We start from the raw sequence: 57,671 nt of genomic DNA on the forward strand, positions 1-57,671 counted from the left end.
ACGAACCCGGGCTGGCGCTGACGGCGTGGCAGGAGGTCTGACCGACCCGCCAGGCCCGCGCGACCCGACGTGGGGGGGGGCCCCCCCCCCCCGCGGGGGGGCCCCCCCCCCCGGGGGCCCCCGGCGCCCCCGGGGGGGCGCCCCCCCCCCCCCCCCCCCCCCCCCCCCCCCCCCGCCCCGCCGCGGGGGGGGGGGGGGGGGGGGGGGGGGGGGCGGCCCCCCCCCCCCCCCCCGCCCCGCCCGCGATCAGCACAGCAACTCGACCTCCGTGACGACCGCCGGACCGTCGAAGGCCAGCCGGTAGTGCCGGTACGAGGCCGGGCGGGGGATCGAGAACGCCCGGGTCTGCCGGTCCCAGCGGAACGACTCGCCGGTGCGCCGGTCCAGGTCCGTCCAGGTCACGCCGTCGGACGAGCCCTGGAGCGTCCAGGCCGTCGGTGCGTCGGACTGTTTCGAGGACGTGAGCGTGTACTGGACGGCCTTCTCGGCGGCGCCGACCGGCAGGTCGACCGCGCCCGAGACCCCGGCCCCCGTCGCCGACGTGTTGTCGGACAGGGCGCCCTCGCCCGTGAGCACGTCCGTGCGCGGAGTGGGCACCTCGTCGTCCTCGGTGATCGACACGGGTGCCGCGCCCTTTCCGCCGCCCCACGCCGAGGGCCGCGGGCCCATGTCGAAGTCGAGGACCGCGCCCTTCGCCAGCAGCGAATGGGGGAGCGAGGTCGACTTCCACGGGCGGCCGTCGACCCGGAGGCCCTGTACGTAGACGTTCCGGGCGCTGTTGCGCGGCGCCCGGATCACCAGGTCCTCGCCGTTCTCCAGGTGCACGGTGGCCTTCTTGAACAGCGGGGAGCCGACCGCGTACTCGCCGCTGCCCATCACCAGCGGGTAGAAGCCGAGCGCGGAGAAGAGGTACCAGGCCGACTGCTCGCCGTTGTCCTCGTCGCCGTGGTAGCCCTGTCCGATCGTGCTGCCGGTGTACAGGCGCCCCAGCGCCTCGCGGACCCGGGCCTGCGCCTTCCAGGGCTGCCCGGCCGCGTCGTACATGTAGATCGCGTGGTGGGCCACCTGGTTGGAGTGCCCGTACATGCCCATCCGCACGTCCCGCGCCTCCGTCATCTCGTGGATGACGCCGCCGTAGGAGCCCGTGAACTCGGGGGAGGCGGTCTCCGGGGTCGCGAAGTAGGTGTCGAGCTTGTGCGCCAGGCCGTCGCGGCCGCCGTAGAGGTTGGCCAGGCCCCGGCTGTCCTGCGGGGCGGTGAAGGCGTAACCCCAGCCGTTGGTCTCGGTGTAGTCGTAGCCCCACACGCGGGGGTCGTAGGCCGACGACTTCACCCGCCAGTCGCCCTCCGCGTCCCGGCCCTGGAAGAAGCCGGCTTCCGCGTCGAACAGGTGCACATAGCCCTGCGCGCGGTTGAGGAAGTACTCCGACTCCTCCTGGTAGCGCCGCTCGCCCGTCCTCCTGAACAGTTCCTGTCCCATCCGGGCGATCCCGAAGTCGTTGAGGTAGCCCTCCAGGGCCCAGGACAGTCCCTCATGGGTGTCGGTGGCGGTGTAGCCGAGGAACGGCGAGGTCGCCATGCCCTTGCGGCCCACGCCGGACGACGGCGGCACGACGGTCGCGTTCTTCACGGCCGCGTCGTACGCCGACCTGGCGTCCAGGCCGACACCCTTGACGTACGCGTCCGCGAAGGCGACGTCCGACGAGGTGCCGGTCATCAGATCGGCGTACCCCGGGGAGGACCAGCGCGAGGTCCAGCCGCCGTCCCTGTACTGCTGCACGAACCCGTCCGCCAGCTCGCCCGCCCTGGCCGGCGTCAGGAGCGAGTACGCCGGCCAGGTCGTCCGATAGGTGTCCCAGAAACCGTTGTTGACGTACACCTTGCCGTCCACGATCTTCGCGCCGGTGCGCGTCGGGGTGTCCGGGCCGGGCATCGGGGAGAAGGGCGAGGCGTACTTGTACGTCGAACCCACCTTCTCGAAGCCGGAGTTGGGATACAGGTACAGCCGGTACAGACTGGAGTACAGCGTCGTCAGCTGGTCCGGGGTGGCACCCTCGACCTCCACCGTGCCCAGCAGCCCGTCCCACTGCCGCTGGGCCCGCCGCTCGACCGTCTCGAAGGCGGTCCCCTCCGGGATCTCGAGGCGCAGGTTGTCGCGGGCCTGGTCGACGCCGATCAGTGAGGTCGCCAGGCGCAGGGTGACCGTGCGGTCGGCGCCCGCGTCGAACCGCAGGTACCCCTTCACCCCGTTCGACGCCCCGGCCGTCACCGGCGCGTCGAACTCGCCGTACACGAACAGCCTGGTCGCGCCCGTGGACAGCCCCGACTTCACGTCCGACCAGCCGGTGACGACGCCCTTCTCGGTGTCGAGCGTGAGGCCCGCCCGGTCGGTGACGTTGTCGAAGACGACGCTCGCGTCGTCGCCCGGGTAGGTGAAGCGCAAGGCCGCCGCGTGGTCGGTCGGCGCCATCTCCGCCTTCAGCCCGTTCTCGAACCGCACGCCGTAGGAGTACGGCCGGGCCGTCTCGTTCGCGTGCCGGAACGGCAGCGCCCGCGCCGTCCGCCCGGTGTCCGGGACGCCGGCCGCCGCGGACGGCATCACCTGGAACGTCTGCCGGTCACCCATCCACGGACTGGGCTCGTGACTCGCGCTGAACGCCTGGATCGTGGGCAGGTTGTCGGCGTTGTTCGCGCGGGAGTAGTCGTAGAGCCAGCCCAGGGTGGACGCGTTGGTCACCGGGGTCCAGAAGTTGAAGCCGTGCGGCACGGCGGTCGCGGGGAAGGTGTTGCCCCGCGAGAAGCTCCCGCTGGAGTTGGTGCCGCGCGTGGTCACCGCGTAGTCCGACAGGTGCGCCTTGGGGGCCTCGGGCGGGGCCGTGCGCAGCGCGATGTCGTCCACCCAGCCCCGGAACCGTGCCGGCCCGCCGGGGGAGTCGTAGGCGAGGAGGATCCGGTCGACGGTCTTCCCGGCCGCCACCGAACCGATGCCCGCGACGACGTCGTTCCACTGGTTGACGTACAGCGACTTGGCCGCGCCCTGCCCGCGGGGCGACAGCGCGAAGCCGTACTGGTCGCTCGCCCCGAGCCCGCTCAGATACGTCCCGTCGGTGAACGCCAGGTCCACCGACACGTTCGTCGCCGCGTAGTCCAGGTCCCCCTCGGCCATGGCCGGGAAGATCCGGTACGCCAGGCGGGTGCGCGCCAAGACCCGCACGTTCACGTCGAAGACCTTGTTGTACGAGTAGCCGCGCCCCTCGGCGGTCTGCCGCCCGGCGTAGCGCAGGGCCCGCAGCCCCGTGAAGCCGGCCCGCGCCCTGGCGGTGGGGGAACCGCTCGGCCCGCGGTCGACGACGGTCTGCATGTCCGGCGGCACGGGGTCGCCGTCGCCGCCCGTCCCGAACCGCACGTCGGCGAGCTGGAGGATCCCGGCGCCGTGGTTCTTCGTCACCTCCAGCCGGAAGTGCCGGTAGGAGGCCGGTGCGCCGAGCGCGTACGTCCTCGTCTGCAACCGTCTGTCGAAGGACTCCCCGGAGCGGGTGTCGACGGCCGTCCAGTCGCTGCCGTCCGCCGAGCCCTTCAGGGTCCAGTCCGCCGGGTCGCGCCCGGCGGCGTCGTTGGCGGACGTCAGCGCGTACGCGGTGACCGCCGCGGGTTCGGGCAGGTCGAACTCCACCCAGCCGGTGGCCTCGAAGGCCAGCCACTTGGTGCCGGCCTCGCCGTCGACGAGGTTCTCCTTCACCTCGCCGCCGGCCGTGTTCTCGGCGCTCGCCCGGACGTCCGTGACCCGGTCGGTCACATCGCCGGGGAGCCCGCCGCCGTAGCCGCCGTCGACCCCCGACGCCCGTTTCCCGCCGCCCGGCACGGACTCGACGGTGCTCCGCCAGTCGGGAGCCCGCTCACCGTTCTCGAAGGAGGTGGCGAACTCCCGGTCGGGCACCGGCACCCGGTCGGGCAGGGCGACCGCCGCCCCCGGTGCGCCCGCCGCCATGACCAGGGCGGCCGTGCCCACGACCGCCCGTCTCCACCGGATCCACCTGGACCGAGCTCCGAAGCGCTGCATCCGTGAGCACCCTCCCTGCGCCGGACAACGTTGTCTTCCTTGATGCGCAGGAATCAGTAGGTGGCCAAGTGGCAAGTGATGTCAAGGACGTTGACCGCGCCATCCGGGTCCTTCGCAGTGACCCGGGCGGGCCCTGCGGGGCGTCGCGCCCAGGGTCCGCCGCTGGTTCCGGGAGGTGTCGTGCCAGGGTCCGCCGCTGGCTCCGCGAGGTGTCGTGCGAGCGTTGCCCCGTCGGCCCCGCGAGGCATTCCGCCAGGCTCCGCCGTGGATCGCCCGAACCGTTCTGAGCGGGTTCGCCGCAACTCCTCCACGGGCTCGCGTCCGGCGGTTTTCCGGCCGGACGGTCGCGGTGGGCTCATATTTCCGCCAGGTCTCAACTCGGAAAAGACCCATGGCCAACCTTGCATTCGATCTTGTCCGGCGGCGGGAAGTGGACTATACCTGTCGGCGATTCACCCGATCCGCACGACCCTGCTTCACCTGACCGCGGTGCCGGGAAGGATCCGGTTCACCGCCTGAGTCCTGGAGAAGGCGAGGACTTGAGCATGGGATCCACTTCTGTGTCCGATTCGGCTGATTCAACTGCTTCGACTGATTCAACTGGTTCGGCTGGTTCGGCCGGCTCCGTCGAGAATCGCGGTGCGAAAGGCGTCGGCCGCCGCGATCTGATCAGGAGATCGGCCGCCCTCGGACTGATCTCCGTCCCCACGGTGGGTTTCCTCTCCGCCTGCGCCAGCAGCGGGGGCGGCGGTGGCGAGGACAAGGCCGAGGCCGGAAAGAAGACCGACAAGAACCCGCTCGGCGTGAATGGCACCACCCGGATGGAATTCGTCCTGTTCGACGGCGGTTTCGGCAAGGAGTACGCCGAGGACGCCGTGAAGGTCTACGAACAGCGATTCCCGAAGGCCGAGGTGAAGTTCTCGGCCACCCAGAAGATCCAGTCCACCCTCCAGCCCCGTTTCAACCAGGGCACCCCGCCGGACCTCATCGACAACTCCGGCGCCGAGCAGATGGACATGGGCGTCCTGGTCGGCAAGAACCAGCTGGCCGACCTCACCGCGCTGCTGGACGCGCCGTCCTACGACGACCCGTCGAAGAAGGTCCGCGACACCCTGCGCCCCGGCATCGTGGAGATGGGCCAGTTCGACGGCGACCCGGTCTGGATCATGTACTACGCGTACACCGTGTACGGCGTCTGGTACTCGCAGAAGGCCCTGGACTCGCTGGACGCCACCTACCCCGAGACCTGGGACGAGATGCTCGCGGTCTGCGAGAAGGCCAAGAAGAAGGGCATGGCGGGCTGGACGTACGCGGGCAAGTACCCGTACTACCTCCCCTTCTCGCTGTACCCGATGATCGGCAAGGTCGGCGGCCGCGAAGTCCTCGACGCCATCGACAACCTGGAGCCGAACGCCTGGAGACACCCGGCGGTCAAGGCCTGCTTCGACGCCTACTACGAGCTGTACAAGAAGGGCTACGTCCTCCAGGGCACCCCCGGCCTGGACCACATCCAGTCGCAGACCGCGTGGGCCAAGGGCAAGGCCCTGTTCCTGCCCAACGGCTCCTGGGTGGAGAACGAGTCGGCCAACGTCATCCCCGCCGGCTTCGACCTCGCCGTCTCCGCGCCGACCGGACTCGACAGCTCCGACAAGCTGCCGTTCGGCACCATCTGGGCCTCCGGCGGCGAGCCGTTCGTCGTCCCGGCCAAGGCGAAGAACCCGGCCGGCGGGATGGAGCAGCTGCGCATCATGCTGAGCGAGGCGTCCTCGAAGAACTTCACCTCCAAGGTCAAGTCGCTGACCGCGTACAACGGCGGCACCGACGGCATCACCCTCACCCCCGGCCTCGAGTCGGGTGTCGCCGCGCTGGACAAGGCCGGTCAGAACGTGGTGAACCCGCGGCTCCAGGACTGGTACGTGCAATTGCAGAAGGAGAAGATCGGGGTCTCCGGACTCGGCGAGATGATGGCCGGCCGGCTCACTCCGGCGGAGGCGGTCAAGAAGATCCAGGGTTACGCCGACGAGGCGGCCAAGGATTCCTCGATCAAGCACTACAAGCACCAGTGACCGGCATTATCACGACACCGGAGTGGCGATGCAGCACGGCAAGTACCGGTTCGTCGCGGGGTTCCTGGCGCTGCCCCTGGGACTGTACGCGCTCTTCGTGGTGTGGCCGTTCGTCCAGTCCATCTACTACTCGTTCACGGACTGGACCGGTCTGAGCCCCGAGTTCGAGATGGTCGGCCTGGACAATTACCGGAGGATGCTGGACGACGACATCTTCTGGAAGTCCCTGCAGCACAGCTTGCTGTTCGCGGTCGTGCTGCCGCTGGTGACGATCGGCCTGGCGCTGTTCTTCGCCTTCATGATCAATGTCGGCGGACGGAGGAGAAGGGGCGGCCCGGTCGTCTCCGGTGTGCGCGGCTCTTCCTTCTACAAGATCGTCTATTTCTTCCCGCAGGTACTGTCGATCGCCATCGTGGCGTTGTTGTTCGCCTTCGCCTACAACCCCGACAGCGGCGCCGTCAACTCGTTGCTGCGCGGGATCGGTCTGGACGGCGTGCAGCCGCTGTGGCTGGGCGATCCGGGGCTCGCGCTGTGGTGCGTGATGGCGGTGCTCGTCTGGTCGACGGTCGGTTTCTTCGTGGTGCTGTTCTCCGCGGGCATGGCGTCGATCCCGGCGGACCTGTACGAGGCCGCCCTGCTCGACGGCGCCGGCCGCGCCACCACGTTCTTCCGCATCACCCTGCCGCTGCTGTGGGACACCGTGCAGTCCGGCTGGGTCTACATGGGCATCCTCGCGCTCGGCGCGGAGTCCTTCGCGGTCGTCCAGATCATGACGACCGGGCCGGGCGGGCCCGACTACTCGACCACCGTCATGGTCCTCTACGTGTACCAGAAGGCGTTCCGCGACGGTCAGGCCGCCTACGCCACCACCATCGGAGTCGCCCTGCTCGTCGTGACGCTGGCCTTCGCCGCGCTGGTGATGCGGCTGGGCCGGCGCGAGCGGCTGGAGTACTGATCATGAGCATCGAGAAGACCGCAGAGCCCCCGGCGCCCGTCCCCGTCACGAAGGCGGACCTTCCGCCGGCCGGGGCACCGCCCCGGACGCGGAAGGAGGGGCAGGTCCTCAACGCCTTCTCGCACGGCATCCTCGTCGTGTGGGCGGTGATGGTCGTGCTGCCGCTGCTGTGGGCGGTGATGACCTCCTTCAAGGACGACGGCTCCATCTTCGGCTCGCCCTGGTCGCTGCCCGACACACTGCACTTCGACAACTGGTCGCGGGCCTGGACCGAGGCCGACATGGGCGACTACTTCCTCAACACCGTGCTGGTGGTGGGAGGGTCGCTCGTCGGCACCCTGGTGCTCGGCTCGATGGCGGCGTACGTCCTGGCCCGGTTCGACTTCCCCGGCAACCGGTTCGTCTACTACCTGTTCGTCGGCGGCATGAGTTTCCCGATCATGCTCGCGCTGGTCCCGCTGTTCTACGTGGTGAACAACATGGGCCTGCTGAACACGGTCCACGGCCTGATCCTGGTCTACATCGCCTACTCGCTGCCGTTCACGGTGTTCTTCCTGACGGCGTTCTTCCGCACGCTGCCCTCGTCGGTGGCGGAGGCGGCGTTCGTCGACGGCGCCTCGCACAGCCGTACGTTCTTCCAGATCATGCTGCCGATGGCCAGGCCCGGCCTGATCAGCGTGGGGATCTTCAACTTCCTGGGCCAGTGGAACCAGTACATGCTCCCCACGGTCCTCAACACCGATCCGGACAAGCGCGTCCTCACCCAGGGACTGGTCCAGCTGGCCGTCAGCCAGGGCTACAAGGGCGACTGGTCGGGTCTTTTCGCGGGCCTGGTGATGGCGATGCTGCCGGTGCTCGCCGCGTACGTCGTCTTCCAGCGGCAGGTGGTGCAGGGACTGACCGCGGGGGCGCTGAAGTAGTCCCTCCCCTTGATCACTTGGACGCCGCGGTAGCACTGCGCAGCCACCCGTACGCGTGCCGTTCCCGAGTCGGGGAACGGCACCGTTCAGTGTGTGCACGAACGCGATTAGTGTTCAACCTCTTGACGGGAGGCAACCCGAACAGCTCAGCTTAGAGTTCACTAGTTGGACATGGACGGGGCCTCATCGAAGCGGTCCCGCGCGCAGGAGGTCGTCGTGGAGACTCCGGGGTCGCAGTCGTCGCTGCACCGAGCCAACCTGGAGCGGGTGGTGCGCGCCGTGCGCCTGGCCGGGTCCCTCACGCAGGCGGAGATCGCCCGGACGACGGGCCTGTCCGCGGCGACCGTGTCCAACATCGTGCGCGAGCTGAAGGACCGCGGGACCGTCGAGGTCACGCCCACCTCGGCGGGTGGCCGCAGGGCCCGCAGCGTCAGTCTGAGCGGGGACGCCGGCATCGTCATCGGGGTGGATTTCGGCCACACCCACCTGCGGGTCGCCGTGGGCAATCTGGCCCATCAGGTGCTGGCCGAGGAGTCCGAACCGCTGGATGTGGACGCCTCCTCGACGCAGGGCTTCGACCGGGCGGAACAGCTGGTCAACCGCCTGATCGAGGCCACCGGGGTGGACCGCTCGAAGATCGCCGGAGTGGGCCTCGGGGTCCCCGGTCCGATCGACGTGGAGTCCGGCTCGCTCGGCTCTTCCGCGATCCTGCCCGGCTGGATCGGCACCAAGCCCGCCGAGGAGCTGCGGGGGCGGCTCGGCGTGGCCGTGCACGTGGACAACGACGCCAACCTCGGCGCCCTCGGCGAGCTGGTCTGGGGCAGCGGCAGAGGCGTTCGTGATCTTGCTTACATCAAGGTCGCCAGCGGTGTCGGCGCCGGTCTGGTGATCGACGGGAAGATCTACCGGGGTCCTGGCGGCACCGCGGGCGAAATAGGACATATTACACTCGACGAATCGGGCCCCGTCTGCCGCTGCGGAAACCGGGGCTGCCTGGAGACCTTCACGGCCGCCCGCTACGTGCTGCCGCTCCTCCAGTCCAGCCACGGCACGGACCTGACCATGGAGGGAGTCGTGCGGCTGGCCAGGGAGGGAGACCCGGGCTGCCGTCGGGTGATCGCCGACGTCGGCCGGCACATCGGCAGTGGAGTCGCCAACCTCTGCAACCTGCTGAACCCGAGCCGGGTGGTCCTGGGCGGTGATCTCGCCGAGGCCGGTGAGCTGGTGCTCGGACCCATCAGGGAGTCCGTGGGCCGCTACGCGATCCCCAGCGCGGCACGGCAACTCACCGTTCTCCCGGGGGCACTCGGAGGCCGTGCGGAGGTGCTCGGGGCGCTCGCTCTCGCGCTCAGCGAGATGGGTGATTCGACCCTTTTGGACGGCACGCTGACGGCCAACACACCTGCCTTCACTTAGAGAACGAATGACGCCGTTGCCATCTCGTTAAGTATTTACTTCTTGACGTCGCACGTGTGGCCGAGTTGACTTCCAGCCACCTCGGCCGCAGCGTTGCGGCCCTGTCAGGGAGGCACACCCCAATGAACGCAACGATGCGTAGAGTCGTGATCGGCGCCACCGCCGTCTCCATGGCCCTGTCGATTGCCGCGTGCGGCAAGGCGGGCGACGACGACTCCGGCAGCAGCAGCAAGTCCGACAGCAAGTCCATCGGCCTGCTGCTCCCCGACAGCGTCACGGCGCGCTACGAGAAGTTCGACAAGCCGCTCTTCGAGGCCAAGGTCAAGGAGCTCTGCTCCGACTGCGACGTGCAGTACGCGAACGCCGCCGCCGACCCGGCCAAGCAGGCCCAGCAGATGAGCAGCATGGTCACCAAGGGCGTCAAGGTGATCGTCGTCTCCGCGCAGGACTCGGCCGCCATCAAGTCCTCCATCAAGTCCGCGGTGGACAAGGGCGTCAAGGTCGTCGCCTACGACCGCCTCGCGCAGGGTCCGGTCTCGGCCTACGTCTCCTTCGACAACGTCAAGGTCGGCGAGCTCCAGGGCCAGGCCCTCCTCGACGCACTCGGCCCGAAGGCCACCCCCACGGCGAACGTCGTCATGATCAACGGTGACGACGCCGACCCGAACGCCGGCCAGTTCAAGGAAGGCGCCCACAAAGCCCTCGACGGCAAGGTCAAGATCGCCTACGAGCAGTCCGGCCTGTGGAAGGACACCGTCGCCGCGCAGAAGATGTCGGCCGCGATCACGCAGCTCGGCGCGAAGAAGATCGCGGGCGTCTACGCCGCCAACGACGGCATGGCCGGTGGCATCGCCAACACCCTCAAGGGCGCGAAGATCAGCGGCATCCCGCTGACCGGCCAGGACGCGGAGCTCGCGGGCATCCAGCGCATCGTCGCCGGCACCCAGTCCTCCACCGTCTACAAGGCCTTCAAGCCCGAGGCCGACGCCGCCGCCCAGCTCGCGGTCAACCTGCTCGAGGGCAAGGACGTCAAGTCCCTCGCCACCACCGAGCTGACCAGCGGCTCCGGCGACAAGGTCCCCTCCCAGCTGCTGACCCCGGTGTCGGTCACCAAGGCCAACATCAAGGACACGGTCATCGCGGACAAGCTGTACACGGTCGAGGAGATCTGCACCGCCGAGTTCGCCGCCGCCTGCAAGGCCGCCGGCCTCCAGTAGCGGTCCCGCGCCCCGCGCGCATCCGGCTCGGGTCCCCCGCGGGGCCCGGGCCACCGGCCGCACAGCGGCCCCGTGAGACCCCGCCGACGCCTGCCCCACCTTCACACCCCGCTGCCGGGGCGGGCGTCGGACGGAACCGTTGCCAAGTGCGGCGGACTCGCGCATGTTCATCTTGTAAACCTCGTGCGTCAGCGCCCCGTACCCGTCGGCGTTGCGCACACCCTTCCGCGCCTGTCCCACAGCGCGGCATCCCCGCCGGTCAGGCGGCGAAGGAGATGGTTCACGTGTCCGCTACGCCCGTGCTGGCGTTGCGCGGAGTCTCCAAGCGATTCGGTGCGGTGCAGGCACTCACCGACGTCGAGCTGGAGGTCCACGCCGGAGAAGTGGTCGCCCTGGTGGGCGACAACGGCGCAGGAAAGTCCACCCTGGTCAAGACGATCGCGGGTGTCCACCCCATCGATGAGGGCGTCATCGAATGGGAGGGCAAGCCGGTCAGCATCAACAAGCCGCACGACGCTCAGGGCCTCGGCGTCGCGACGGTCTACCAGGACCTCGCGCTCTGCGACAACCTCGACGTGGTCGGCAACCTCTACCTCGGCCGCGAGCTGCTGCGCCGCGGTGTCATCGACGAGGTGTCGATGGAGAAGAACGCCCGCGAGCTGCTGTCCACGCTCTCCATCCGCATCCCGAGCGTGCGCATCCCGATCGCGAGCCTCTCCGGCGGTCAGCGCCAGGTCGTCGCCATCGCCCGCGCGCTGATCGGCGACCCCAAGGTCGTCATCCTCGACGAGCCCACCGCCGCCCTCGGTGTCGAGCAGACCGCGCAGGTCCTCGACCTGGTCGAGCGGCTGCGCGAGCGCAACCTCGGTGTCATCCTCATCAGCCACAACATGGCCGACGTCAAGGCGGTCGCCGACACCGTCGCCGTCCTGCGCCTGGGCAAGAACAACGGCTCCTTCCCCGTGAAGGACACCAGCCACGAAGAGATCATCGCCGCGATCACGGGTGCCACGGACAACGCCGTGACCCGTCGTGCGGGGCGTCGCACCGCGGAGGCGGCAAAGTGAGCGACACGTCCAAGACCGTGAAGAGCGACAGCGCCAAGGTCGAGAAGACCGAAGGCGTGGTGGAGGATCAGACCACCGTCGCCCCCGCCGACGACCCCACGGCCGCCCCGGTCACCGTCGTCGACCCGCGCCTGCTGGTCCGCGAGGAGGGCCTCAAGGGCTACATCACCGAGTTCAAGCGCAAGGTCAAGGGCGGCGAGCTGGGCTCGCTGCCGGTGGTCATCGGCCTGATCGTCATCTGGACGATCTTCCAGCTGCAGAACGACCGCTTCCTGAGCGCCGACAACCTCTCGAACATCAGCTACTACCTGTCGGCCACCGGCATGCTGGCCATCGGCCTGGTGTTCGTCCTGCTGCTCGGCGAGATCGACCTGTCCGTCGGCTCCGTCAGCGGCCTGGCGTCCACCCTGTTCGCCGTGTTCGTGGTGAACAACGGCATGAACCCGTGGCTGTCGCTCGTCCTGACGGTCCTCACGGGCATCGCCATCGGCGCCCTGCACGGCTGGTTCTTCGCCAGGATCGGCGTACCCGCCTTCGTGGTGACCCTGGCCGGCTTCCTCGGCTGGAACGGTCTGATGCTGTGGCTGCTGGGTGACAGCGGCACCATCAACATCCCGTCCGACTCCGGTCCGGTCCACCTGCTCGGGCAGAGCTCCTTCTTCATGGACCAGGCCATCATCGGTGCCTACCTCCTGGCCGGCCTCGGTGTGGCGTCCATGCTGTTCGGCTCCTTCGGCGAGCAGCGCCGCCGCAAGGCTGCGGGCGTGCCGTTCCGGCCCACCAGCGAGATCCTGCTGCGCGTCGGCGCGCTGGCCGTCGCGTCCTTCGCGGCCGCGGCCGTGCTGAACAACGCCGCCGGCGTCTCCAACGCGCTCGTCATCTTCCTGGCCGCGCTGGTCATCGTCGACTTCATCCTCCGCCGTACGACCTTCGGCCGTCAGGTCTTCGCGGTCGGCGGCGGTATCGAGGCGGCCCGCCGCGCCGGTATCAACGTGCCGATGATCCGCATCACCGTGTTCGCCATCGCCGGTGGGTTCGCCTCGGTCGGCGGTATGTTCTTCGCCGGCCAGACCGCCAGCGCCACGCTCAGCGCCGGTGGCGGCAACACCCTGATGCTGGCGATCGCCGCGGCGGTCATCGGCGGTACCAGCCTCTTCGGCGGCCGCGGCACCGTCTGGTCCGCCCTCCTGGGCATGCTGGTCATCCAGTCCATCCAGACCGGTCTCGACCTGCTGAACATGAACACCTCGATCCAGTACATGATCACCGGTGGTGTCCTGCTCGGCGCGGTCGTCATCGACTCGGTCTCCCGCAAGAGCCAGAAGGCCGCCGGTCGAGGCTGACCTCGGCGGCGCCCCACCCCGTGCCCGGTACCCGCGTGGGTGCCGGGCACAGGCATGCCGGGCCCGTCCGGGGGGACCCGCATCCAGGGGACGGCCGAACCGTGAATCCCCGAGGACCCCTGAATCAAGGGGCGGGCGCCGTCCGCCGGGCCGGAAGATTAGACTCGCAGAGCCCGGCAACAGCTCGATCAGCTCTACTGCAAGGAGGCACGGGTGCCGCTGCTGACCCGCATCAGGGGACCGCGCGATCTGGACCGGCTCAGCCTGGAGGAGCTGGACCAGCTGGCAGGGGAGATCCGGACCTTCCTCGTCGACGCCGTGTCCAAGACCGGCGGCCACCTCGGCCCCAACCTCGGTGTGGTCGAGCTCACCATCGCACTGCACCGGGTCTTCGAGTCCCCGAAGGACAAGGTGCTCTGGGACACCGGCCACCAGTCCTACGTGCACAAACTGCTCACCGGCCGGCAGGACTTCTCCCGGCTGAAGATGAAGGACGGCCTGTCCGGCTACCCCTCGCAGGCCGAGTCCGAGCACGACGTCATCGAGAACAGCCACGCCTCCACGGTGCTCGGCTGGGCCGACGGCATCGCCAAGGCCAACGAGATCCTGAAACGGGACAGCCACGTCGTGGCGGTCATCGGTGACGGCGCCCTGACCGGCGGCATGGCCTGGGAGGCGCTGAACAACATCGCCGAGGCCAAGGACCGTCCGCTCGTCATCGTCGTCAACGACAACGAGCGTTCCTACGCCCCCACCATCGGCGGCCTCGCCAACCACCTGGCGACCCTGCGCACGACCGACGGCTACGAGCGTTTCCTCGCCCGCACCAAGGACATCCTCGACCGCACCCCGGTCGTCGGGAAGCCCCTCTTCGACACCCTGCACGGCGCCAAGAAGGGCCTGAAGGACTTCATCGCGCCGCAGGGCATGTTCGAGGACCTCGGCCTGAAGTACGTCGGCCCGATCGACGGCCACGACATCGAGGCCCTGGAGTCGGCGCTGGCCCGTGCCAAGCGCTTCGGCGGCCCCGTCATCGTGCACTGCCTCACCGAGAAGGGCCGCGGCTACCAGCCCGCCCTCCAGGACGAGGCCGACCGCTTCCACGCCGTCGGCAAGATCCACCCCGACACGGGTCTGCCGATCGCCAGCAGCGGCGCCGACTGGACCTCCGTCTTCGGCGAGGAGATGGTGAAGCTCGGCACCGAGCGCGAGGACATCGTCGCCATCACCGCGGCCATGCTCCAGCCCGTCGGCCTGGACAAGTTCGCCAAGGCCTTCCCCGACCGCGTCTACGACGTCGGCATCGCCGAGCAGCACGGCGCCGTCTCCGCGGCGGGCCTCGCCCACGCGGGCGTGCACCCCGTCTTCGCGGTCTACGCCACCTTCCTCAACCGCGCCTTCGACCAGGTCCTCATGGACGTCGCCCTGCACAGGTGCGGGGTCACCTTCGTGCTCGACCGGGCCGGCGTGACCGGCACCGACGGCGCCTCCCACAACGGCATGTGGGACATGTCGATCCTCCAGGTCGTACCGGGCCTCAGGCTGGCCGCGCCGCGCGACGCCGACCAGGTGCGCGCCCAGCTGCGGGAGGCCGTCCAGGTCGACGACGCGCCCACCGTGGTGCGCTTCTCCAAGGGCGCCGTCGGACCCGCCGTACCGGCCGTGGGACGCGTCGGCGGCATGGACGTACTGCGCGAGCCGGGCACGGACCGGCCCGACGTGCTGCTCGTCTCCGTGGGCGCCCTCGCCCCGATGTGCCTGGAGATCGCCGGCCTGCTCGACCGGCAGGGCATCTCCACCACCGTCGTCGACCCGCGCTGGGTCAAGCCCGTCGACGAGGCCATGGCCCCGCTCGCCGAGCGCCACCGCGTCGTCGTCACCGTCGAGGACAACTCGCGCGTCGGCGGTGTGGGCTCCACGATCGCCCAGGCCCTGCGCGACGCCGGGGTGGACGTGCCCCTGCGCGACTTCGGCATCCCGCCCCGCTTCCTCGACCACGCCTCCCGCGCCGAGGTCATGGCCGAGATCGGGCTGACCGCCCCCGACATCGCCCGCCAGGTCACCGGCCTGGTCTCCCGGCTCGACGGGCGGTACGACAGGACGGCCGCCGAGGTCGAGCCCGCGCGCGACTGACGGCGACGCACACGACCGACGGCGACGCACGCGACGACGGGAATCGCGCGCGATGCGCGCCGACACGCCGTGCCGGGCCGGTTTCACCGCTGAGAGGGTGGTGAAACCGGCCCATTTGCGTGATTGAGCCCGCGCCGGGGCATACGGACTACGCCCCCTCTCGATCATGTCGGGGACGACACAGCGTGGGAGGTAGACCCGTGAGCAGCACCCTCTTCCGGACGAAGAAGGTCGAGCAGTCCATCCTCGACACCGAGGAGCCCGAGCACGCGCTCAAGAAATCCCTGTCCGCGCTCGATCTGACCGTCTTCGGCGTCGGCGTCATCATCGGTACCGGCATCTTCGTCCTGACCGGCACGGTCGCCAAGAACAACGCCGGCCCCGCCGTCGCCCTGGCCTTCGTGGCGGCCGGCGTCGTCTGCGCACTCGCCGCGCTCTGCTACGCCGAGTTCGCCTCCACCGTCCCGGTGGCCGGCTCCGCCTATACCTTCTCCTACGCCTCCCTCGGAGAACTGCCCGCCTGGATCATCGGCTGGGACCTGGTCCTGGAGTTCGCGCTGGGCACGGCGGTGGTCGCGGTCGGCTGGTCCGGCTACATCGCCTCGCTGCTGGACAACGCGGGCTGGCACCTGCCGGAGGCGCTCAGCGGCCGGGACGGGGCCGAGGGCTTCGGCTTCGACATCCTCGCCGCCGCGCTCGTCCTGGTCCTCACCGCCATCCTCGTCGTGGGCACCAAGCTCTCCGCGCGCGTCACCTCGGTGGTCGTCGCCGTCAAGGTGACCGTGGTCCTCGTCGTGATCATCGCGGGCGCCTTCCTCATCGAGGGCGACAACTACGACCCCTTCATCCCGAAGGCGCAGGAGGTGCCGGCGGGCGACAGCCTCAAGGCCCCGCTCATCCAGCTGATGTTCGGCTGGGCGCCGTCCAACTTCGGCGTGATGGGCATCTTCACCGCCGCCTCCGTGGTCTTCTTCGCGTTCATCGGCTTCGACGTGGTCGCCACGGCCGCCGAGGAGACCAGGAACCCGCAGCGCGACATGCCCCGCGGCATCCTCGGCTCCCTGATCATCTGCACCGCCCTCTACGTCGCGGTGTCGATCGTCGTGACCGGCATGCAGAACTACACCGAGCTGTCCATCACCGCCCCCCTCGCCGACGCCTTCAAGGCCACCGGCCATCCCTGGTTCGCCGGCTTCATCAGCTTCGGCGCCGCCGTCGGCCTCACCACGGTCTGCATGATCCTGCTGCTCGGCCAGACCCGCGTCTTCTTCGCGATGAGCCGCGACGGACTGCTGCCGCGGTTCTTCTCCCAGGTCCACCCGCGGTTCAAGACCCCGCACCGGCCGACCGTCCTGCTCGGCGTGCTCATCGCGATCCTGGCCGGCTTCACGCCCCTGAGCGAACTCGCCGAACTCGTCAACATCGGCACGCTCTTCGCCTTCGTCGTCGTCGCCATCGGCGTGATCATCCTCCGCCGGACCCGTCCCGACCTGCCCCGCGCCTTCCGCACCCCCTGGGTGCCGGTGCTGCCGATCCTGTCGGTGCTGGCCTCGCTGTGGCTGATGCTCAACCTGCCCGCCGAGACCTGGCTGCGCTTCGCGATCTGGATGCTGATCGGGTTCGCCGTCTACTTCCTCTACGGCCGTTCCCACAGCCGCCTGGGCCGCGGCGAGGGCACCGCCGTCGGCCAGGTGGCCGGCCCCGGCCCCGGCGACGGCCGCTGAACACCCCGCCCCACGGCCCCGCGTGCCCCGCCCCGGCGGCGACCGCGGGGCCGCGTGCCGTCCGGCCGCGTGCCCCTCGGCCGGGGCGCGCGCAGGTGCCGTAGCCGCCTACGCCCGGACGGTGCGGGGGCCCGCCACCCCGGCGCCCAGCGCGGTGACCCGCCGGCGCAGTTCGCGGTCGGCCGTGACCACCAGGCGGCGGCGGTCCCCCGACCGGGCCACCAGGCCGACAATGTGGTCGTCCCCGCTGCCGGACGCCGACTCCACCCGTACGCCGGGCACCGGCGCCACACCGCGTGCGGCGCCCTCGACGACCAGGACGACCTCCACGGGCCCCGGGTGCCCCGGCAGCCCGTCGGCGGCCAGCCGGTCCCGCAGCCGCTCCGCGGCGCCCCGTCGGTCGCGCCACCACCCGTCGGGCACCGACCCCACGACGTTCGCGGCGTCGACGATCACGAGCAGCGGGCCGTTGTCGTCGTCCATGGCGCCCAGGGTGCCACGGCCGACGGCGGCCCCGACGCGGCCCACCCGAGGGTGCCGTCGACGGGCCGTCATAAAGTGACCGGGTGAACGGCGAATGGCTCGTACGTGGCCGCGACGGGCGGCTCTGTGTCTACCTGACGTCGGACGATGCGGTCCTGTGCCGCGCGGAGCGCACCCCGGGCGGCGCCTGGGACCCGCCGCGCAGGGTCGGTGGCGACCAGAGGCTGCGTGCGGTCCCGGCGGTCGGCCGCGGGGCCGACGGGTACGCCCATCTCGCCTCCTGGCGGCCCACCGTGCCGGGCCGGTCGGGAATCGTGCACTCCGCCCACTTCCGTCCCCTGCTCGCCGCCCTCGACTGGGTTCCGGTCGGCCACCCGGACACCGAGGGCGACCTCACCGGCACGCCCGCCGTCGCCGTGGACGCCCAGGGGCGGGCGCACGTGTTCGTGGCCCGGTCCGGCACCGGGCTCGGCATGGCCGCCCAGAAGGAGAAGGGCGGCTGGGACCCGTGGCGCGACCTGAAGGGGCCGGAGGTCCTGGGAGCGCCGGTCGCGCTCGCGGGCGAGTCCGGGCGCGTCGAGGCGTACGCGGCCGTCCCCGGCGGGCTCCAGCACTGGCGGCAGGAGCAGCCGGGCACCCCGCCCGTCCTCGGGGAGTCGGTGCAGACGCCGGTCCGCCCCGGCACCCTGCGGGCCCTGGCCACCTCGCCGGAGCACACCACGCTCTACTACACCGACCCATCGGGGGACCTGTGCGCCTGGCGCCCCGGTGGCGCACCCGTCGTCCTGCTCGCCGCGGCGGGCCCCGGTCCGGTGGCCGCCGTGCGCTGCGAACTCGACGGACACGACTGCACGCTGCTCGCCCAGCGCTCGTCCGGCGGCCGGGTGGCCTTCGCGGCGTACCCCACCGAGCAGGAGGGCGCCGGCGCCTGGTGGACCGAGTCCGGACCCGGGCTGCCCGCCGACGCCGAGGTGGCCCTCGCCCGCGACCACGAGGACCGGGTGGTCGCCGTGACCCTGTCCCCGTCGGCCGGCCGGCTCCTCGTCACCCGCCGCAAGGACGAACCCGGGCTGGCGCTGACGGCGTGGCAGGAGGTCTGACCGACCCGCCAGGCCCGCGCGACCCGACGTGAGGAGGGCCCCCGCCGACCGGCGGGGGCCCTCCTCACGTCATGCGCCCGTGTCACACCGGGATCGACGCGACGCCCGGAGCCAGGAACTTCTTGCCGTTCACCCGCTCCGACACACCCTCACGGTCCAGGTACGGCGTGATGCCGCCCAGGTGGAAGGGCCAGCCGGCACCGGTGATCAGGCAGAGGTCGACGTCCTGCGCCTCGGCGACGACGCCCTCGTCGAGCATGAGCCCGATCTCCTGCGCCACCGCGTCCAGGACGCGCGCCCGCACCTGCTCCTCGGTCAGGACGGAGTCGCCCTGCTTCAGCAGCGCGGAGACCTCCGGGTCCAGCTCCGGCCTGCCGCTGTCGTAGACGTAGAAGCCGCGCTTGCCCGCCTCGACGACCGCCTTGAGGTTCGGGGAGACCGTGAAGCGCTCCGGGAACGCCCGGTTGAGCGTCTCCGAGACGTGCAGGCCGATGGCCGGGCCGACCAGCTCGAGGAGGACCAGCGGGGACATCGGCAGACCGAGCGGCTCCACCGCCTTCTCCGCGACCTCGACCGGGGTGCCCTCGTCGATGACGTTCTGCACCTCGCCCATGAAGCGGGTCAGGATGCGGTTCACGACGAACGCCGGGGCGTCCTTGACCAGGACGGCCGTCTTCTTCAGCTTCTTGGCGACGGCGAAGGCGGTGGCCAGCGACGCGTCGTCGGTCGCCTCGCCGCGCACGATCTCCAGGAGCGGCAGGACCGCGACCGGGTTGAAGAAGTGGAAGCCCACGACCCGCTCGGGGTTCTTCAGCTTCGACGCCATCTCGGTGACGGAGAGGGACGAGGTGTTGGTGGCGAGGATCGCGTGCGCCGGGGCGACCGCCTCGACTTCCGCGAACACCTTCTGCTTGACGCCGATCTCCTCGAACACGGCCTCGATGACGAAGTCCGCGTCCGCGAAGCCCTCGGCCTTGTCCAGCACACCGGTCACCAGCGCCTTGAGGCGGTTGGCCTTGTCCTGGTTGACACGGCCCTTGCCGAGCAGCTTGTCGATCTCGGCGTGGACGTAGCCCACACCCTTGTCGACGCGCTCCTGGTCGATGTCGGTCAGCACGACCGGCACCTCGAGGCGGCGCAGGAACAGCAGGGCGAGCTGCGAGGCCATCAGGCCCGCGCCCACGACGCCGACCTTGGTGACCGGGCGGGCCAGGTTCTTGTCCGGGGCACCGGCCGGGCGCTTGCCGCGCTTCTGCACCAGGTTGAACGCGTAGATGCCGGCGCGCAGTTCACCGCCCATGATCAGGTCGGCGAGGGCCTGGTCCTCGGCGTCGTAGCCCTGCTGGAGGTCGCCGTCCTTGGCGGCGGCGATGATGTCGAGGGCGCGGTAGGCGGCCGGGGCCGCACCGTGCACCTTGCTGTCCGCGATGAAGCGGCCCCTGGCGACGGCCTGGTCCCAGGCCTCGCCGCGGTCGATCACCGGGCGCTCGACGACGATCTCGCCCTTGAGGACGGACGCCGTCCAGATCAGCGACTGCTCCAGGAAGTCCGCACCCTCGAACAGGGCGTCGGCGATGCCCAGTTCGTAGACCTGGGCGCCCTTGAGCTGCTTGTTCTGGTTGAGCGAGTTCTCGATGATCACCGAGACGGCCTTGTCGGCGCCGATCAGGTTCGGCAGCAGGGTGCAGCCGCCCCAGCCGGGGACCAGACCGAGGAAGACCTCGGGCAGCGAGAAGGCGGGCAGGGCCGCGGACACCGTGCGGTAGGTGCAGTGCAGGCCGACCTCGACGCCGCCGCCCATGGCCGCGCCGTTGTAGTACGCGAAGGTCGGCACGGCCAGGCCGGAGAGGCGCTTGAAGACCTCGTGGCCGCCCTTGCCGATGGCGAGCGCGTGCTCGTGCTCCTTCAGCAGCTCGACGCCCTTGAGGTCGGCGCCGACCGCGAAGATGAACGGCTTGCCGGTGACACCGGCGGCGACGATCTCGCCGGCCGCCGCCTCCTTCTCGACCTGGTCGATCGCGGTGTTCAGGTTCGCGAGGGACTGCGGGCCGAAGGTGGTCGGCTTGGTGTGGTCCAGGCCGTTGTCGAGGGTGATCAGGGCGAAGCGCCCGGCACCCTGCGGCAGGTCGAAGTGGCGTACGTGCGCCTGCGTGACGACCTCGTCCGGGAACAGCTCGGCCGCACCCTTCAGCAGCTCAGCGGTGGTGCTCACTTGTCCCCCTCGAAGTGCGGGTTCTCCCAGATGACCGTCGCGCCCATGCCGAAGCCGACGCACATGGTGGTCAGGCCGTAGCGGACGTGCGGCTGCTCCTCGAACTGGCGCGCCAGCTGCGTCATCAGCCGGACGCCGGAGGAGGCCAGCGGGTGGCCGAAGGCGATGGCGCCGCCGTACTGGTTGACGCGCTCGTCGTCGTCGGCGATGCCGTAGTGGTCCAGGAAGGCCAGGACCTGGACGGCGAAGGCCTCGTTGATCTCGAAGAGACCGATGTCGGAGATGGACAGACCCGCCTGCGCGAGGGCCTTCTCCGTGGCCGGGATCGGGCCGTAGCCCATGACCTCCGGCTCGACGCCCACGAAGGCGTAGGAGACCAGGCGCATCTTGACCGGCAGGCCGTTCTCGCGCGCGAAGTCCTCGGAGGCGATGAGGGAGGCGGTGGCGCCGTCGTTCAGACCGGCCGCGTTGCCGGCGGTGACCCGGCCGTGCACGCGGAACGGGGTCTTCAGCCCGGAGAGGTTCTCCAGGGTCGTGCCCGGACGCATCGGCTCGTCGGCGGTGACCAGGCCCCAGCCCGTCTCACCGGCCTCGGGGCTGGTCCGCCGCACGGACACCGGCACCAGGTCGGCCTGGATCTTGCCGTTGGCGTAGGCCTTGGCGGCCTTCTCCTGCGAGCGCACCGCGTACTCGTCGGCGCGCAGCTTGGTGATCTGCGGGTAGCGGTCGTGCAGGTTCTCCGCCGTCATGCCCATGAACAGGGCGGACTCGTCGACCAGCTTCTCGCTGACGAACCGCGGGTTCGGGTCCACACCCTCGCCCATCGGGTGGCGGCCCATGTGCTCGACACCGCCGGCGATGGCCACGTCGTAGGCGCCGAAGGCGACGGAGCCGGCGACCGTGGTGACGGCCGTCAGGGCGCCCGCGCACATGCGGTCGATGGAGTAACCGGGCACCGAGGTCGGCAGACCGGCCAGGATGCCGGCGGTGCGGCCGATGGTCAGGCCCTGGTCGCCGATCTGCGTGGTCGCGGCGATGGCGACCTCGTCGACCTTCTTCGGGTCGAGACCGGGGTTGCGGCGCAGCAGCTCCCGGATCGCCTTCACGACGAGGTCGTCGGCACGGGTCTCGTGGTAGATGCCCTTCGGGCCCGCCTTGCCGAACGGGGTACGGACGCCGTCGACGAAGACGACGTCCCTGACGGTACGAGGCACGATGGCTCTCCTCCAGGTGCGGGATGGCACTACTGCGTTGCGCAAGCGCTGAGCGCGCGCTCAGAACCCATGCTACTTGTGGGTAACGTAGCTGCACAGCCCTACCCGGCGGAGCGGCGAATGTCACACGGCCGGCGGATCCGCCGATCCCGTGGCTCCGGCACCGATCCCCCGCGTGCCCGCACGAGATCTTGGCCTGATCCCGACCTCGCGGTACCGCTTCGGCGGCGCGACCCGGCCGGGCCGCGCGCGGACACCGCGCGCGTCGCCGTTCACCGCCGGTGGCCGCCGTATGACAGCGATGTCCACGGCGGCTACGCGGGCCCCTGCCTCCCGGACTCCGGCACACCGCTGCCCTGCGTGCCCTGGCCCTTCGCCGACAGCGCCGCCACCAGTACCGGCGTCGCCTGCTCCACCTGCCAGGGGCGGGCGCCGAGGGCCGTGAGAGCAGAGGCGACGGAGTCCGTGCCGACCGGCTGGGGCGGCTCCCAGCAGACCCGCCGGACGGTGTCCGGGGCGATCAGGTTCTCCTGCGGCATGTTCAGTTCCTCGGCCAGCGCCGAGACGGCCGACCGCGCCGCCGAGAGGCGGGCCGCCGCCTCGGGGTCCTTGTCCGCCCAGGCCCGCGGCGGCGGCGGCCCCGCGACCGACTGCCCCGGCTGCGGCAGCTGCGACTCGCTCAGTTCCCTGGCCCGGTCGACGGCCGCCTGCCACTGCTCGAGCTGGCGTCGGCTCATCCGGTGCCCGAAGCCGTTCAGCGCGGCCAGCGCGTGCGTGTTGGCCGGCACGGCGAGCGCGGCCTCCACGATGGCCGCGTCGGACAGCACCTTGCCGGGCGACACGTCCCGCCGCTGGGCGATCCGGTCCCGCGTCTGCCACAGCTCCCGCACCACACCGAGCTGGCGGCGCCGGCGCACCTTGTGCATGCCGGACGTACGGCGCCAGGGGTCCTTGCGGGGCTCGGGCGGCGGCGCGGAGGCGATCGCGTCGAACTCCTGCCGGGCCCACTCCAGTTTGCCCTGCCGGTCCAGTTCCTTCTCCAGCGCGTCGCGAAGGTCGACGAGGAGCTCGACGTCCAGGGCGGCGTAGCGCAGCCACGGCTCGGGCAGCGGGCGGGTGGACCAGTCGACGGCGGAGTGTCCCTTCTCCAGGACGAAACCGAGGACGCCCTCGACCATCGCGCCGAGTCCGACGCGCGGGAACCCGGCCAGTCGCCCGGCCAGCTCGGTGTCGAACAGCCGGGTGGGCACCATGCCTATTTCCCGCAGGCACGGCAGGTCCTGGGTGGCCGCGTGCAGCACCCACTCCACGTCGGACAGCGCCTCGCCGAGCACGGAGAGGTCGGGGCAGGCGACGGGGTCGATCAGCGCGGTGCCGGCGCCCTCGCGGCGCAGCTGCACCAGATAGGCGCGCTGGCCGTAGCGGTAGCCGGAGGCGCGCTCGGCGTCCACGGCGACGGGGCCGGAGCCGGCGGCGAAGGCGGCGATCGTCTCGGCGAGCGCGGCCTCGTCGGCGATCACGGGGGGAATGCCCTCGCGTGGTTCGAGCAGTGGTGTCGGCGCCCCGGTGGCAAGCGATCCGTCGTCTTCCGGAGGGGCGCCCCCGGTGGTTCGCAGTGAGCTGGCTGCTGCGGTTTCTTGGGCGTCGGTCACCTGTCAAGGGTATCCGTGTGTGGACGGAGACCGCCGACGGAACGTTCCGTCGGCGGTCTCCGCAGGGTCGCAAACCAGTCAGGCCGGGGGGAGGGGGACGGGAAACCGGTCGGGCCGACGAGGACGGGCAGGGCGAACCGGTGAGGTGGGTGAAGGGCGGGGGGATCGAGGAGGTCGGGGGGATCGAGATCGAAGGGGATCAGTGGGGGGCGTCGAGACCGGGGTCGATCCGCCGGGTGGCCGTGTGGCCCGGTGGCCGGGTGAACGGTTGGGCCCTCGGTCCGCGAAGCTCAGTGGATGATGCCGGTGCGCAGCGCCACCGCGACCATCCCGGCGCGGTCGCCGGTGCCGAGCTTGCGGGCGATGCGGGCGAGGTGGCTCTTGACGGTCAGCGCGGACAGGCCCATCGAGACGCCGATCGCCTTGTTGGACTGGCCTTCGGCGACCAGGCGCAGCACCTCCACCTCGCGGCCGGACAGCTCGCGGTAGCCGCCCGGGTGGCTCGGGGCACCCGGGGGGCGGCGGTGGAGGCGGGCGGCGGCCGCGCCGATGGGGGCGGCACCGGGCCGGGTGGGGAGCCCGATGTTGGTGCGGGTGCCGGTGACGACGTAGCCCTTGACGCCGCCGGCGAGGGCGTTGCGTACGGCGCCGATGTCGTCGGCCGCGGAGAGGGCGAGCCCGTTGGGCCAGCCCGCGGCGCGGGTCTCCGACAGCAGGGTGAGGCCGGAGCCGTCGGGAAGGTGGACGTCGGCGACGCAGATGTCGCGGGGGTTGCCGATGCGGGGACGAGCCTCCGCGACGGACGAGGCCTCGATGACGTCGCGCACACCGAGCGCCCACAGATGGCGGGTGACGGTGGAACGGACGCGCGGGTCGGCCACGACCACCATGGCGGTGGGCTTGTTCGGGCGGTAGGCGACCAGGCTTGCGGGCTGCTCGAGGAGAACGGACACCAGGCCTCCTGGGAGGGGGGATGAGGGGCCGGCTCGTGGGGATGAAGCCGGGACGAACCGTGCTTTCAAGGTCACAGTCGTCTTCGGCACCGGACCGTGGGTCCTTTAGAAAATGATCACGATCTAGTGAGTAACAATGCGTGCAATTCGGACACGTGGTCGATCATCCGAAGATCGAGTCGGTTTGAGCGAGTGTCGTATGGGATCGAAAGTGGCCGTATCGACAAAGAGATGGTCAATCGGGGCGGCCGTTCGAGGGACCCCGCGGTTGCCGGACCCGAACACGGCGTGCGAGCACGGCCGACGGGCCTCGGCGGGGTCGTGAGGTGGTGAGGTCGGGGAGATCCGGTGCGATTCGGCGGGAGCCGGGAAACCCGGAGACCGGGAGACCGGAGAAGGTCAGGGGTGTGCCGGGCGGCGACGGAACCCGTCGCCGTCGATGTGCGCGGTCACCGCGACTGCCGCCTCCGTCGTTGCGGCGGCGTCACCGCGGACGCGTACCCCGTCGTTGCGGCGGCGTCACCGCGACTGCGGCCCCCGTCGTTGCGGCAGCGTCACCACGGACGCGTCCCCCGGACCGGCCGGCGGCAGCCCCGCGACCTGCGCCAGCAGATCGCACCAGGACGCCAGGTGCGCCGCCGTGTCCGGGACCGAGCCGAGCCCCTCGCGGGGCGTCCAGGAGGCCCTGATCTCGATCTGGGAGGACGCCGGACGTTCCGACAGGCCGCCGAAGTGGTGCGAACTCGCCCGCGTGACCGTGCCGCTCGGCTCGCCGTACGTCAGGCCGCGCGCCTGGAGCGCCCCGGTCAGCCAGGACCAGCACACGTCCGGCAGCAGCGGGTCCACCGCCATCTCCTGCTCCAGCTCCGCCCGCACGAGGGTGACCAGCCGGAAGGTGCCGTGCCAGGCGTCGTGCCCGGCCGGGTCGTGCAGCAGGACCAGACGGCCGTCGGCCAGATCCTGGTCGCCGTCCACGACGGTCGCCTCCAGCGCGTACGCGTACGGCGCGAGGCGTCGCGGGGCCGGGGTCGGCTCGATCTCGATCTGGGGCCGCAGCCGGGCGGTCCGCAGCGCGTCGACGGCGGCCCGGAAGGGCGCCGGAGCCGCCCTGCCCCCCTCCCGGTCCTCCCCGTTCCCGTCATCCATCCCGCCCGTACCGTCCGACAGTCGTCCCTGAGCCGCAGCCATGCCGGGAACATTAAGGGGAACGGGAGCTTCGCGCAGGGCAAGACACCCGCGCGCGGACCCCGGACGGCTGCGCGCTGGGCGAACAGGCGCGCGGGCGGGGGGTGTCGGTGGGCGCCGCGCAGGCGGGACGGGGGCGGACCGCCGGTTTCCGCGGGCTTTCCGCGTCGTGGGAGACTTGCCGTCGTGAGCGCGAACGAGAGCCCCGCGGGCCGGCAGCCGACAGCGACGTACGACAGCCCCTTCATGAAGGCGTGCCGGCGTGAACCGGTGCCGCACACGCCCGTGTGGTTCATGCGCCAGGCCGGGCGCTCGCTGCCCGAGTACCGCAAGGTGCGCGAGGGCATCCCGATGCTCGAGTCCTGCATGCGGCCCGAGCTGGTCACCGAGATCACCCTCCAGCCGGTGCGCCGGCACGGCGTGGACGCGGCGATCTACTTCAGCGACATCGTCGTCCCGCTGAAGGCGATCGGCCTCGACCTCGACATCAAGCCGGGTGTCGGCCCGGTCGTCGAGCAGCCCGTCCGCACCCGCGCCGACCTCGCCCGGCTGCGCGACCTCACCCCCGAGGACGTCTCCTACGTCACCGAGGCGATCGGCCTGCTGACCCGCGAGCTGGGCTCCACCCCCCTCATCGGTTTCGCGGGCGCGCCCTTCACCCTTGCGAGCTACCTCGTCGAGGGCGGCCCGTCGCGCACGTACGAGAACGCCAAGGCGATGATGTACGGCGACCCCGAGCTGTGGGCCGACCTGCTGGACCGCCTCGCGGACATCACGGCGGCCTTCCTGAAGGTGCAGATCGAGGCGGGCGCGTCGGCGGTCCAGCTGTTCGACTCGTGGGTGGGCGCCCTGGCTCCGGCCGACTACCGCCGTTCGGTGATGCCGGCCTCGGCGAAGGTCTTCGAGGCCGTCGCCGGGTACGGCGTCCCGCGCATCCACTTCGGCGTCGGCACCGGCGAGCTGCTCGGGCTCATGGGCGAGGCGGGCGCGGACGTCGTCGGCGTCGACTGGCGCGTCCCGCTCGACGAGGCCGCCCGCCGGGTCGGCCCCGGCAAGGCGCTCCAGGGCAACCTCGACCCGACCGTGCTGTTCGCCTCCACCGAGGCCGTCGAGACCAAGACCCGCGAGGTCCTCGACGCCGCCGCGGGCCTGGAGGGCCACGTCTTCAACCTCGGGCACGGCGTCATGCCGTCCACCGACCCGGACGCGCTGACCCGCCTCGTGGAGTACGTCCACACCCACACGGCCCGCTGACCCGCCGCCCGCGTCACCAGCCGGGCCGCGCGCTCCTGCCGAACAGCAGGCCGCGCGGCTCCGGTGGCGGCGGCGTGCCCTTCTTCAGCGGCCAGGCGAGCAGCATGCCCGCCAGGAAGCCGACGACGTGCGCCGCGTACGCCACCGTGCCGGCGTCGGACACGCCCTCGCCGGAGGAGTACACCGCCTGGAGCCCGAACCAGAAGCCCAGCACCAGCCAGGCCGGCAGCCGCAGCGGCAGGAAGACCAGGAACGGCACCAGCACCCACACCCTGGCCTTCGGGTACAGCACCAGATAGGCGCCCAGCACGCCCGCGATCGCTCCCGAGGCGCCGATCAGCGGGTCGGCCGAGTCGGCGTTGACGAGCGCGAAGCCGTACGACGACGCGTAGCCGCAGACGACGTAGAACAGCGCGAAGCGCACGTGGCCCATGCGGTCCTCGATGTTGTTGCCGAAGATCAGCAGGAACAGCATGTTGCCCAGCAGATGCAGCCAGCCGCCGTGCAGGAACATCGCGGTGAGGACGCTCAGCGCCGGGGACTTGTCGTAGTCCGGCGGGCCCAGCAGACAGCCGCCGCCGCGCACGTCCCCGGTGGGGACGAACTGCGGGAACTGATGGTGGATCAACTCGCGGGGCACGGCCGCGTACTGCTCCAGGAACGCGTGCAGGTGGCAGGTCTGCGCCAGCGTGCTGTCACCCGCCACCGAGCCGGACAGGCCCGGCATGAACAGGAACACGAAGACGTTCACGGCGATCAGCGCGTACGTCACCACGGGGGTACGCCGCGCGGGGTTCACGTCATGGACGGGGATGACCACAAGGAAGTACTGCCCCCGATCCGTTCGGTGAATCGGTGAACGCGGTTCCCCACGGGCGCGTATGAACCGGCAACCGCCCGCGGCACTGGGAAGGCGGGCCGCGGGAACTACGTGAGGAACAGGCGATGAACGACAGGGTGACCCCTCCGATGCACGCCACGCCCGACGGCGAGGCGGAGATCGCGCTCGTGATCCGACTGCCCTGGGAGGACGTGGCCCGGCTCGGTCAGGAGGCGGGGCGGCTGGCCGCGCAGCACAAGAGGCCGGTGACCCTCGACGAGGCCGTCAGCCACCGGCTGCGGTCCCGGCCGGCGTCGGCGGCGCACGCGAAGCCGGCGGCCGAGCAGCAGCCTCCGGCGGTCTCCGCGCTGCCGAGGCTGTCCGGGACCGCGTAGGCGCGTCGCGGGGCCGTCCCCCTACGCGCCCCGCACCTTCGCGGCCGCCTTCCGCGCCGCCACCAGCACCGGGTCCCACACCGGGCTGAACGGCGGGGCGTAGCCCAGGTCCAGGGTGGTCATCTGTTCGGCCGTCATGCCCGCCGTCAGGGCCACCGCCGCGATGTCGACGCGTTTGGCCGCGCCCTCCCTGCCGACGATCTGTACGCCGAGGAGGCGGCCCGTGCGGCGTTCGGCGAGCATCTTGACGGTCATGGGGGAGGCGCCGGGGTAGTAGCCGGCCCGGCTGGTGGACTCGACGGTGACCGCCTCGTACTGCAGGCCCGCCCTGCGCGCGTCCTTCTCGCGCAGGCCCGTGCGGGCGATCTCCAGGTCGCAGACCTTGCTGACGGCGGTGCCGACGACGCCGGGGAAGGTGGCGTAGCCGCCGCCGATGTTGGTGCCGATGATCTGCCCGTGCTTGTTGGCGTGGGTGCCGAGGGGGATGTGGCGTTCCTGGCCGGAGACCAGGTCGAGGACCTCGACGCAGTCGCCGCCGGCCCAGACGTTCTCGTGGCCGCGCACCCGCATCGCCAGGTCGGTGAGGAGACCGCCGTGGGCGCCGAGGGGCAGGCCGGCGGCCTCGGCGAGGGCGGTCTCCGGGCGGACGCCGATGCCGAGGACCACCACGTCCGCCGGGTACTCGGCGTCCGCCGTGACGACCGCCCGCACCCGGCCGTCGTCGTCGGCGAGCAGCCCGGTGACCTCGGCGTCGTTCACCATGGTGATGCCGAGACCCTCCATGGCCCGGTGCACCAGCCGTCCCATGTCCGCGTCGAGCGTGGACATCGGCTCGCCGCCCCGGTTGACGACCGTCACCAGGTAGCCCCGCTTGATGAGCGCCTCGGCCATCTCCACGCCGATGTAGCCCGCCCCGACCACCACGGCGTGCCGCCCGCGCGCGCGGGTACGCGCGAGCGAGTCGAGCAGCTCCTGCCCGTCGTCGAGCGTCTGCACCCCGTGCACGCCCTCGGCGTCGGCCCCCGGCAGGTCCGGCCGGATCGGCCGGGCCCCGGTGGCGATGACGAGGTCGTCGTACGACGTCCAGGACTCCGCCCCGGAATCGACGTCACGCGCGTGCACCCGCTGCCGGGCCAGGTCGATCTCCGTGACCTCGGTGCGCAGGCGCAGGTCGATCCCGCGCGCGCGGTGCTCCTGCGGCGTGCGGGCGATCAGATCGTCCCGCTCGTCGACGTCGCCCCCCACCCAGTACGGGATGCCGCAGGCCGAGTAGGACGTGAAGTGGCCGCGTTCGAAGGCCACGACGTCCAGTTCGCCGGGCCCCTTCAGCCGGCGGGCCTGGGAGGCCGCCGACATGCCCGCGGCGTCGCCGCCGATCACGACCAGCCGCTCCCGCCCGGCCGTCCCGGGGCGCGCGCTCTCGCTCATGCTCATGCGGACACGCTACGGGGCGGGCGCCGGGCGATCCCGCCCGCCCTCGCCCCCACCGGGCCGACCGGGTCGCGAACCTGGCGGTCCGGCCGGCCCGGCCTTCCCCGCACCTTCAGATGGTGGGAGTCCGCCGGCCGGGAGAGACGCCGAAGGGCCGGTGAGGCCGTACACGCAGGCCTCGCCGCCCTCGGGGGAGGGCAGCCGCAGCCGGACCGGGGCCGACAGCGGACAGCGCCTCGGGTGTCCGCGACAGCTCGGCCGCGGTCTCCCCGCCGAGCGGCTCGCGGACCGTCGGCGCGCAGCACGCGCCGGGTCGACGGCCCGCTCGTCGGGCCCGGCGGCTTCCGGGGCGCGCCGCGGCCGCAGGGCGCCGACGCCCGGGGCGCCGCAGGGCCCTGAAGCCGGGCCCTGAAGAGGCCCGGCGCCGCCCTCCCGCCCGCTCAGTCCCGGTCGGCCGTCCGCCCCTCGGGCTCGGCCGGGTGGGCCGGGTGGGTCGGCTCGGCCGGGTGGGCCGGCCACTGAGCCGGCTCGGCCGGGCGGGCCGCCCGGCGTCGGGGGCGGAGCAGCCGCAGCCACACGAGCAGCGCCAGCGCGAGCACCGCGGCGAACGGCAGCACCGCGCCGAACGCGATCGCGATCCAGCGCAGCATCGTCACGAACGCGTCCCAGCCGCCGGCCAGCGCGTCCACGAACCCGGGGTCGTCGTCCTCGGCCTCCACCGGCACGGGCTTCTCGGACAGGGTCAGCGTGATCGTGGCCAGAGCGGTGCGGTCCTTCAGGGACGCCTGCTGGGCGAGCAGGGCCTCCAGGTCGGCCTCGCGGCGGCTCAGTTCGCCCTCCAGGGTGACCACGTCGCTCAGCTTCGTCGCCCGGTCCATCAGCGCGCGGACGCGGGTCACGCTGGCGCGCTGCGAGGTGATCCGGCTCTCCACGTCGACGACCTGGTCGGTGACGTCCTGGGCCTTCGCCGTGCGCTCCAGGAGCTTGCCCGCGCCCTGCAGGCCGGCCAGGACGTCGTCGTACTCCTCCACCGGCACGCGCAGGACGACGCGGGTCCGTTCGGTGCTGTCCTCGTCGCGGACGGTCGTCTCGTCGCCGACGTAGCCGCCCGCGTTCTCGGTGGTGGCGCGGGCCTGGTCGAGGGCCTTGGGCACGTCCTTGACCTGCACGGTCAGGGTGGCGGTGCGAATGATGCGGTTGACGGACGGCTTCGGCACCGCGGTCGCCCGCGACCCGCTCGCGCCCGCACCGGACTTGGCGTCCTCGGCCGGCTGCGCCACGCCGGCCTCCGGGCCGGCCGCCTTGTCCGAGCTGCTGCTCCCTCCCGTGTCGTTCGCGCCGCACCCGGTGAGGGCGACGGCGGCGGCGAGCAGGACGCCCGCCAGGGCGTGGACCGGTCGTACGGAACGTCGTGTGCGCATGTGGGCGTACCCCCGAGGGTTCGGCGACGGCTGACGGTCCTTCGACGCCGGGGCGGGGCGCGACGTTTGGCAGAGATGGTTCCGAAGCGGTCACGGTCGGGACTCGGTGGGGCCACATGGCCCTGGCCGGAGTGCCGGTGGGGTCTGAGAGAGTGGGGGGCATGAGCACAACGGGTAAGCGCACGGGGCACGTCGTCGTGCTGGGAGCCGGGATCGCGGGCCTGGCGGCCGCCCACCGGCTGCTGGGGCGCGGCACGCGCGTGACCGTGCTGGAGGCGTCCGAACGGGTCGGCGGCAAGCTCCTGCCGGGCGAGATCGCCGGCGTCCGGGTCGACCTGGGCGCCGAGTCGATGCTCGCCCGCCGCCCCGAGGCGGTCGCCCTCGCGCGCGAGGTGGGCCTGGGCGAGCGCCTCCGGCCGCCGGCCACCGCCACCGCCTCCGTCTGGACCCGCGGCGCCCTGCGCCCCATGCCCAAGGGCCATGTCATGGGCGTCCCCGGCACCGCCGCCGCACTCGCCGGCCTCCTCTCCGACGAGGGCCTCGCCCGGATCGCCCGGGACGCCGACCTGCCCCGCACGGAGATCGGCGAGGACGTGGCCGTCGGGGAGTACGTGGCGGCCCGCCTGGGCCGCGAGGTCGTCGACCGCCTGGTGGAGCCGCTCCTCGGCGGGGTCTACGCCGGTGACGCCTACCGCATCTCGATGCGCTCGGCCGTACCGCAGCTGTTCCAGGCCGCGCGCACCCACCGCTCGCTGACGGAGGCCGTCCGCGACATCCAGGCGAAGGCCGCCGCCGGCCGGCAGACCGGACCCGTGTTCATGGGCATCGAGGGCGGTGTCGGCTCGCTGCCGCTCGCGGTGGCCGCGTCCGTGGAGGCGCGCGGCGGCGAGATCCGCACGCGCACGCCGGTGAGCGCCCTGCGCCGCGACCCGGCCGGCGGCTGGCGCGTCACCGCCGGCGACCGTGTCCTGCACGCCGACGGCGTCGTCGTCGCCGTCCCCGCGCCCGTCGCCGCCGAGCTGCTCGCCGCCGAGTCCCCCGAGGCCGCCGCCGAACTGCGCACCGTCGAGTACGCCTCGATGGCCCTCGTCACCCTCGCCTTCCGCCGCTTTGAGGCCGCCCTGCCCGACTGCAGCGGTTTCCTCGTCCCGCCCGTCGACGGCCGCACCGTCAAGGCGTCCACGTTCGCCTCGCAGAAGTGGGGCTGGATCGCCGACGAGGACCCGGACGTGACCGTGCTGCGCACCTCCGTCGGGCGGTACGGCGAGACGGAGATCCTGGAGCGCTCCGACGCCGAACTCGTCGACGTCTCGCGGCACGACCTGAAGGCCGCCGTCGGCCTGGACGCCACGCCCCTCGAAACCCGCGTCACCCGCTGGACGGACGGCCTGCCCCAGTACCCCGTCGGCCACCACGCGCGCGTGGCCCGCGTCCGCGGGCACCTCGCGAAGCTCCCCGGCCTCGCGGTGTGCGGCGCGCCCTACGACGGCGTCGGCATCCCCGCCTGCATCGCGAGCGCGTACGCGGCGGCCGACGGGATCGGCGGCGACGAGAGCACCGCGCGCGAGCTGACGGCCGACCCCGTGCAAAGTCTGCACGGCGGAGCGGGAGAATGAGAACCATGAGTGACGACGCCCCCACCACCGAGCCCGGCAGGATCCCGAACAAGGGCAAGCTGGCCAAGGACCTCAACGAGGTCATCCGCTACACGCTGTGGTCCGTCTTCAGGCTGAAGGACACCCTCCCCGAGGACCGCGCCGGCTACGCCGACGAGGTGCAGGAGCTGTTCGACCAGCTCGCCGCCAAGGACGTGACGGTCCGCGGCACCTACGACCTGTCCGGCCTGCGCGCCGACGCGGACCTGATGATCTGGTGGCACGCCGAGACCAGCGACCAGCTCCAGGAGGCGTACAACCTCTTCCGCCGCACCAGGCTGGGCCGCGCCCTGGAGCCGGTCTGGTCGAACATGGCGCTGCACCGCCCCGCCGAGTTCAACCGCTCGCACATCCCGGCGTTCCTCGCCGACGAGACACCGCGCGACTACATCAGCGTCTACCCGTTCGTGCGCAGCTACGACTGGTACCTGCTGCCCGACGAGGACCGCCGCCGCATGCTCGCCGACCACGGCAAGATGGCCCGCGGCTACCCGGACGTCCGCGCCAACACGGTCGCCTCGTTCTCCCTCGGCGACTACGAGTGGATCCTCGCCTTCGAGGCCGACGAGCTGTACCGCATCGTCGACCTCATGCGCCACCTGCGCGCCTCCGAGGCCCGGCTGCACGTCCGCGAGGAGGTCCCCTTCTACACGGGCCGTCGCAAGGACGTCGCCGAACTGGTCGCGGGCCTCGCCTGATCAGCGCGCCGGCCGGGTGGCCGCCGCCTTCTCGGCGCGGCCGGCCGGCCGGGGTTCCGGGCGCGGGGCGCAGGCCGCGCGCCGGGCCGGCAGCCGCCCCTCCAACAGGTAGGCCTCCAGATGGCCGTTGACGCAGGGGTTCGGCCCGCCCGCGATGCCGTGGGTGCCGGCGTCCCGCTCCGTCACCAGCACCGAGCCCGTCAGCCGCCGGTGCAGCTCCAGGGCCCCGTCGTAAGGTGCCGCGGCGTCCCGTTCGGCCGCCAGGATCAGCGTCGCAGGCAGCTCACCGGGCCCGGTCCGCACGTCCGGCGGCTGCTGCCGGGGCGCCGGCCAGTACGCGCACGGCAGGTTCGCCCACACGTTGTCCCAGGTCTCGAACGGCGCCACCCGCGCGAGCCGCGTGTTGTCCCGGTCCCACACCCGGAAGTCCGTCGGCCACGGCCCGTCGTTGCACTCCACGGCCGTGTAGACGGCGTTCGCGTTCTCGGCCTCCGCCGCGGCCTCCGTGGCCGGCGCGGCCAGCGCGATCAGCCGTTCCGGATCGCCCCTGAGATACGCCGACAGCGCCTCGGCGCGGGACGGCCAGTAGTCGTCGTAGTACCCGGCCTGCAGGAACGTGCCCTGCAACTGCGCGGGCCCCACCCGGCCGCCGGCCGGCTCGGCGGCCAGTCTCGCCCGTGCCCGCTCGTAACTGCGCAGCACCGCCTGCGGGGTGCTGCCCAGCCCGTACACCCGGTCGTGCCGCGCGACCCACTCGCGGAAGTCCTCCCAGCGGCTCTCGAACGCCGCCGACTGGCGGAGGTTGTTGCGGTACCAGATCTGCGCCGGGTCCGGGTTCACCGCCGCGTCGAACACCATCCGCCGCACGTGCGAAGGGAACAGCGTCGCGTACAGCGCCCCGAAGTAGGTGCCGTACGACGCCCCCATGAACGTCAGCCGCTCCTCGCCCAGCGCTGCCCGCAGTACGTCCAGGTCACGGGCGTTGTTCAGCGAGTGGTAGTGCCGCAGCGCGCTGCCCGTCCGCTGCGCGCAGCCACGCGCGTAGGCCTTCGCCCGCGCGACGCGTTCCCGCTTGTACGCCTCCGAGGGGTGCGTCGGCGCCGGGGCGGGCCCCTTGAAGAAGGTCTTCGGGTCCTCGCAGGACAGCGGGGCCGAGCGGCCGACCCCGCGCGGGTCGTACCCCACCAGGTCGTAGGCGGCGCCGAGGCGCTTCCACTCGGGAACCATGCCGACCAGCGGGAAGTACAGCCCCGAGGCGCCCGGCCCGCCCGGGTTGAAGACCAGCGAACCCTGCCGGGGCACGCGGCGCTTGCTGTTGTGCGGGTCGCGGTGGGTGGCCCGGACCCGGCTGACGGCCAACTCGAGCTGCTCGCCGTTCGGCCGCGCGTAGTCGAGCGGCACGCCGACGGTGCCGCACTCCATGCCGGCCGGCAGGTCCGGCACGCCGGAGCAGGCACCGAAGTCGACCCCCTTCGCCGCGGCCCGCTCGGCGGCGAGCACGACCCCCGCGACACCGGGGACGGCGTTCGGGGTCCCGCCCGCGGGGACGGCGGAAAGGAGGGTCAGGAGCAGGGCTCCCGTGGCCGAGTGGAGGACGGCAGCTCTCATCGCGTGTCCCTTCGAAGCGCGGCAGCGGCAGAAGGGATGCTTCGTCCGCCCGTTGACGAAGGCAAGCACCACGCGAGGGTGTCGGCGCCAATGCCCCTCGTGCGCCCCCGGGAAACCCGGACGCGCCGGGGCGCCTCAGCCGCTCCCGCGGGCCCCGGGGGCGGCGTCGCGGTGGGCGAACGCCGCTCGCAGGTGCGGTTCGGGCACCGCCCGGATGCCGTGGACGGCGACGGAGGCCAGGTAGGCGTGGTCGTCGGCCCCGGCCCCGGCCCCGGCCCCGGTGCTACGGGTCAGGGCGGTCAACAGGTGCTGTCCCGCCGGGGAGGCCCAGCGTGAGTACGGGTACGCCTCGATCCGTGCCAGGGCCAGGCAGCTCAGGGTGAGGGCGAGGGGCAGCCCGAACCAGGCGGCGACGAGGACGCGCGGCATGTCCGAGGGGATCGGCATCAGCAGCGCGGCCGTACCCAGCGCCAGGACTGCCAGGGCGGCACCCCGTACCCGCCGGACGCCCGCCGCCACCGTCGTACCGGCGCCGTCGGGCACCGCGAGGCCGGCGACGGTGAGGCGGTCGGCGAGCCGGTGGACCGCTTCGGCGGCCGCGGCGGCGGCCCGCACCGGGGCGATCCTGGACTGCCCCGCGGGGCCGATGGCTCCTATGACGGACCGTTCCATCTCGTCGCGCCCGTGCGGGTCCACCACCGTGGCCCAGCCCGTGTGGGCGAGCAGCAGCCGTCGCTGCCGGGCCATGGACACCAGCGTCAGCTCGGCGACCCGGGCAGGACCCCCGGACAGGAACGCCGCCTCGTGGAGCGTCAGGTCGTGTCCCCCGACCGCGTCCGTGCCGACGGCTGCCGTACGGACGGCGGCCAGGCACAGCCGGGTGCACGCGACACCGGCGACGGCCCAGGCCAGCAGCAGGAGAAGGACCCAGAACATGCCGCATTTCTATGCCGGACGCACCGGGGAACTCCATGCCTTGTTCACCATCCGGACCCGGTGCGGTGGATGTGTGACGGTCTGCTCGCCTTCGTCCGGCCGGTCAGGAACCGTCGGACGGCGGCGGACCGGTCGCGGCCGGCGGGAGCGGGTAACCCGACGCCGAGGACGGCGCGAGCGGTACGACCGTTCCCGGGTCGGCGACCGGGCCGGGCGGAGCGGGGGAGAGGGTGACCGGCGGGGTGCTGCCCGCCGCCAGATCCCGGGCGAGGCGGGCGAAGTCGACGTGACCGGTGGCCTCCAGGACCTTGATGTGGTCCAGGACCGTCGTGTTGGCGTCGTCGGCGAGATCGCGCACCAGGGCGTTCTGGGTGCCCGCCCGCACCTGGGCGACGACGGAGAACACCCGGCCGTGGGCCAGCCGCAGAATGTTGGCGAACTCCCGGTCGAAGTCCTCGCCCTGCGCCGCGTCCAGCGTCTTCAGCCAGTCCTTCTGCTGGTCGGTGGGCTCGTTCGGCAGAGCGAGCCCGAGCTGCGCGGCGACGGTGCGCACCCGCTCGTCCAGGAAGGCGTGCCCCTCGACGAGGTGCCGCCCCGCCGTCCGTACGGCCTCGGTCGTGCCCTTGGTCTGCGCCTGCCGGCCCGCCGGCAGCTCCCACAGCCCGGCCAGCCGCACCTTGGTGACGAAGTCGCGGTCGAGTCCGGACAGCGGCCCGTACTGCGTCGCCACGGTCTCCGCGTTCAGTACGTCGACGCCGGTGCCCGACCGGTCCTCGTAGGACCAGACCGGGAAGACCAGCGCGACGAGCGTCGCGGCCAGGCCGACGACGATGAGCCCGGTGCCGCTGAAGATGCCTCTGCCCTTGATCGGGGGTCGGGGTCGCATGGTGCCTCCTGCTCACGGCACCGCACGCTCGTGCTTCGGGTGCGGGAGGGGCATATTACTGCCCCTCCGAGGGCAACTCCCTTCCGGCAGACAAAGGTTGCACTTCAGGCATTCAGCGCGAAAATCTCTGCGGGGTCACGCGCAGAGAGGCGGAAACCGGCCCGAACCGCACACCGGGGAGGGGCGGCTGCCCCTGGTGTTAACCCCGGCACACCTGAGCGCGGGGGCGACTCGGCCACTCCGCCCCGGGGCACCGCCCGCGTCACCGCCCGATCAACGAGCGCCCCACCCGTCCCACCCGTCCCAGCCGGGAGGGCGGCCTCGGTGCCGGGCCCGAGCGGTCCAGCCACCAGCGCCGCAGTTCGCGCCGGGCCCGCCCCTCCGCCAACTGCCCGCCCAGGATCAGTTGCTCGGCGAAGTCCAGGGCGTCCTGCCGGTAGCCGCCGTGCATCGGGTGGCGCTGGGCATGGGCGATGAACGCCGACCGGTAGCCGGCGCCGAGGATCAGCGGCAGCTCCGGCGCCAGCTTCGCCACCACGTCGGCCCGCTTCGCGGCGAGCGCGCGGGCCTGCACACCGAGCCGCACCCGGTCGAAGCCCTCCGGGACGGGCGTCCCGGCCACCAGCGCGGACAGCAGGGCGGCCTGGGCGAGCCCGAGCCGCTGCCGCGTGGCGTCACCGACGGCCGGCGGCCCGGTCTCCCCGAGGGTGCCGGCGGCCGACGGCACCCTTTCCCCGGCGGTGCCGACGGCCGGCCGCCGGGTCTCCCCGGCCCTCGTGGTGGACGGCTCCGTCCTCCCGCCCCCCGTGATGGACGGCCCTGCCGCCCCCGGACCCGTGGCCGACGGCTCGGTCTCCCCGGTCCCCGCCGCGCGTGGTTCCGCTTCCCCGGCCTCCGCGGCCGGTACCTGTGCGGCGGTCGGCTCCCGCCGCCGCGACCCCAGCTCCACCGCCTCCCGGATCGCGTCCACCTCCCGCTCCAGCTCCTTCGGTGCGGGAAAGTTCTCGTCGCGCTCCAGCAGCACCCCCGGCGGGGTGACCCGCGAGGTGAGGTCGGTCAGGATGTCGAGGACGGGGCGCGGCACCGGATGCGCGTGGCTGTCGTGCCAGACGCCGTCCCGTTCGAAGCCGCCCGCGACATGGACGTACGCGATGGCCTCCAGCGGAAGCTCGGCGAGCGCCTTGGCGGGGTCCTCGGCGCGGTTCACGTGGTTGGTGTGCAGGTTGGCCACGTCGACGAGCAGCCGGACGCCCGTGCGGTCGGCCAGCTCGTACAGGAACTGCCCCTCCGTCATCTCCTCGCCGGGCCAGGCGATCAGCGCCGCGATGTTCTCCACTGCGAGCGGCACGGGCAGCGAATCCTGCGCGATGCGCACGTTCTCGCACAGCACGTCCAGCGCGTCCCGGGTGCGCGGCACGGGCAGCAGGTGCCCGGCCTCCAGCCGCGGCGTCGCGGTCAGCGGGCCGCCCGCCCGGACGAACGCGATGTGCTCGGTGACCAGCGGCGAGCCCAGCGCCTCGGCCCGCGCGGCGAGCGCGGCCAGCCGCCTCTCGTCGGGCCGGTCGGCGCCGCCGAGGCCGAGCGAGACGCCGTGCGGGACGACGGTGACCCCGCGTTCGCGCAGCCGCAGCAGGGACTCGGGGAGGTGACCGGGGCAGACGTTCTCGGCCACGGCCTCGACCCAGTCGATGCCCGGCATGCGCTCCACGGCGTCCGCGATCTCCGGCCGCCAGCCGATTCCCGTACCGAGCCGCGTCATGGTCCCCTCCTTCATCGCCGACCCCCCTGCGTGGTGACCGGGATATGACCCCACCGGCCGGGCCCGAACCGCCGGTGGCGCTCCTTCAGAGCAACATTTGAGGTTCGGCCGCGCACCGCAGCACGGCCCGCCCGGCCCCAGGAAGTACGCGCGGCGGGCCCGCCCGGTTCAGAGGAAGGGCACGGAAGGGGCGGAAGGATCAGTACTCGAGTTCGGGGCGCAGCGGGCCGCCGACCGCGTGCAGGGCGAGGCCCTCCAGGAGCGGCATCGGGAAGAACAGCCAGGCCTGGTGACGGGCCAGCCAGACGTACGCGCCGCGGCGGACGCGGGCCTGGTCCCCGGTGAAGGCGATCGCGCCGTCGGCGATGTCGAGGTCACGGTCCACGTGGTTGGGGTGGGAGTGGTGCTTGTTGTGCTTGGCGATCCACCAGCCGTAGCTGAGGCCGATCAGCAGGTCGGCGTGCACGTGGCCGAGCACGCTGTTGACGCGCTTGGACGCGGCGATCTGGTGGTGTCCGGCCTCGTGCCCGATGAACCCGGTCTGGGCGAACATCACCGCGAGGAAGGCGGCGGTCACCAGCTGCCACCACGACTGCCCGATCAGGGCGAACGCGGTCCAGCCGGCGGCCGGCAGGAGCAGGTTCGCCCCGACCTCGACGGAGTAGTAGCCCGGCCGGCGCTTCAGCAGGCCGCTCTGCCTCACCTCGCGGGACAGCACGGCGTACTCGCTGCCGCGCTCGGCGGGCGGGGGCCCGGCCGGCCCGACGGTCCGCCGCCGTCCGGCCCGGGGCGCCGTCACCGCGAGCGCAGCGCCGGATGTTCCGCGACCACCGTGCAGCTGCCCGGCGCGATCTCGGTGAACCCCGCGTCCCGCACCAGCGGCAGTCCGCTCGCGGTCAGCTCACGCCAGCGCTCGGGCTCCGCGGTGCGCACGGCCAGCGGGAAGCCCGCCTCGCGCCACGCCGACCGCTCCTCGTCGGACAGTTCCCACCAGGCGAGCTGCGCGCCGTGCCCGGCCTGCGCCATCGCCTTGCCCGCCGACATCTCCACCTCGGGGCTCATCCACAGCACCGGCACCCCCGGACCGGCCGGCGACGGCTCCCGCGGGTCGTCGAGATCGGTCCCCGACACCTGGAGCTTCGCCAGCTCCTTCGGCCACCCGTCCAACGGCACCGGCACGAACACCCGCACCTCCGCCGTCCCCCCGGTCACGGTGATCCCGGGCAGTTCCCCGGCCCGCCGCCACTCGGCCCCGCGGGCCCGCCGTACGACCTTGCGGATGCGGGCGTCCTGCCAGTCCCGTACGGCCTGCGCCCACTCGCCCTCCCCGACGGCCCGCTCGTCGCTCAGCAGCACGAGCACGGCCCGGGCGGCCGTCTCGAGCGCGTCGGTGCGGCCGGGAGGGTCGGTCTTCTCCAACCGCACGACGAGCGGAAGGACGAACTGCGGCGCCTGATCACGCGGATTCGGCTCGATCTGGAACGGGCTCTCACTCACCCGGCGCAGGGTACTGGACGGGGCCGGCACGACCGGTGTGCCCCCCGGCCTCCGGCCCCCGGCCCCCGGCCGTCGCACGGCCGGGGCTCAGCCCGAGCAGGCCGTCCGCTGAGCCTCCTGCCACTCGCACACGGGGCACAGCGTGATCCCCCGGTACGACTGCGGGTACTCCGTCGGCTTCCGGCACAGCACGCACTCCGCGTACGGCGGCCCCCCGGCCCCGGGCGGCCTGGTCGCGTCGATCAGGCAGTGGGTGTCGTCGCTGTCGTCGCTCATGACCCCAGCGTACGAGAGCGGCACGGGTCTCAGCGGCGGCCGCCCGCGGCGCCGATCAGCTCGGACACCTTCACGAACCGGTAGCCCCGGCGGAGCAGCTCGGGCACGATCGCGCGCACCGCCCGCTCGGTGACCGGGGCGGCGCTGCGCGTGCAGTGCATGACCACCACCGACCCCGGCCGCACGCCCTCCAGGACCTGCCGGGCCACCGCGTCCGCGTCGGTGGCGAAGGCGTCGCCGCTCACCACGTCCCACTGCACCGCCGTCACTCCGGTGCCGCTCACCGCGCGCAGCGCCTGCCCGTCGTAACAGCCGCCCGGGAAGCGGAAGTACGGCATCGCGTCCGGAACCCCGGCTTCGCGGAATGCCGCGTACGCCCGCTCCACGTCCGCCCGCATCTCCTTGCGCTCCACGGTCGGCAGGCCGTAGCAGTCGTCGGTGAAGGCGTAGTGGCTGTAGGAGTGGTTGGCGACCTCGAAGAGCGGGTCCCGGCCGATGGCGCGGGCCTGGGCCGGATACTCCTCGGCCCACCGGCCGGTCATGAACACGGTCGCCGGCACCTTCAACGCCCTGAGGGCCGCGATCAGCTGGGGGTTGTCGAAGTGCTCACCGGCCGCCGCCCGGGCCCCCTGGCCGGCGGTCATGTCGGCGTCGAAGGTGAGAGCGACGGCCTTGTCGCGGGTGCGGGGTGCGTGCGCGAAGACGGGAACCTGGCCGGCCGGGCCCGGCGCGAGGGTGGGCGGCCGGGACGCGGCGGACGACGGGCGGTCGGCGGAGGGCCGGTCGGCCGAGGGCCGGGCGGGGGCCGGGCGGGGATCGCGGGGGTCGCGGGGTGCCTCGGCGGTGCCGCAGGCGGCGAGCACGGCACCGAGGACACCGAGGGCACAGACGGCGGCGAGACGACGTACGGGAGGGATCACCGTATGAAGCTATGAGCGGTGAAGGCCTGATCGTATGTAAATATGCGCGCGCCTCGTGCCGTGTCACCCGCCCGGATCACCGGACCCGGTCACCGGCCTACCGGCGCCAGGGGCCCGTCACCGCGAACGTCGTCCCCGGCGTGTAGCAGTTGACGTACATCGTCCGGCCGTCGGGCGAGAAGGTGACGCCGGCGAACTCGCCCCACTCGGGCTCCTCCGGGGTGCCGCCCGCCGCGGTGGCGGCTGACGTGATCGCCTGGCGGTTGCGCGCCATCGCGTAGACCTCGCCGGCCCGTGTCACCCCGAAGACGTGCTGGGCGCCGTTGCCGTCCTCGCAGACCATCAGGCCGCCGCTGGGAGCGAGGCAGATGTTGTCGGGGGACTCGCCCGGCAGCCGTACGTCCGTGTCCGGGCCGAAGACGATCACCAGGGTCAGCCGGCGGCGGGCCGGGTCGTAGCGCCAGATCTGGCCGAAGTGGTCGGCCGCCGAGCCGTCGGTGCCGCGTGCGAACGACGACACGAAGTACACGCACCGCCCGCCCCAGTAGCAGCCCTCCAGCTTCTGCGCGTGCGTGATGCCCTTCGGGCCGAAGTCCTGGAGCCTGACCGGGGTCCCGGCGGCCAGCGGGTCGGGTACGTCGGCCCACTCGACGCCGTCGAAGACCGCGCCCGTCTCCTGGACCGACGACAGGTCCGGCACGCCCGGCACGCGCATCGCCTGGAGCCTGCCGCCCGCGCGCAGCGAGCCCACGCCGCCCAGCGGCTTCTCGGGCAGGAAGCGGTAGAACAGGCCGAAGGGCTTGAGGAAGGCGTCCTCCGTCTCGTAGACGATCCCCAGGTGCGGGTCGACGGCGATCGCCTCGTGCTGGAAACGGCCCATCGCGGTCAGCGGGACCGCCCCGGTGCGGCGCGGGTCGGACGGGTCGACCTCGAAGACGAAGCCGTGGTCCTTGGTGTAGCCGTTGGTGCCGGCCTTGTCCTCGGTCTCCTCGCAGGTCAGCCAGGTGTGCCACGGGGTGGGCCCGCCCGCGCAGTTGACGGCCGTACCGGCGATCGCGACCCGCTCGGCGAGCACCCGGTCGTCCCGGTCCAGCGTCAGGGCCGTGCAGCCGCCCTTGCCGGCCGGGTCGTAGGTCAGGCCGTCCACGGTGGGGACCGCGTACCGGGCGGTGGGGCGGTTCTCGTGGTTGCGGACCAGGTGGACGCGGCCGTGGCGGCCGGGGAGGGCCGTCATGCCGTCGTGGTTCGAGGGGACCGGGCCCTCTCCGGAGCGCAGCGGGTCGCCCTCGCGGGACAGGACCCGGTAGCGGAAACCTTCCGGCAGATCGAGCAGGCCGTGCGGGTCGGGCACGAGGGGGCCGTAGCCGCTGTGGCCGAGGTTCTGGGCGGCGGTGGCCGTGCCGGGGAAGAGTTCGGACAGTGCCCCGGAGAAGGCGATGCCCGCTCCCAGGGCACCCGTGCGGGCGAGGATCTGACGACGGGTCGCGGACATGGGGTGACCTTCCTGCTGGCGGACAGGGACGGTGACCCCGCCGTGTCTATCACCCGGCGCGCGCCTCGGGAACCACGCACGTGGCTCGTGTCACCGCTCCACCGGTGGGGGCGACGGCGAGGGCTCGGGTCGTGGCGGCGGCTGGGGCTGGGGCTGTTGCTGCGGCTGTTGCTGGGCGCGCTCCAGGAAGCGCAGCAGTTCCACCGGGAACGGCAGCACGAGCGTGGAGTTCTTCTCGGCGGCCACCGCCACCACCGTCTGCAGGAGGCGGAGCTGGAGCGCCGAAGGGGTGCCCTCCATCTGCTGGGCCGCCTCGGCGAGCTTCTTCGACGCCTGGAGTTCCGCGTCCGCGTTGATGATCCGGGCCCGCCGCTCACGGTCGGCCTCCGCCTGACGGGCCATCGAGCGCTTCATGGTGTCGGGCAGCGACACGTCCTTGATCTCGACCCGGTCGATCTGCACCCCCCAGCCCACCGCCGGGCTGTCGATCATCAGTTCCAGGCCCTGGTTGAGCTTCTCCCGGTTGGAGAGCAGGTCGTCCAGTTCGCTCTTGCCGATGATCGACCGCAGCGAGGTCTGCGCCATCTGCGAGACGGCGAAGCGGTAGTCCTCGACGTTGACGATCGCCGCCGCCGGGTCCACGACCTTGAAGTAGACGACCGCGTCGACCCGCACGGTCACGTTGTCCCGCGTGATGCCCTCCTGCGCGGGCACGGGCATCGTCACGATCTGGAGATTGACCTTGCGCAGCCGGTCGACGAAGGGCACCACCATGGTGAAGCCGGGCCTGCGCACCTCGCCCGCGACCTGGCCGAGCCGGAAGACGACCCCGCGCTCGTACTGCTTCACCACCCTGGCGCCCGCCACCATGTACGCGAACCCCGCGGCGCCGACCGCCACGGCCGCCGTCAGCAGTTCCTCGACCATCACGACCTCCTCAGGCAGAGGTCCGAAACGCCTGTCCTGCAAAGATATGCCCGCCGCCGGGTCCGGGGCCACGTGCCGGGTCCCGGAACCGACGGCGGGCAGGGCGCGAGCCCCAGGGCCTCCCGTCCGGATCATGCCGGGCTGGTGCTGTGACCGGAAAGCTTCACCGGCTCGCGACGTCCGGCACGGCTCCCCCACGCTCGGCTTCGCTCGCGCGGGAGGGGCCCCCACCGCCGCGTTGTCGCATCACCCGAGTACATCCGGTACGCGGGCAATGCTCCGCCTTGCGATGCACCGCACCGGGCGCCGCGAGCTTTCCGGCAAACCTTTCCGGCCACAGCACCAGGGCGTGTTTCGAAAGTGGCGTCGTCTGCCCGAAGGGCAGGCCCGGCGGCGTCCGGTGCGTGCGATCGCAAGGCGGAGGGTCGCCCCGATACTGGTTGTATCGGGGTGATCCCGACAACGCGGCTGGGGGTGCCCCCTCCGGGGGAGTGCGTGCCGGACGTCGCCAGGCTGGGGGCACCCCCTCTGGGGGAGGGACTTTCGAAACACGCCCTAGCGGGGTCCGGCCTGATCCGGACGAAAGACCCCGGGTGAGCCCGGTCCTACGCGGCCATGGTGACCCGCACCGGTTCGGTGCCGGCGTCGCTGTGCCGGGCCGCCCAGTTCTCCAGCGCCGTACGGCAGGCGTGGTCGAGGTGGTGCAGGCCGGAGAGGTCCAGTTCGACCGGACGGTCCTGCGGCAGGGCCTCCAGGCTGTCCAGGATCTTCGGCAGCCGCAGGAAGGTCGCGTTGCCCGACAGGTAGGCCTGGACGGGTCCGGCGCCCTTGTCGACGACCTCCATCCTGATGTGCGAGGCCTCCCAGGCCGTCTTGACGACCGCCAGCGCGAGACCGATCAGGACGCCCTCGAACATGCTGACCGCGACGATCGACACGGCCGTGACGACCAGGATCAGCGCCTCGCCCCGGTGATCGCGCCACAGCGACACGATCGACCGGACGGGGATGAGCTTGGCCCCCGCGTGCACCAGGATGCCCGCGAGCGCCGGGATGGGTATGTAGGCCAGCACGTTCGGCAGGAGCGCCGCGAACAGCAGCAGCCAGACGCCGTGCAGCACCCGGGACGCCTTGGTGCGGGCGCCCGCCTGCACGTTGGCCGCGCTGCGCACGATCACCGCGGTCATCGGCAGGGCGCCGAGCACACCGCAGACGGTGTTGCCCGCGCCCTGCGCGATGAGTTCCCTGTCGTACTCGGTGCGCGGCCCGTCGTGCAGCCGGTCCACCGCCGCCGCGCTGAACAGCGACTCGGCGGACGCGATCAGGGTGAACGCCACGATCGTGCCGAGCAGACCGACGCCGGCGGCCCCGCCGAAGGTGTCCAGGGACGGCGGCTGGATCGAGCCGAGCAGGCCCCGCACCTCGACGGTGGCCACCGGCAGGTCCAGCACCAGTGCGGCGAGTGTGGCGAGACCGACCGCGGCGAGCTGGCCGGGCACCGTGCGGGCCCTCGCCGGCAACCGCTTCCACACCACGAGGACGGCGACGGTGCCGGCGCCCAGGGCGAGCGAGGCGAGCGCGGCGGTGCTGCCGAAGGCGTCCACGACAGCCGCCGGCAGCCCGGCGATCTTCTCCAGGCCGGAGGCGGGGGCCTTGGTGCCGACCAGCGAGTACAGCTGGCCGGCGATCAGCACCAGGCCGATCCCGGCCAGCATGCCCTCGACGACGGAGACCGAGATGGCCCGGAACCAGCGCCCCAGTTTCAGGGCGCCCATCGCGATCTGGAGCACGCCGGTGGCGAGCACGATCACACCGAGCGCGGGCAGCCCGAACTCCTGGACCGCCTCGAAGACCAGCACGGTCAGACCGGCGGCCGGTCCGGACACCTGGAGGCTGCTGCCGCGCATCAGGCCGGTGACGATGCCGCCGACTATGCCGGTCACGAGCCCCAGCTCGGCCGGCGCACCGGAGGCCACGGCCACGCCGACGCACAGCGGCAGCGCGACCAGGAAGACGACGAGGGAGGCGGTGAAGTCCTGCTTGAGGTGGGGGAACCTGGTCATCGGGGTCCTCACAGGGCCTCGAAGGAGTCGGTGTCGACGCGGTGTTCGCGCACGGCACCGGTGTGCACCTCGTAGTACCAGCCGCGCACCCGCAGCCGGCCGTCCGCGAGCCGCTTCTCCACGCACGGGTAGGAGCGCAGCCGCAGCAGTTGTGCGAGGACGTGGTGCTGGACGGCCTGCGCGACGGCCGGGTCGCCGGCGTCGGCGGCCGTGGGTTCGTCGGCCGCGTGCGCGAGCCAGGCCCGTACGGCCGGGACGGAGTCGAGGTCGTCGCCGCGCACGAGCGCGCCGACGGCACCGCAGTGCGAGTGACCGCAGACGACGACGTCCTGGACGCCGAGCACCTCCACCGCGTACTCGATGGTGGCGGCCTCGCCGGTCGGGGGGTTCGAGACGTAGGGGGGAACGATGTTGCCGGCGGTGCGCAGCTCGAACAGCTGGCCGGGGCGGGCGCCCGTGATCAGTGCGGGGACGACCCGCGAGTCGGAGCAGGTGATGAACAGGACGTCGGGGGACTGGCCCTCTGCGAGCTTGGCGAACTCCTCAGGGCGCTGTCCGAACGTACGGGCGTTGTCGATGAGGGGCTGCATGACGTGGTGATTCCTCCTGGCGCGCGGTGGGGTGCGCGTCGGACGTGCAGGACAGGTGGGGGAACTGCTGTTCTGCTCCGCTTCGGCGGCGGAAGGCCGCTTCGGCAGCGGAAGGCCGCTCTCAGCAGCGGAAGACCTGGAGGGCCGCCGGGGAGTGGGCCACCGAGGATCTCGACCAGTGCCGGTGGAGGCCGGCCGGGCCGGTGCCGCGGTGTCCGCCCGCCGGGTCCTGGACCGACCGGGGGCGCTCGGGTTGCTGCGGCGCCGGATCGGCGGTGACGGTGGCGCGGTGCCGGTCGCGCGGGCGCAGGGGGTCGAAGGGTTTGCCGGACCGGCCGCAGGGGCGGGAGGGGGAGATCTCGTCGCGCGCGGGCGTGGCGGAGAGCTTGATTCCGGGCTGAGCCTTGGCCTCGACATGACGGGCCGTGTGCGTGTGTGCGAAGGAAGAGGTAAGTGTGAAGAACGGTAATGCCAGCAGGGTGGCGGCGAGGAGCGAAACCACGGTCCTGGCCGTCGTACCTCGGAACATGCGCCCCCTCCCGGCCGTTTCACGCCTCTACTCCGAACCAATGGTTGGTCAACCACTGGTCAAGAAACACGTTAACCCTGCAAAGTTGTTTGCAGGGTTAACTCCGCGTTTCGAGACGAACTGCGCCTCAAAAACGAGGGTGGAGTGGCGCGAACCGGCCCCCGGCCGGGGTGGGCGGACGCTCAGGCGGGCTCGACGAGCCGCTTGGCGTCGCGGGCCAGCGCGGTGAGGCGGGAGATCGCCCGGAAGTACTTCTTGCGGTAACCGCCGTTCAGCATCTCGTCGTTGAACAGGCGGTCGAACGGGAGTCCGGAGGCCAGCACCGGCACCTCGCGGTCGTACAGCCGGTCGGCGAGGACGACCAGGCGCAGCGCCGTGGACTGGTCGGGGACCGGCCGGACGTCGGTGAGGCAGACCGCTTTCAGGCCATCGGTCAGCGCGCCGTAGCGGCTGGGGTGAACCCGTGCGAGGTGGTCGAGCAGGCGCGGGAAGTCGTCGAGCGAGGACCCGGCGGTGGCGTACGCCGCCTTCGTCACCTGTTCCTCGGAGTGCGGCGCCGGGGCCTCGGGCAGGCCGCGGTGGCGGTAGTCCTCGCCGTCGATGCGCAGGGCGCGGAAGTGCGCGGACAGTCCCTGGATCTCCCGGAGGAAGTCGGCCGCCGCGAACCGGCCCTCGCCGAGCTTGCCCGGCAGGGTGTTGGAGGTGGCCGCGAGGGCGACGCCCGCCTCGACCAGCTTGCCCAGCAGCGTCGAGACCAGGACGGTGTCGCCCGGGTCGTCCAGTTCGAACTCGTCGATGCACAGCAGCCGGTGACCGGAGAGGGTCCGCACCGTCTGCTGGAAGCCGAGGGCGCCCACCAGGTTCGTCAGTTCGACGAAGGTGCCGAACGCCTTGAGCGCGGGCTCGGCCGGGGTGGCGTGCCACAGGGACGCCAGCAGGTGCGTCTTGCCGACGCCGTACCCGCCGTCCAGGTAGACGCCGCGCGGGCCGGCCGGGGCCTTCGGTGCCTTCGCCCGGCCCAGGCCGAGGAACCCCCGTCTGGCGGAACCGACGGCGTGCGCCCCGCCGAGACCCGCGGCGAAGTCCTCCAGGACCTCCACCGCCCGCGTCTGGCTGGGCTGGTTCGGGTCGGGGAGGTAGGTGCTGAAGCGCACCGAGTCGAACCGGGGCGGCGGCACCATCTCCGCGACCAGCCGGTCCGCGGGGACACGCGGCTCGCGGGCGCAGAGGGACACGGGGGCCGCGTCGGCTATCGGGTCGAGGCCGGGGGCGGAATGGGAGGACGACACGGTTCCCCATGGTAAGCGCCGTGCCAGACTGCCTGGCATGCGACGGCTGTTCCCTGTGACCGACCAGACAGTGGCCGACACTCCGGGCGAGGGGGGTGCGGCACCGGAGGCCCGTGAGTGGAGCCTCGACGAGCTCGCCGACGCCTACGCCTACCCGGAGCCCGGCCCCGGCGGGCCCGTGCCCTGGCTGCGCGCCAACATGGTCTCCACGCTCGACGGTGCCGCCCAGCACGACGGGCGCTCCCAGCCCATCTCCCACGCGACCGACATGCGCGTCTTCGGCACCCTGCGGGCGCTCGCCGACGTGGTGGTCGTCGGTGCCGAAACGGTACGCCGGGAGCAGTACCGCCCGGCCCGCGCGCGTGCGGAGTTCGCGGCGCGCCGGGAGGCGGCCGGGCAGGGCGCCGCCCCGGCGATCGCGATCGTCAGCGCCGGCCTGGACCTGGACTTCTCGCTGCCCCTCTTCACCTCCCCGCTGGTCCCGACCCTGGTCCTGACCGGCGCGGCGGCGGCCCCCGACCGGGTCGCGGCGGCCGAGAGGGCCGGCGCCCGGGTGGTGACCGCCGGGGACGGGGCGGGAGTCGACCCCGCGCGGGCCGTCCGGGCCCTCGCCGCCCTCGGGCACACCCGGCTGCTCACCGAGGGCGGTCCCCGGCTGCTCGGGCAGCTGGTGGCCGCCGGGGTGCTCGACGAGCTGTGCCTGACCCTCTCCCCGATGCTCACCGCGGGCGGCGCGCAGCGCATCGCGGGCGGACCGGAGGTCGCCGTTCCGCAACGGTTCGCCCTGGTGTCTCTCCTGGAGGAGGACGGGTTCCTGTTCAGCCGGTACGGGCGGGTCCGACGTGCCGGACGGAAGGGGGCGTGACGGGGCGCCGCCGGGGAAGGCGGGGGCGACACCCCGGAAGCCGAATTCGGCGGAACCTTCCGTTCCGGTTGGCTTCGGGTGGGCAGACTAGAACACGCAGACCCCGTGGAAACACGGGGAAGGATGGTTTCCGCACGGGCCTGGACGGCCCGCGGAGGACTGAGGGCCACGGGGGTCCTCGAAGGAGAATGAGGCGCTGGTGTTCACAAGCGTTTTGATGATCGAGAAGGCCCTGACGTCCGCCGACGTGGAGTTCGTCACCACTTTGCACGGTGACGAGCCGGTCTCGTTCCACGTACTGCTCCAGCCGCGCGGCGATCAGGCGGACCGCTTGCTGCGGGCCATCGACGACGTCGCGCTCGGCGAGCTGGACGAGGCGGCGAAGGAGGGCGAGACGCCCGAGGGCGACGAGGCCAAGGGGTTCGGGGTCCGGGCCCTGGACGTGTCCCTGCAGGCCCTGCACGCCGCCGGCAACGAGGCGGTGGGGCGGCTGGTGGAGGACCACCCGCTGGACGCGCTGAAGACGCTCGTCGAGGAGACCGGGGCGGACGAGGTGATCGTCCTGACCGATCCGCACTACGTGGAGGAGTTCTTCCACCGCGACTGGGCGTCCAGAGCCCGGCACAAGGTGGGGGTGCCGGTACTGAAGCTGTTCTCGCACAGCAAGGCGTGACCGTGGTGTGACTGCCGTCGGCCTTGCGGGGGCGATGTGACCGGTGTCGGCCGGTTGGACCGTGCGCCGTGCGCCGTGCGCCGCGGGGTGCGGGGTGCGGGGTGCGCGGTGAGGTGCGGGTGAGCGGGCGGCTCGCGGTCGTTCGTGGCCGGTCGCGCAGTTCCCCGCGCCCCTGAGGTGGGTGGGGTGGCCCTTGGCCGGGTACCGGGGCGGTCTGCCGCGGGCCGTGGCCGGTCCCGCCCGGTTCCCCGGGCCCCTGGGGTGGGTGTGGCGGGCCTCGGCCGCGGGGCGGGCGACGTTCGCCGCGCCCCTGGTCGGCCGTGGCCGGTTCGCGGAATAGGGTGGGGGCGTCACCGTCGTACCGCATCTGGGAGAGACACGCATGGCACCCGGCCTTCCTTCCGCCATGGACCGACCGCACTTCATCGGCATCGGCGGGGCCGGGATGTCCGGGATCGCCAAGATCCTGGCCCAGCGCGGGGCCGAGGTGGCCGGCAGCGACGCCAAGGAGTCCGCGACCGCCGAGGCACTGCGGGCGCTCGGGGCGACCGTGCACATCGGGCACGCCGCGGAGCACCTCGCCGACGACGCCGGCTGCGTCGTCGTGTCGTCGGCGATCCGCGCGGACAACCCCGAGCTGGCCCGCGCCGCCGAGCTGGGCATTCCGGTGGTCCACCGCTCGGACGCCCTCGCCCGGCTGATGGACGGCCTGCGGCCGATCGCGGTCGCCGGCACGCACGGCAAGACCACCACCACCTCCATGCTCGCGGTCTCGCTGTCCGAGCTGGGCCTGAACCCCTCGTACGCCATCGGCGGCGACCTGGACGCGCCCGGCTCCAACGCGCTGCACGGCGACGGCGAGATCTTCGTCGCCGAGGCCGACGAGTCCGACCGCAGCTTCCACAAGTACGCCCCCGAGGTTGCGATCGTCCTCAACGTGGAGCTGGACCACCACGCCAACTACGCGTCGATGGAAGAGATCTACGAGTCCTTCGAGACGTTCGTCGGGAAGATCGTGCCCGGCGGCACGCTGGTGATCTCCGCCGACCACGAGGGCGCGCGGGAGCTGACCCGGCGGGTCGAGGGCGTGCGGGTGGTGACGTACGGGGAGGCCGAGGACGCCGACGTGCGCGTGCTGTCGGTGGTGGCCCAGGGGCTGAAGAGCGAGGTCACCGTCCTGCTCGACGGACAGGAGCTGACCTTCGCGGTCTCCGTGCCCGGCCGCCACTACGCGCACAACGCCGTCGCCGCGCTGGTCGCCGGAGTCTCGCTCGGGGTCCCGGCCGCCGAGCTGGCACCCGCCCTGGCCGCCTACACCGGCGTCAAGCGCCGCCTCCAGCTCAAGGGCGAGGCGGCCGGAGTGCAGGTCATCGACTCCTACGCGCACCACCCGACGGAGATGACGGCCGACCTGGAGGCGATGCGCGCCGCCGCGGGCGACGCCCGCATCCTCGTCGTCTTCCAGCCGCACCTGTTCTCCCGCACCCAGGAGCTGGGCAAGGAGATGGGACAGTCGCTGGCCCTCGCGGACGCCTCCGTCGTCCTGGACATCTACCCCGCCCGCGAGGACCCGATCCCCGGCGTGACCAGCGAGCTGATCATCGACGCCGGCCGGGCCGCGGGCGCCGCCGTCACCCCGGTGCACGACAAGGACGAGGTGCCGTCCGTGATCGCGGGAATGGCCGGGCCCGGTGATCTCGTTCTCACCATGGGCGCGGGCGACGTGACGGACCTGGGCCCGCGCATCCTGGACCGTCTCGCACAGAAGTAGAGGGGTTGGCCTTCATGTCGTACGACGTCGAAAAGCCCGACGAGCAGTGGCGGGCGGAACTGACCCCGGCCGAGTACGCCGTGCTGCGCCGGGCCGGTACGGAGCCCGCGTTCACCGGTGAGTACACCGACACCAAGACGACCGGCGTCTACTCCTGTCGGGCCTGCGGCGCAGAACTCTTCACCTCCGACACCAAGTTCGAGTCCCACTGCGGCTGGCCGTCCTTCTTCGACCCGAAGGACACCGACGCGGTGGAGCTGATCGAGGACCGCTCGCACGGCATGGTGCGGACCGAGGTGCGCTGCGCGCGCTGCGGCTCGCACCTCGGCCACGTCTTCGAGGGGGAGGGCTATGCCACCCCCACCGACCAGCGGTACTGCATCAACAGCATCTCGCTGCGGCTGACGCCCACCGAGGGCTGACGCCCACCGAGGGCTGACGCCCACCGAGGGCTGACGCCCACCGAGGGCTGACGCCCACCGAGGGCTGACACCCACCCGCGCCCGCCGGCGCCCCGCGCCCACCGCCCCTCACAGCACCTTCCGCTGCACGAGCGCCGACAGACACGAGCATGCCTGGCAGCAGGGGGAGCCAGACCGTCAGGACGCGGTAGCCGATGACGGTGGTCGTGGCCAGGGCGAGGGGGTGCCGTAGCCGGCCAGGGTGAGGACATCAGGGACACGGAGCACGGCGTCCTTCCGCGTCACGTCCGCGCGCGGCGGGGTGACGGATCGGGGCGGGCGCGTCCGGCCGGTTCCTGCCGCCCGCGCATCCACCGGCCACGGCCGCGGTCGGTGAGCGGGCGGACGGCGGGCGGTGGGAACTCGGCGGGCGGGCCCCGCAGGGGGAGGGGACGGGGAGAAACGTTCCCCTCCGGTGTGACGGTGCGGTGTCCGCGAGCCGACGGTGCGCGGGCGGAGGGGCGGCCGCGGTGCTGTGGGACGTCTGCCCGCCGCGCCGACCGCTCGTCCACGGGGCGGCCGCCGGGGCTCGGCCCGCGCGGCCCCGTACCTCACCGGACCGGTCGCAGGGGCAGCGTGAGGGTGAAGACCGTGCGCGCCGGGTCGTCGTCCAGGTCGAGGCTCCCTCCGTGGGCCTCGGCCAGGGAGCGGGCCACCGCCAGGCCGAGGCCACTGCCGCCGCGGTCGCGGCTGCGGGCCTTGTCGACGCGGTAGAAGCGGTCGAAGACGCGGTCGCGGTCGCCGGGCGGGATGCCGGGACCCTCGTCGACGACGCGCACCCGCACCGTGCGCGGGGCCGGTGACACCTCCACCGAGACCGGGGTGCCGGGCGGGGTGTGCACGGCCGCGTTGGTGAGGAGGTTGTCCAGGACCTGCCGGACGCGCTGCGGGTCCAGCCGCAGGGGTACCGACGCCGGGCCCGGCGCCACCGTCAGCGGACGGTCCGGGTGACTCGCGCGGAACGCGTCGGCCGCCTGCTCGACCAGCTCCACCAGGTCCGCGTCCTCCGTCCGCAGCGGGGTCTCCACCTCCGCCGCGTCCAGCCGCGCCAGCAGCAGGAGGTCGTCGAGGAGCACGCCCATGCGGGCCGCCTCGGCGCGCAGCCGGGCCAGGTGCCTGTCCCGTTCCCCGGGCTCGTTGGCGGCCGCGTACTGGAAGAGGTCCGCGTAGCCGCGCACGGACATCAGCGGGGTGCGCAGTTCGTGCGAGGCGTCCGCGACGAAACGGCGCAGCCGCTGCTCGGCCCCGGCACGCACCGTGAGGGAGTCGTCGATGTGCTCCAGCATCGTGTTGAACGCGGTGCGCAGCTCCTCCACCTCCGGCCCGCCACCGGGGGCGTCGGCCCGCAGGTGCAGCCGGGACGCCGACTCGGTGAGGTCGTGCGAGGCGATGCCGTGCGCGGTGTGCGCCATGTCGCTCAGCGGCTTCAGGCCGCGCCGCAGCAGTGCCCGCCCGGCCGCCACCAGCCCCAGCAGCGCCAGGCCGAAGGCGACGACCTGCACGGTGACGAGCCGCTCGATCGTGTCGTCGATGTCCTTCATCGGCGCCGCGCTGACCAGCACCACACCGGGACGGACCTCGCAGGCCCGCAGCCGGTACACGCCCTCGCCGTCGAGCCGCACGGTGCGCAGCAGCTCGGAGTCCGAGCGCGCCATCGCCTCGGCGAACCGGGTGAGGGGGCGGATGTCGTGCGGGATGTCGGCGGGCTGCCGCAGCACGGCCGAGCCGCCCGACACGTCGTACACCGCGGAGAACCAGCCCCAGTACGGTTTCTGCGTCACCGTGCCGTGCGCCGCGGCGTCCTTGGACTGCACGGTCTGGACGACCTTCATCTGGTAGCCCAGCTGGTGCTCCAGGTAGTCCCGCATGTACGCCGTCAGCGCCGTGCCGACCACCGCGAACACCACCAGCGACAGTGCGCCCAGGCCGAGCGCGAGCCGGGTGCCGAGCCGCAGCCTGCGGTACGACTCCCGGGCCCGGCGGATCACTCGGCGGCCTGCCGGATGACGTACCCGAATCCGCGCACCGTCTGGATCAGCGGCTCGCCCGTCGCGTCGAGCTTGCGGCGCAGCCGGCTGACCACCAGTTCCACCACGTTGGAGCGGCCGCCGAAGCCGTACTCCCACACGTGGTCGAGGATCTGCGCCTTGGTGAGGACCGTGGGCGACTTGCGCATCAGGTAGCGCAGCACCTCGTACTCGGTCGGGGTGAGCGTCAGCGCGCTGTCGCCGCGTCGCACCTCACGGGTGTCCTCGTCCATCGACAGGTCCCCCACCCGCAGCACCGACCGCTGGAACGCCGGGCCCGCGCTGCGGCGCAGCACGGTCCGCAGCCGTGCCATCAGTTCCTCGACCGCGAACGGTTTGACCAGGTAGTCGTCACCGCCGCGGGTGAGCCCCGCGACCCGGTCGGCGACCCCGTCGCGGGCGGTCAGGAAGACCACCGGCACCATCGTCCCGGAGCGGCGCAGCCGGTCCAGGACGCCGAAGCCGTCGAGGTCGGGCAGCATCAGGTCGAGCACCACGATGTCCGGACGGAACTCCGCGGCGCGCCGCAGCGCCTCCTCGCCCGTGTTCGCGGTGACCGCGTCCCAGCCCTCGTAGCGGGCGACCGTCGCGACGAGATCGGCGATCGGCGGGTCGTCGTCCACCACCAGGAGTCGTACTTTTTCCACACGTTCATACTGCGCCACGCACTCCGCTGCACCGGACCCCGGAGGCCGACGGGCCGACATCGATATCCTCTTGAAAGTTGTACGACAGGGTATCGACAGCAACGGGCGGCAAAGCTCGGTGTCCTGAGGACCCGATCAAGGAGTTTCCCGTCCGTGACGACCGTCCAGTCGCCCCCCGTACCCCCCACGGCGATACGCCCCGCGGTCGTGGCCCGCACCGGTCTGTACGCCGTGCCGGCCGCGAACGCGGCCGTCGTGACCCTCTTCGCCGTCCAGGCCGGCTTCGCCTCCAACGCCCTGCTCGTGCTCGGCCGCTTCGTCGGCCTCTACGCCGCCCTGCTGATGGCGTTCCAGCTGCTGCTGGTCGCCCGGCTGCCCTGGCTGGACCGCCGCATCGGCATGGACCGGCTCACGAACTGGCACCGCTGGACCGGCTTCGGCCTGCTGTGGACCCTGCTCGGGCACGTCGTCCTCGTCACCTTCGGCTACGCCCGGTCCTCCACCATGGACCCCGTCAGCCAGCTCGTCGACCTCGCCGAGACCGTCGAGGGCGTGTTCCGCGCGGTCGTCGCGCTCGGCCTGATCCTCGTCGTCGGCGGCGTCTCCGCCCGCTGGGCCCGCCGCCGACTGGCGTACGAGACCTGGCACTTCATCCACCTCTACACCTACGTCGCCGTGGTGCTGGCCTTCACCCACCAGGTCGCCGCCGGGACGACGTTCACCACGTCGTCCGCCGCCACGGCGTACTGGTACACCCTGTGGAGCGTCGCCCTCGGCTCGGTGTTCACGGGCCGGCTCGCGCTGCCGCTGTACCGCAACCTGCGCCACCGGCTGCGCGTCGAGGCCGTCGTCCCCGAGTCCGACGACGTGGTCTCCGTGTACATCACCGGCCGCGACCTGGACCGGCTGCCGGCCCGCGCCGGCCAGTTCTTCCTGTGGCGGTTCCTCACCAGGGACCGCTGGTGGCAGGCCAACCCGTACTCCCTGTCCGCCGCGCCCGACGGCCGCGGCCTGCGCCTGACCGCCAAGGCCGCCGGCGAGGGCTCCGCGGCACTGCGGCACCTGCGGCCCGGCACCCGCGTCTTCGCCGAGGGCCCCTACGGCGCCTTCACCGCGATGCACCGCACCCGGCCCGACGCCGTGCTGATCGCCGGCGGCGTCGGCGTCACCCCCGTCCGCGCCCTGCTGGAGGAACTGCACGGCCACGCCGTCGTCATCCACCGCGTCGGCTCCGAGCGGGACGCCGTCCTCCACGACGAGCTGCGCGAACTCGCCCACCTCAAGGGCGCCGAGCTGCACCTGGTCACCGGGCCGCCCGTGCCCGACCGGCTGGCCCCCGGCGAACTGCTGCGCCTCGTGCCGGACATCGCCGGCCGGGACGTGTTCCTGTGCGGACCGCCCCCCATGATGAACGCGGTCCTGGGCAGCCTGCGCGCGCTGGGCGTGCCCCGGACGCAGATCCACTTCGAGCGCTTCAGCCTGGCGGGATGAGAGAGACATCGTGAAGCGAGCCATACCTGTCCTGGTCCTGTCCGCCGTCGGACTCGTCCCCGTCTGGCGCTACCAGCCGTCGACTGGGACCGCGTCCACGCAGGCCGCCGCGCCGGCGTCGACGCCCTCCGTCCCGTCCGCCACCTCGTCCTCCGGTGCCGTCGTCGTCAGGGGCACGACGGTGCGCACCGAGAAGGGTGACGTGCAGGTGGAGGTCACCTTCGAGGGGGGCGAGATCACCGCGGTGCGGATGGTGAGGCAGCCGGACCATCCGCAGACGACGGCGGCCGTGCCGACGCTGGTCTCGGAGACGCTGGAGGCGCAGAGCGCGGACATCGACACGGTGTCCGGTGCGACGCTCACCAGCGAGGGCTACAAGGAGTCCCTCCAGGCCGCGATCGACGCGAAGGGCGCCTGACGTGCAACGCGTCGAACACGTGATGGGGTTCCCGGTCTCCCTGCGCGTCGACGGCCCGGACGCGCAGGACGCCGTCGACGGCCCGGACGGCACCGGTGCGGTGGCCGAGGCCGCGGACGCCGTGTTCGCGTGGCTGCGCGAGGCCGACGAACGGTTCAGCCCGTTCCGGGCGGCGAGCGAGGTGTCCCGGTACGGCCGGGGCGAGCTGCCCGCCTCCCGGATCGGCGCGGACCTCATGGAGATCCTCGACCTGTGCGAGCGCTACCGGGTCGCCACCGGCGGCGCCTTCGACGCCCGGCTGCCGGGGCGGGGGTTCGATCCCTGCGCCGTCGTGAAGGGCTGGTCGGTGCAGCGGGCCGCGGACCGGCTGGCCGCCGCCGGGGCGGGGCGGTTCTGCCTCAACGCCGGGGGCGACGTCGTCGTCCGCGGCGGCCCGTGGCGGGTGGGCGTACGGCACCCGGAGATCGCCGACCGGCTGTGCACGGTGCTGGAGCTGACCGACGGGGCCGTCGCGACCTCCGCACGCTACGAACGCGGCGACCACATCGTCGACGGGCGCACCGGGCGGGCGGCGACCGGACTGCTGTCCGTCAGCGTCGTGGCGGCGACGCTGACGGAGGCGGACGCGGTGGCGACCGCCGCCTTCGCGATGGGCGCGGCGGGCGTCGAGTGGGCGGCGGGCCTGCCGGGGTGCGAGGTGTACGCCGTCGACGCGGGGCGAAGTGTCCTGCGCACGGCCGGGTTCCCGTCGGTGGGGGCGGGGGCGGGGGCGGCGTGAGTGTGGGGGTGGGGGCGGCGGTCGTCGCGGTCCGGGCACTGGGGTGGGGCGCGGCGGTGGCGGCGTGGGCGCTCCCGCGCCCCCGCCACCCCTTCCCGACCCGCCCCCGCCACCTCTTCCCGGCCCGGCCCCGCCCCCGGACCCCCGGGCCGGTGCGCCGGGGTCTCTCGTGCGGATCGGGCCGGGCGCGCGGGCCTGATCCGGTCCGATCCGCACGAAAGACCCCGGGCCGCCGGGAAAAGGCCTCGCTCCGGCGCCGTAGCGCATGGTCCACTGCCGGCATGAGTCTGACCAGTGAGATCTTCCTGCTGCGCGAGGACGGCGAACGCCACGTCCTGGGCATCGAGGAGGACGACAGACCCGACGGAGCGGATCTCGCCGGGCCCGAGTCGTGG

48 protein-coding genes and 1 pseudogene (1 of these 49 running past the window's edge) are annotated in these 57,671 nt (G+C 72.5%); 22 read left to right on the plus strand and 27 right to left on the minus strand.

What is annotated here, in order from left to right:
* Positions 1-246 precede the first annotated feature (246 nt).
* Complete coding sequence (locus ACIP5W_RS31475; RefSeq protein ID WP_401480880.1) at positions 247-3,987, minus strand: GH92 family glycosyl hydrolase; 3,741 nt, start codon at positions 3,985-3,987, stop codon at positions 247-249.
* Positions 3,988-4,604: 617 nt separating this feature from the next.
* On the opposite strand from ACIP5W_RS31475, the gene ngcE reads away from it, so the two are divergent.
* The 9 genes from ngcE to ACIP5W_RS31520 all read left to right on the plus strand — a co-directional run bounded on the left by ngcE (position 4,605) and on the right by ACIP5W_RS31520 (position 16,900).
* Complete coding sequence (gene ngcE, locus ACIP5W_RS31480) at positions 4,605-6,125, plus strand: N-acetylglucosamine/diacetylchitobiose ABC transporter substrate-binding protein (protein WP_401480752.1); 1,521 nt, start codon at positions 4,605-4,607, stop codon at positions 6,123-6,125.
* A gap of 28 nt (positions 6,126-6,153) precedes the next feature.
* Positions 6,154-7,080, plus strand: coding sequence for a carbohydrate ABC transporter permease (locus ACIP5W_RS31485; protein WP_401480754.1), 927 nt, complete (start codon positions 6,154-6,156; stop codon positions 7,078-7,080).
* 2 nt (positions 7,081-7,082) lie between these two features.
* Positions 7,083-8,000 carry a carbohydrate ABC transporter permease gene (locus ACIP5W_RS31490; RefSeq protein WP_401480756.1) on the plus strand — a complete coding sequence of 306 codons (918 nt, stop codon included), beginning with the start codon at positions 7,083-7,085 and terminating at the stop codon, positions 7,998-8,000.
* Positions 8,001-8,216: 216 nt separating this feature from the next.
* The gene (locus ACIP5W_RS31495) at positions 8,217-9,416 is read left to right on the plus strand and encodes an ROK family protein (RefSeq protein WP_401480882.1); all 1,200 of its coding nucleotides are present in this window, start codon (positions 8,217-8,219) and stop codon (positions 9,414-9,416) included.
* Between the two features lie 122 nt (positions 9,417-9,538).
* On the plus strand, positions 9,539-10,633 hold the full coding sequence (locus ACIP5W_RS31500) for a sugar ABC transporter substrate-binding protein (RefSeq protein WP_401480758.1): 1,095 nt from the start codon (positions 9,539-9,541) through the stop codon (positions 10,631-10,633).
* A 275-nt stretch (positions 10,634-10,908) separates the two neighbouring features.
* Positions 10,909-11,700 (plus strand): ATP-binding cassette domain-containing protein, encoded by a 792-nt coding sequence (locus ACIP5W_RS31505; RefSeq protein ID WP_401480760.1) that lies wholly within the window; start codon positions 10,909-10,911, stop codon positions 11,698-11,700.
* Positions 11,697-13,043 carry a sugar ABC transporter permease gene (locus tag ACIP5W_RS31510; RefSeq protein WP_401480762.1) on the plus strand — a complete coding sequence of 449 codons (1,347 nt, stop codon included), beginning with the start codon at positions 11,697-11,699 and terminating at the stop codon, positions 13,041-13,043. The genes ACIP5W_RS31505 and ACIP5W_RS31510 overlap by 4 nt, the downstream gene beginning before the upstream one ends.
* Before the next feature lie 213 nt (positions 13,044-13,256).
* Positions 13,257-15,176: a 1-deoxy-D-xylulose-5-phosphate synthase gene (gene dxs, locus ACIP5W_RS31515; protein WP_401480764.1), complete on the plus strand. Its 1,920-nt coding sequence runs from the start codon at positions 13,257-13,259 to the stop codon at positions 15,174-15,176.
* A gap of 200 nt (positions 15,177-15,376) precedes the next feature.
* Positions 15,377-16,900 carry an amino acid permease gene (locus ACIP5W_RS31520; RefSeq protein WP_401480766.1) on the plus strand — a complete coding sequence of 508 codons (1,524 nt, stop codon included), beginning with the start codon at positions 15,377-15,379 and terminating at the stop codon, positions 16,898-16,900.
* A gap of 108 nt (positions 16,901-17,008) precedes the next feature.
* Here the strand turns inward: ACIP5W_RS31520 and ACIP5W_RS31525 are convergent, their stop codons facing one another.
* Positions 17,009-17,383: an NTP pyrophosphohydrolase gene (locus tag ACIP5W_RS31525; protein ID WP_401480768.1), complete on the minus strand. Its 375-nt coding sequence runs from the start codon at positions 17,381-17,383 to the stop codon at positions 17,009-17,011.
* 83 nt (positions 17,384-17,466) lie between these two features.
* Between ACIP5W_RS31525 and ACIP5W_RS31530 the strand changes: the two genes are divergently transcribed.
* Positions 17,467-18,483 carry a hypothetical protein gene (locus tag ACIP5W_RS31530; RefSeq protein ID WP_401480770.1) on the plus strand — a complete coding sequence of 339 codons (1,017 nt, stop codon included), beginning with the start codon at positions 17,467-17,469 and terminating at the stop codon, positions 18,481-18,483.
* Positions 18,484-18,565: 82 nt separating this feature from the next.
* On the opposite strand, the gene ACIP5W_RS31535 is transcribed toward ACIP5W_RS31530, so the two are convergent.
* The 5 genes from ACIP5W_RS31535 to ACIP5W_RS31555 all read right to left on the minus strand — a co-directional run bounded on the left by ACIP5W_RS31535 (position 18,566) and on the right by ACIP5W_RS31555 (position 25,702).
* Positions 18,566-20,695, minus strand: a complete 2,130-nt coding sequence (locus tag ACIP5W_RS31535) for a 3-hydroxyacyl-CoA dehydrogenase NAD-binding domain-containing protein (RefSeq protein ID WP_401480772.1) — start codon at positions 20,693-20,695, stop codon at positions 18,566-18,568.
* Complete coding sequence (locus tag ACIP5W_RS31540; RefSeq protein ID WP_401480774.1) at positions 20,692-21,909, minus strand: thiolase family protein; 1,218 nt, start codon at positions 21,907-21,909, stop codon at positions 20,692-20,694. The genes ACIP5W_RS31535 and ACIP5W_RS31540 overlap by 4 nt, the downstream gene beginning before the upstream one ends.
* Before the next feature lie 314 nt (positions 21,910-22,223).
* Positions 22,224-23,561 carry an HRDC domain-containing protein gene (locus ACIP5W_RS31545; protein ID WP_401480776.1) on the minus strand — a complete coding sequence of 446 codons (1,338 nt, stop codon included), beginning with the start codon at positions 23,559-23,561 and terminating at the stop codon, positions 22,224-22,226.
* A 290-nt stretch (positions 23,562-23,851) separates the two neighbouring features.
* Positions 23,852-24,514 carry a response regulator transcription factor gene (locus tag ACIP5W_RS31550; RefSeq protein ID WP_030249151.1) on the minus strand — a complete coding sequence of 221 codons (663 nt, stop codon included), beginning with the start codon at positions 24,512-24,514 and terminating at the stop codon, positions 23,852-23,854.
* Between the two features lie 519 nt (positions 24,515-25,033).
* The gene (locus ACIP5W_RS31555; RefSeq protein WP_401480779.1) at positions 25,034-25,702 is read right to left on the minus strand and encodes a DUF3000 domain-containing protein; all 669 of its coding nucleotides are present in this window, start codon (positions 25,700-25,702) and stop codon (positions 25,034-25,036) included.
* A gap of 183 nt (positions 25,703-25,885) precedes the next feature.
* Here ACIP5W_RS31555 and hemE point away from each other — a divergent pair, with 183 nt between their 5' ends.
* Complete coding sequence (gene hemE, locus ACIP5W_RS31560) at positions 25,886-26,953, plus strand: uroporphyrinogen decarboxylase (RefSeq protein ID WP_401480781.1); 1,068 nt, start codon at positions 25,886-25,888, stop codon at positions 26,951-26,953.
* A 13-nt stretch (positions 26,954-26,966) separates the two neighbouring features.
* On the opposite strand, the gene ACIP5W_RS31565 is transcribed toward hemE, so the two are convergent.
* Positions 26,967-27,773 (minus strand): rhomboid family intramembrane serine protease, encoded by an 807-nt coding sequence (locus tag ACIP5W_RS31565; RefSeq protein ID WP_401480783.1) that lies wholly within the window; start codon positions 27,771-27,773, stop codon positions 26,967-26,969.
* A 125-nt stretch (positions 27,774-27,898) separates the two neighbouring features.
* Here ACIP5W_RS31565 and ACIP5W_RS31570 point away from each other — a divergent pair, with 125 nt between their 5' ends.
* Positions 27,899-28,168, plus strand: a complete 270-nt coding sequence (locus ACIP5W_RS31570; protein WP_401480785.1) for a hypothetical protein — start codon at positions 27,899-27,901, stop codon at positions 28,166-28,168.
* Positions 28,169-28,189: 21 nt separating this feature from the next.
* Here the strand turns inward: ACIP5W_RS31570 and ACIP5W_RS31575 are convergent, their stop codons facing one another.
* Both ACIP5W_RS31575 and ACIP5W_RS31580 read right to left on the minus strand, forming a co-directional pair.
* Positions 28,190-29,596: an FAD-dependent oxidoreductase gene (locus ACIP5W_RS31575; protein WP_401480884.1), complete on the minus strand. Its 1,407-nt coding sequence runs from the start codon at positions 29,594-29,596 to the stop codon at positions 28,190-28,192.
* Positions 29,597-30,039: 443 nt separating this feature from the next.
* Positions 30,040-31,020: a DUF4349 domain-containing protein gene (locus ACIP5W_RS31580; RefSeq protein ID WP_401480787.1), complete on the minus strand. Its 981-nt coding sequence runs from the start codon at positions 31,018-31,020 to the stop codon at positions 30,040-30,042.
* Positions 31,021-31,181: 161 nt separating this feature from the next.
* Here ACIP5W_RS31580 and hemG point away from each other — a divergent pair, with 161 nt between their 5' ends.
* Together hemG and hemQ are read left to right on the plus strand one after the other, a co-directional pair.
* A complete protein-coding gene (gene hemG, locus ACIP5W_RS31585) occupies positions 31,182-32,636 on the plus strand; it encodes a protoporphyrinogen oxidase (RefSeq protein ID WP_401480790.1) in 1,455 nt (484 codons plus the stop codon).
* Positions 32,637-32,641: 5 nt separating this feature from the next.
* Positions 32,642-33,373 (plus strand): hydrogen peroxide-dependent heme synthase, encoded by a 732-nt coding sequence (gene hemQ, locus ACIP5W_RS31590; RefSeq protein ID WP_401480791.1) that lies wholly within the window; start codon positions 32,642-32,644, stop codon positions 33,371-33,373.
* On the opposite strand, the gene ACIP5W_RS31595 is transcribed toward hemQ, so the two are convergent.
* The 14 genes from ACIP5W_RS31595 to zapE form a co-directional block, all read right to left on the minus strand.
* Complete coding sequence (locus tag ACIP5W_RS31595; RefSeq protein WP_401480793.1) at positions 33,374-34,981, minus strand: alpha/beta hydrolase; 1,608 nt, start codon at positions 34,979-34,981, stop codon at positions 33,374-33,376.
* A 135-nt stretch (positions 34,982-35,116) separates the two neighbouring features.
* Positions 35,117-35,917, minus strand: coding sequence for a TIGR04222 domain-containing membrane protein (locus tag ACIP5W_RS31600; RefSeq protein ID WP_401480795.1), 801 nt, complete (start codon positions 35,915-35,917; stop codon positions 35,117-35,119).
* A gap of 103 nt (positions 35,918-36,020) precedes the next feature.
* Positions 36,021-36,803: a DUF4142 domain-containing protein gene (locus ACIP5W_RS31605; protein ID WP_401480797.1), complete on the minus strand. Its 783-nt coding sequence runs from the start codon at positions 36,801-36,803 to the stop codon at positions 36,021-36,023.
* 262 nt (positions 36,804-37,065) lie between these two features.
* Complete coding sequence (locus ACIP5W_RS31610) at positions 37,066-38,562, minus strand: DUF692 family multinuclear iron-containing protein (RefSeq protein ID WP_401480799.1); 1,497 nt, start codon at positions 38,560-38,562, stop codon at positions 37,066-37,068.
* Positions 38,563-38,761: 199 nt separating this feature from the next.
* Positions 38,762-39,361, minus strand: a complete 600-nt coding sequence (locus tag ACIP5W_RS31615; protein ID WP_401480801.1) for a fatty acid desaturase — start codon at positions 39,359-39,361, stop codon at positions 38,762-38,764.
* Entirely contained in the window at positions 39,358-40,059 is a 702-nt protein-coding gene (locus tag ACIP5W_RS31620; protein ID WP_401480803.1) for a peptidyl-tRNA hydrolase, read from the minus strand. Before ACIP5W_RS31620 ends, ACIP5W_RS31615 begins: the two co-directional genes overlap by 4 nt.
* Before the next feature lie 87 nt (positions 40,060-40,146).
* On the minus strand, positions 40,147-40,335 hold the full coding sequence (locus tag ACIP5W_RS31625) for a hypothetical protein (protein WP_401480805.1): 189 nt from the start codon (positions 40,333-40,335) through the stop codon (positions 40,147-40,149).
* A 29-nt stretch (positions 40,336-40,364) separates the two neighbouring features.
* Entirely contained in the window at positions 40,365-41,255 is an 891-nt protein-coding gene (locus ACIP5W_RS31630; RefSeq protein WP_401480807.1) for a polysaccharide deacetylase family protein, read from the minus strand.
* 97 nt (positions 41,256-41,352) lie between these two features.
* Positions 41,353-42,747, minus strand: a complete 1,395-nt coding sequence (locus tag ACIP5W_RS31635; RefSeq protein WP_401480809.1) for an alkaline phosphatase PhoX — start codon at positions 42,745-42,747, stop codon at positions 41,353-41,355.
* Between the two features lie 90 nt (positions 42,748-42,837).
* Positions 42,838-43,674 carry a slipin family protein gene (locus ACIP5W_RS31640; protein ID WP_401480811.1) on the minus strand — a complete coding sequence of 279 codons (837 nt, stop codon included), beginning with the start codon at positions 43,672-43,674 and terminating at the stop codon, positions 42,838-42,840.
* 605 nt (positions 43,675-44,279) lie between these two features.
* A complete protein-coding gene (locus ACIP5W_RS31645) occupies positions 44,280-45,737 on the minus strand; it encodes a SulP family inorganic anion transporter (protein WP_401480813.1) in 1,458 nt (485 codons plus the stop codon).
* An 8-nt stretch (positions 45,738-45,745) separates the two neighbouring features.
* Entirely contained in the window at positions 45,746-46,327 is a 582-nt protein-coding gene (locus ACIP5W_RS31650; protein WP_401480815.1) for a carbonic anhydrase, read from the minus strand.
* 121 nt (positions 46,328-46,448) lie between these two features.
* Positions 46,449-46,856: a hypothetical protein gene (locus tag ACIP5W_RS31655; RefSeq protein ID WP_401480817.1), complete on the minus strand. Its 408-nt coding sequence runs from the start codon at positions 46,854-46,856 to the stop codon at positions 46,449-46,451.
* A gap of 182 nt (positions 46,857-47,038) precedes the next feature.
* A complete protein-coding gene (zapE, locus tag ACIP5W_RS31660; RefSeq protein WP_401480818.1) occupies positions 47,039-48,145 on the minus strand; it encodes a cell division protein ZapE in 1,107 nt (368 codons plus the stop codon).
* Positions 48,146-48,182: 37 nt separating this feature from the next.
* On the opposite strand from zapE, the gene ACIP5W_RS31665 reads away from it, so the two are divergent.
* The 4 genes from ACIP5W_RS31665 to msrB all read left to right on the plus strand — a co-directional run bounded on the left by ACIP5W_RS31665 (position 48,183) and on the right by msrB (position 51,876).
* Positions 48,183-49,010, plus strand: a complete 828-nt coding sequence (locus ACIP5W_RS31665) for a pyrimidine reductase family protein (protein WP_401480819.1) — start codon at positions 48,183-48,185, stop codon at positions 49,008-49,010.
* A gap of 199 nt (positions 49,011-49,209) precedes the next feature.
* Positions 49,210-49,683 (plus strand): indole-3-glycerol phosphate synthase, encoded by a 474-nt coding sequence (locus ACIP5W_RS31670; RefSeq protein ID WP_363090436.1) that lies wholly within the window; start codon positions 49,210-49,212, stop codon positions 49,681-49,683.
* Between the two features lie 382 nt (positions 49,684-50,065).
* Positions 50,066-51,454 carry a UDP-N-acetylmuramate--L-alanine ligase gene (gene murC / locus ACIP5W_RS31675; RefSeq protein ID WP_401480821.1) on the plus strand — a complete coding sequence of 463 codons (1,389 nt, stop codon included), beginning with the start codon at positions 50,066-50,068 and terminating at the stop codon, positions 51,452-51,454.
* A 14-nt stretch (positions 51,455-51,468) separates the two neighbouring features.
* On the plus strand, positions 51,469-51,876 hold the full coding sequence (gene msrB / locus ACIP5W_RS31680) for a peptide-methionine (R)-S-oxide reductase MsrB (protein ID WP_401480823.1): 408 nt from the start codon (positions 51,469-51,471) through the stop codon (positions 51,874-51,876).
* Positions 51,877-51,984: 108 nt separating this feature from the next.
* On the opposite strand, the pseudogene ACIP5W_RS31685 reads toward msrB, so the two are convergent.
* The 3 genes and pseudogenes from ACIP5W_RS31685 to ACIP5W_RS31695 all read right to left on the minus strand — a co-directional run.
* Positions 51,985-52,099 (minus strand): annotated as a pseudogene (locus ACIP5W_RS31685) (UPF0104 family protein); the annotation flags it as partial.
* Between the two features lie 367 nt (positions 52,100-52,466).
* Complete coding sequence (locus ACIP5W_RS31690; protein WP_401480825.1) at positions 52,467-53,903, minus strand: sensor histidine kinase; 1,437 nt, start codon at positions 53,901-53,903, stop codon at positions 52,467-52,469.
* On the minus strand, positions 53,900-54,589 hold the full coding sequence (locus ACIP5W_RS31695) for a response regulator transcription factor (RefSeq protein ID WP_401480827.1): 690 nt from the start codon (positions 54,587-54,589) through the stop codon (positions 53,900-53,902). The genes ACIP5W_RS31690 and ACIP5W_RS31695 overlap by 4 nt, the downstream gene beginning before the upstream one ends.
* 153 nt (positions 54,590-54,742) lie before the next feature.
* On the opposite strand from ACIP5W_RS31695, the gene ACIP5W_RS31700 reads away from it, so the two are divergent.
* The 4 genes from ACIP5W_RS31700 to ACIP5W_RS31715 all read left to right on the plus strand — a co-directional run.
* The gene (locus tag ACIP5W_RS31700; RefSeq protein ID WP_401480829.1) at positions 54,743-56,080 is read left to right on the plus strand and encodes a ferric reductase-like transmembrane domain-containing protein; all 1,338 of its coding nucleotides are present in this window, start codon (positions 54,743-54,745) and stop codon (positions 56,078-56,080) included.
* Positions 56,081-56,090: 10 nt separating this feature from the next.
* The gene (locus ACIP5W_RS31705; protein ID WP_401480831.1) at positions 56,091-56,498 is read left to right on the plus strand and encodes an FMN-binding protein; all 408 of its coding nucleotides are present in this window, start codon (positions 56,091-56,093) and stop codon (positions 56,496-56,498) included.
* Between the two features lie 22 nt (positions 56,499-56,520).
* Positions 56,521-57,276, plus strand: a complete 756-nt coding sequence (locus tag ACIP5W_RS31710; RefSeq protein WP_401480886.1) for an FAD:protein FMN transferase — start codon at positions 56,521-56,523, stop codon at positions 57,274-57,276.
* Between the two features lie 281 nt (positions 57,277-57,557).
* A protein-coding gene (locus ACIP5W_RS31715; RefSeq protein ID WP_401480833.1) for a hypothetical protein crosses the window boundary here: on the plus strand, positions 57,558-57,671 show its 5' portion. The gene runs 285 nt beyond the window's last position; the window shows 114 of its 399 coding nt (coding positions 1-114); its start codon is at positions 57,558-57,560; the stop codon falls past the right edge of the window.

Origin of the sequence: Streptomyces sp. NPDC088766 (assembly GCF_044750845.1) — a bacterium.
GTDB lineage: Bacteria > Actinomycetota > Actinomycetes > Streptomycetales > Streptomycetaceae > Streptomyces.

Coding starts and splice junctions, on each gene's coding strand:
- ACIP5W_RS31475 (WP_401480880.1), bottom strand. CDS start 3,987: ATGGCGGCGGGCGCACCGGGGGCGGCGGTCGCCCTGCCCGACCGGGTG.
- ngcE (WP_401480752.1), top strand. CDS start 4,605: ATGGGATCCACTTCTGTGTCCGATTCGGCTGATTCAACTGCTTCGACT.
- ACIP5W_RS31485 (WP_401480754.1), top strand. CDS start 6,154: ATGCAGCACGGCAAGTACCGGTTCGTCGCGGGGTTCCTGGCGCTGCCC.
- ACIP5W_RS31490 (WP_401480756.1), top strand. CDS start 7,083: ATGAGCATCGAGAAGACCGCAGAGCCCCCGGCGCCCGTCCCCGTCACG.
- ACIP5W_RS31500 (WP_401480758.1), top strand. CDS start 9,539: ATGAACGCAACGATGCGTAGAGTCGTGATCGGCGCCACCGCCGTCTCC.
- ACIP5W_RS31505 (WP_401480760.1), top strand. CDS start 10,909: ATGGTTCACGTGTCCGCTACGCCCGTGCTGGCGTTGCGCGGAGTCTCC.
- ACIP5W_RS31525 (WP_401480768.1), bottom strand. CDS start 17,383: ATGGACGACGACAACGGCCCGCTGCTCGTGATCGTCGACGCCGCGAAC.
- ACIP5W_RS31555 (WP_401480779.1), bottom strand. CDS start 25,702: ATGGCTGCGGCTCAGGGACGACTGTCGGACGGTACGGGCGGGATGGAT.
- ACIP5W_RS31570 (WP_401480785.1), top strand. CDS start 27,899: ATGAACGACAGGGTGACCCCTCCGATGCACGCCACGCCCGACGGCGAG.
- ACIP5W_RS31575 (WP_401480884.1), bottom strand. CDS start 29,596: ATGAGCGAGAGCGCGCGCCCCGGGACGGCCGGGCGGGAGCGGCTGGTC.
- ACIP5W_RS31580 (WP_401480787.1), bottom strand. CDS start 31,020: ATGCGCACACGACGTTCCGTACGACCGGTCCACGCCCTGGCGGGCGTC.
- hemG (WP_401480790.1), top strand. CDS start 31,182: ATGAGCACAACGGGTAAGCGCACGGGGCACGTCGTCGTGCTGGGAGCC.
- hemQ (WP_401480791.1), top strand. CDS start 32,642: ATGAGTGACGACGCCCCCACCACCGAGCCCGGCAGGATCCCGAACAAG.
- ACIP5W_RS31595 (WP_401480793.1), bottom strand. CDS start 34,981: ATGAGAGCTGCCGTCCTCCACTCGGCCACGGGAGCCCTGCTCCTGACC.
- ACIP5W_RS31600 (WP_401480795.1), bottom strand. CDS start 35,917: ATGTTCTGGGTCCTTCTCCTGCTGCTGGCCTGGGCCGTCGCCGGTGTC.
- ACIP5W_RS31605 (WP_401480797.1), bottom strand. CDS start 36,803: ATGCGACCCCGACCCCCGATCAAGGGCAGAGGCATCTTCAGCGGCACC.
- ACIP5W_RS31610 (WP_401480799.1), bottom strand. CDS start 38,562: ATGACGCGGCTCGGTACGGGAATCGGCTGGCGGCCGGAGATCGCGGAC.
- ACIP5W_RS31625 (WP_401480805.1), bottom strand. CDS start 40,335: ATGAGCGACGACAGCGACGACACCCACTGCCTGATCGACGCGACCAGG.
- ACIP5W_RS31635 (WP_401480809.1), bottom strand. CDS start 42,747: ATGTCCGCGACCCGTCGTCAGATCCTCGCCCGCACGGGTGCCCTGGGA.
- ACIP5W_RS31640 (WP_401480811.1), bottom strand. CDS start 43,674: ATGGTCGAGGAACTGCTGACGGCGGCCGTGGCGGTCGGCGCCGCGGGG.
- ACIP5W_RS31645 (WP_401480813.1), bottom strand. CDS start 45,737: ATGACCAGGTTCCCCCACCTCAAGCAGGACTTCACCGCCTCCCTCGTC.
- ACIP5W_RS31650 (WP_401480815.1), bottom strand. CDS start 46,327: ATGCAGCCCCTCATCGACAACGCCCGTACGTTCGGACAGCGCCCTGAG.
- ACIP5W_RS31655 (WP_401480817.1), bottom strand. CDS start 46,856: ATGTTCCGAGGTACGACGGCCAGGACCGTGGTTTCGCTCCTCGCCGCC.
- ACIP5W_RS31665 (WP_401480819.1), top strand. CDS start 48,183: ATGCGACGGCTGTTCCCTGTGACCGACCAGACAGTGGCCGACACTCCG.
- murC (WP_401480821.1), top strand. CDS start 50,066: ATGGCACCCGGCCTTCCTTCCGCCATGGACCGACCGCACTTCATCGGC.
- msrB (WP_401480823.1), top strand. CDS start 51,469: ATGTCGTACGACGTCGAAAAGCCCGACGAGCAGTGGCGGGCGGAACTG.
- ACIP5W_RS31710 (WP_401480886.1), top strand. CDS start 56,521: ATGGGGTTCCCGGTCTCCCTGCGCGTCGACGGCCCGGACGCGCAGGAC.